The 57671-nt window shown below is 46.6% G+C and carries 43 protein-coding genes (2 of these 43 only partly in view); 20 read left to right on the top strand and 23 right to left on the bottom strand.

The genetic code is table 11. The features are described from left to right. The 3 genes in view from K6V21_RS09255 to K6V21_RS09265 are tightly spaced (at most 23 nt apart) and all read left to right on the top strand, a layout consistent with a single transcriptional unit that may run on beyond the window. Nucleotides 1–143, top strand: the end of a protein-coding gene (locus tag K6V21_RS09255; protein WP_026367270.1) for a TetR/AcrR family transcriptional regulator. 445 nt of this gene lie to the left of the window's left edge; 143 of the gene's 588 nt are visible here — the last part of the coding sequence; its start codon lies beyond the left edge, outside the window; its stop codon occupies nt 141–143. Nucleotides 144–166: 23 nt separating this feature from the next. Continuing rightward, complete coding sequence (fabG, locus tag K6V21_RS09260) at nt 167–913, top strand: 3-oxoacyl-[acyl-carrier-protein] reductase (protein WP_044265620.1); 747 nt, start codon at nt 167–169, stop codon at nt 911–913. Between the two features lie 8 nt (nt 914–921). Continuing rightward, entirely contained in the window at nt 922–1593 is a 672-nt protein-coding gene (locus K6V21_RS09265) for an RluA family pseudouridine synthase (RefSeq protein ID WP_224321580.1), read from the top strand. A 99-nt stretch (nt 1594–1692) separates the two neighbouring features. Here the strand turns inward: K6V21_RS09265 and K6V21_RS09270 are convergent, their stop codons facing one another. The 10 genes from K6V21_RS09270 to K6V21_RS09315 form a co-directional block, all read right to left on the bottom strand. Beyond that, the gene (locus K6V21_RS09270) at nt 1693–2724 is read right to left on the bottom strand and encodes a DUF4857 domain-containing protein (protein WP_217714654.1); all 1032 of its coding nucleotides are present in this window, start codon (nt 2722–2724) and stop codon (nt 1693–1695) included. A 36-nt stretch (nt 2725–2760) separates the two neighbouring features. Continuing rightward, nucleotides 2761–3429 carry a hypothetical protein gene (locus K6V21_RS09275; protein ID WP_224321581.1) on the bottom strand — a complete coding sequence of 223 codons (669 nt, stop codon included), beginning with the start codon at nt 3427–3429 and terminating at the stop codon, nt 2761–2763. A 15-nt stretch (nt 3430–3444) separates the two neighbouring features. Continuing rightward, nucleotides 3445–4332, bottom strand: a complete 888-nt coding sequence (locus K6V21_RS09280) for an ABC transporter ATP-binding protein (RefSeq protein WP_117707963.1) — start codon at nt 4330–4332, stop codon at nt 3445–3447. Nucleotides 4333–4594: 262 nt separating this feature from the next. After that, nucleotides 4595–5167, bottom strand: coding sequence for a PepSY-associated TM helix domain-containing protein (locus K6V21_RS09285; protein ID WP_217714652.1), 573 nt, complete (start codon nt 5165–5167; stop codon nt 4595–4597). Then, on the bottom strand, nt 5154–5738 hold the full coding sequence (locus tag K6V21_RS09290) for a hypothetical protein (RefSeq protein ID WP_217714651.1): 585 nt from the start codon (nt 5736–5738) through the stop codon (nt 5154–5156). The genes K6V21_RS09285 and K6V21_RS09290 overlap by 14 nt, the downstream gene beginning before the upstream one ends. Before the next feature lie 36 nt (nt 5739–5774). Continuing rightward, nucleotides 5775–7316, bottom strand: coding sequence for a DUF6850 family outer membrane beta-barrel protein (locus tag K6V21_RS09295; RefSeq protein ID WP_224321582.1), 1542 nt, complete (start codon nt 7314–7316; stop codon nt 5775–5777). Between the two features lie 13 nt (nt 7317–7329). Further along, entirely contained in the window at nt 7330–8628 is a 1299-nt protein-coding gene (locus K6V21_RS09300; protein ID WP_224321583.1) for a DUF4876 domain-containing protein, read from the bottom strand. Between the two features lie 27 nt (nt 8629–8655). Then, complete coding sequence (locus tag K6V21_RS09305; RefSeq protein WP_224321584.1) at nt 8656–11397, bottom strand: TonB-dependent receptor; 2742 nt, start codon at nt 11395–11397, stop codon at nt 8656–8658. A gap of 182 nt (nt 11398–11579) precedes the next feature. Continuing rightward, on the bottom strand, nt 11580–11828 hold the full coding sequence (locus K6V21_RS09310) for a hypothetical protein (RefSeq protein WP_224321585.1): 249 nt from the start codon (nt 11826–11828) through the stop codon (nt 11580–11582). A gap of 243 nt (nt 11829–12071) precedes the next feature. Continuing rightward, entirely contained in the window at nt 12072–13430 is a 1359-nt protein-coding gene (locus K6V21_RS09315) for a sigma-54-dependent transcriptional regulator (RefSeq protein WP_224321586.1), read from the bottom strand. 92 nt (nt 13431–13522) lie between these two features. Here K6V21_RS09315 and K6V21_RS09320 point away from each other — a divergent pair, with 92 nt between their 5' ends. From K6V21_RS09320 to K6V21_RS09335, 4 genes are all read left to right on the top strand, one after another. After that, nucleotides 13523–14362, top strand: coding sequence for a peptidylprolyl isomerase (locus K6V21_RS09320; protein WP_224321587.1), 840 nt, complete (start codon nt 13523–13525; stop codon nt 14360–14362). A 195-nt stretch (nt 14363–14557) separates the two neighbouring features. Further along, nucleotides 14558–15793, top strand: a complete 1236-nt coding sequence (locus K6V21_RS09325; protein WP_224321588.1) for a M16 family metallopeptidase — start codon at nt 14558–14560, stop codon at nt 15791–15793. Further along, nucleotides 15790–17130 carry an MATE family efflux transporter gene (locus tag K6V21_RS09330; RefSeq protein ID WP_217714642.1) on the top strand — a complete coding sequence of 447 codons (1341 nt, stop codon included), beginning with the start codon at nt 15790–15792 and terminating at the stop codon, nt 17128–17130. Before K6V21_RS09325 ends, K6V21_RS09330 begins: the two co-directional genes overlap by 4 nt. Then, nucleotides 17127–19412 (top strand): hybrid sensor histidine kinase/response regulator, encoded by a 2286-nt coding sequence (locus K6V21_RS09335; protein ID WP_224321589.1) that lies wholly within the window; start codon nt 17127–17129, stop codon nt 19410–19412. The genes K6V21_RS09330 and K6V21_RS09335 overlap by 4 nt, the downstream gene beginning before the upstream one ends. 55 nt (nt 19413–19467) lie before the next feature. Here K6V21_RS09335 and K6V21_RS09340 read toward each other — a convergent pair whose 3' ends face one another. Beyond that, nucleotides 19468–20730 (bottom strand): transglutaminase domain-containing protein, encoded by a 1263-nt coding sequence (locus K6V21_RS09340; protein ID WP_224321590.1) that lies wholly within the window; start codon nt 20728–20730, stop codon nt 19468–19470. 795 nt (nt 20731–21525) lie between these two features. Between K6V21_RS09340 and K6V21_RS09345 the strand changes: the two genes are divergently transcribed. The 3 genes from K6V21_RS09345 to K6V21_RS09355 all read left to right on the top strand — a co-directional run bounded on the left by K6V21_RS09345 (nt 21526) and on the right by K6V21_RS09355 (nt 29568). After that, nucleotides 21526–26160, top strand: coding sequence for a translocation/assembly module TamB domain-containing protein (locus tag K6V21_RS09345; RefSeq protein ID WP_224321591.1), 4635 nt, complete (start codon nt 21526–21528; stop codon nt 26158–26160). Between the two features lie 22 nt (nt 26161–26182). Then, on the top strand, nt 26183–28531 hold the full coding sequence (locus K6V21_RS09350) for a BamA/TamA family outer membrane protein (RefSeq protein ID WP_224321592.1): 2349 nt from the start codon (nt 26183–26185) through the stop codon (nt 28529–28531). 125 nt (nt 28532–28656) lie between these two features. Then, complete coding sequence (locus K6V21_RS09355) at nt 28657–29568, top strand: hypothetical protein (RefSeq protein ID WP_007219823.1); 912 nt, start codon at nt 28657–28659, stop codon at nt 29566–29568. A gap of 95 nt (nt 29569–29663) precedes the next feature. Here K6V21_RS09355 and K6V21_RS09360 read toward each other — a convergent pair whose 3' ends face one another. The 7 genes from K6V21_RS09360 to K6V21_RS09390 all read right to left on the bottom strand — a co-directional run bounded on the left by K6V21_RS09360 (nt 29664) and on the right by K6V21_RS09390 (nt 36832). Continuing rightward, a complete protein-coding gene (locus K6V21_RS09360) occupies nt 29664–31325 on the bottom strand; it encodes an ABC transporter ATP-binding protein (RefSeq protein ID WP_224321593.1) in 1662 nt (553 codons plus the stop codon). Between the two features lie 17 nt (nt 31326–31342). Continuing rightward, the gene (locus K6V21_RS09365; protein WP_217714637.1) at nt 31343–32503 is read right to left on the bottom strand and encodes a nucleotidyltransferase family protein; all 1161 of its coding nucleotides are present in this window, start codon (nt 32501–32503) and stop codon (nt 31343–31345) included. A 3-nt stretch (nt 32504–32506) separates the two neighbouring features. After that, nucleotides 32507–32773: a PqqD family protein gene (locus K6V21_RS09370; RefSeq protein ID WP_224321594.1), complete on the bottom strand. Its 267-nt coding sequence runs from the start codon at nt 32771–32773 to the stop codon at nt 32507–32509. A gap of 12 nt (nt 32774–32785) precedes the next feature. Then, entirely contained in the window at nt 32786–33256 is a 471-nt protein-coding gene (locus tag K6V21_RS09375) for a S24/S26 family peptidase (RefSeq protein ID WP_217714636.1), read from the bottom strand. A 41-nt stretch (nt 33257–33297) separates the two neighbouring features. Next, nucleotides 33298–34272 (bottom strand): hypothetical protein, encoded by a 975-nt coding sequence (locus K6V21_RS09380; protein WP_224321595.1) that lies wholly within the window; start codon nt 34270–34272, stop codon nt 33298–33300. Between the two features lie 108 nt (nt 34273–34380). Beyond that, nucleotides 34381–35859, bottom strand: a complete 1479-nt coding sequence (locus K6V21_RS09385) for a DUF3943 domain-containing protein (RefSeq protein WP_224321596.1) — start codon at nt 35857–35859, stop codon at nt 34381–34383. A gap of 127 nt (nt 35860–35986) precedes the next feature. Next, the gene (locus tag K6V21_RS09390) at nt 35987–36832 is read right to left on the bottom strand and encodes a helix-turn-helix domain-containing protein (RefSeq protein WP_224321597.1); all 846 of its coding nucleotides are present in this window, start codon (nt 36830–36832) and stop codon (nt 35987–35989) included. Nucleotides 36833–37054: 222 nt separating this feature from the next. Between K6V21_RS09390 and K6V21_RS09395 the strand changes: the two genes are divergently transcribed. The 9 genes from K6V21_RS09395 (at nt 37055) to rodA (ending at nt 50395) form a co-directional block, all read left to right on the top strand. After that, on the top strand, nt 37055–38548 hold the full coding sequence (locus K6V21_RS09395) for an ATP-binding protein (protein WP_224321598.1): 1494 nt from the start codon (nt 37055–37057) through the stop codon (nt 38546–38548). Nucleotides 38549–38653: 105 nt separating this feature from the next. Then, nucleotides 38654–40615 carry an ABC-F family ATP-binding cassette domain-containing protein gene (locus K6V21_RS09400; protein ID WP_224321599.1) on the top strand — a complete coding sequence of 654 codons (1962 nt, stop codon included), beginning with the start codon at nt 38654–38656 and terminating at the stop codon, nt 40613–40615. A 70-nt stretch (nt 40616–40685) separates the two neighbouring features. Beyond that, on the top strand, nt 40686–42722 hold the full coding sequence (locus K6V21_RS09405; RefSeq protein WP_224321600.1) for a M13 family metallopeptidase: 2037 nt from the start codon (nt 40686–40688) through the stop codon (nt 42720–42722). A 264-nt stretch (nt 42723–42986) separates the two neighbouring features. Continuing rightward, complete coding sequence (gene purH, locus K6V21_RS09410) at nt 42987–44510, top strand: bifunctional phosphoribosylaminoimidazolecarboxamide formyltransferase/IMP cyclohydrolase (protein WP_217714629.1); 1524 nt, start codon at nt 42987–42989, stop codon at nt 44508–44510. A gap of 105 nt (nt 44511–44615) precedes the next feature. Then, nucleotides 44616–45638, top strand: coding sequence for a rod shape-determining protein (locus K6V21_RS09415; protein WP_007209637.1), 1023 nt, complete (start codon nt 44616–44618; stop codon nt 45636–45638). Between the two features lie 9 nt (nt 45639–45647). Beyond that, on the top strand, nt 45648–46490 hold the full coding sequence (gene mreC, locus K6V21_RS09420) for a rod shape-determining protein MreC (protein WP_044265713.1): 843 nt from the start codon (nt 45648–45650) through the stop codon (nt 46488–46490). Between the two features lie 90 nt (nt 46491–46580). Beyond that, nucleotides 46581–47081, top strand: a complete 501-nt coding sequence (gene mreD, locus K6V21_RS09425; protein ID WP_007219709.1) for a rod shape-determining protein MreD — start codon at nt 46581–46583, stop codon at nt 47079–47081. A gap of 1 nt (nt 47082) precedes the next feature. Beyond that, on the top strand, nt 47083–48948 hold the full coding sequence (gene mrdA, locus K6V21_RS09430; protein WP_044265715.1) for a penicillin-binding protein 2: 1866 nt from the start codon (nt 47083–47085) through the stop codon (nt 48946–48948). Next, nucleotides 48929–50395, top strand: coding sequence for a rod shape-determining protein RodA (rodA, locus tag K6V21_RS09435; protein ID WP_217714628.1), 1467 nt, complete (start codon nt 48929–48931; stop codon nt 50393–50395). The genes mrdA and rodA overlap by 20 nt, the downstream gene beginning before the upstream one ends. Here the strand turns inward: rodA and K6V21_RS09440 are convergent. The 5 genes from K6V21_RS09440 to K6V21_RS09460 form a co-directional block, all read right to left on the bottom strand. Beyond that, complete coding sequence (locus K6V21_RS09440) at nt 50384–50869, bottom strand: gliding motility lipoprotein GldH (protein ID WP_224321601.1); 486 nt, start codon at nt 50867–50869, stop codon at nt 50384–50386. The genes rodA and K6V21_RS09440 overlap by 12 nt on opposite strands. Further along, complete coding sequence (locus tag K6V21_RS09445; RefSeq protein WP_224321602.1) at nt 50847–52232, bottom strand: stage 0 sporulation family protein; 1386 nt, start codon at nt 52230–52232, stop codon at nt 50847–50849. The genes K6V21_RS09440 and K6V21_RS09445 overlap by 23 nt, the downstream gene beginning before the upstream one ends. 41 nt (nt 52233–52273) lie before the next feature. After that, complete coding sequence (locus K6V21_RS09450) at nt 52274–53392, bottom strand: ATP-binding protein (RefSeq protein ID WP_217714625.1); 1119 nt, start codon at nt 53390–53392, stop codon at nt 52274–52276. 51 nt (nt 53393–53443) lie between these two features. Further along, complete coding sequence (metF, locus tag K6V21_RS09455) at nt 53444–54397, bottom strand: methylenetetrahydrofolate reductase [NAD(P)H] (protein ID WP_217714624.1); 954 nt, start codon at nt 54395–54397, stop codon at nt 53444–53446. Between the two features lie 94 nt (nt 54398–54491). Then, complete coding sequence (locus tag K6V21_RS09460) at nt 54492–56387, bottom strand: fimbrillin family protein (RefSeq protein ID WP_217714623.1); 1896 nt, start codon at nt 56385–56387, stop codon at nt 54492–54494. 388 nt (nt 56388–56775) lie between these two features. Here K6V21_RS09460 and metA point away from each other — a divergent pair, with 388 nt between their 5' ends. Continuing rightward, a protein-coding gene (gene metA, locus K6V21_RS09465; protein ID WP_007209648.1) for a homoserine O-succinyltransferase crosses the window boundary here: on the top strand, nt 56776–57671 show its 5' portion. The gene runs 22 nt beyond the window's last position; 896 of the gene's 918 nt are visible here — the first part of the coding sequence; its start codon is at nt 56776–56778; the stop codon falls past the right edge of the window.

The following is a 57671-nucleotide window of genomic DNA, read 5'->3' on the forward strand; positions in this document are numbered from 1 at the left end:
TGACTGCCGAATTGGTGCATTATAGTGTGAAAGGTATTGAAGTGCCTTACATACGTGGGCATATAGGTGCTAAACTGACCGATGAAACACGTGGACAATACGTTGAGAACATCGTGTTCGGGGCACTGCGTAGAAAAGAATAACTTTAATCAATAATTAAAAAAGTATGGGATTATTAGATGGAAAAACAGCCATTGTAACTGGTGCTGCACGCGGTATCGGTAAGGCTATCGCATTAAAGTTCGCTTCTGAAGGAGCAAATATCGCATTCACTGACCTGGTGATTGATGAAAATGCAGAGAATACGGCAAAGGAAATTGAAGCAATGGGCGTGAAAGCTAAAGGTTACGCTTCAAACGCTGCTAATTTTGAAGATACTGCCAAGGTGGTAGAAGCTATTCATGCAGACTTTGGCCGCATCGATATTTTGGTAAACAATGCAGGTATCACCCGTGACGGTCTGATGATGCGTATGAGCGAGCAACAATGGGATATGGTTATCAACGTTAACTTGAAATCCGCTTTCAATTTCGTTCACGCTTGTACCCCGATCATGATGCGCCAGAAGGGTGGTAGCATTATTAATATGGCTTCTGTAGTAGGTGTTCACGGTAATGCCGGACAAGCCAACTACGCAGCTTCCAAAGCTGGTATGATTGCTCTGGCTAAATCTATTGCACAGGAATTAGGTTCTCGCGGTATCCGTGCCAACGCTATCGCTCCGGGCTTTATCCTGACCGATATGACAGCTGCATTGTCTGACGAGGTAAGAGCTGAATGGGCAAAGAAGATTCCTTTGCGTCGCGGCGGTACTCCCGAAGACGTGGCAAACATTGCTACCTTCCTGGCTTCTGATATGTCTTCTTATGTATCAGGACAGGTGATTCAGGTAGATGGTGGTATGAATATGTAAGAAAGCGTATGACTGTCGTATACGAGGACAATCATATCATTATAGTCAACAAGACCGCTTCCGAGATCGTTCAGGGAGACAAGACGGGGGATACGCCGCTTTCGGAAACCGTAAAGCAGTATCTGAAGGAGAAATACCAGAAACCCGGTAATGTCTTCATAGGTGTTACCCACCGGCTGGACCGCCCCGTGAGCGGTCTTGTTGTATTTGCCAAGACCAGTAAGGCGTTGTCCCGCCTCAATGAAATGTTCAAAACCAGTGAGGTGAAGAAGACCTACTGGGCTATCGTAAAGAATGCCCCGAAGGAGCCGGAAGGAGAATTGGTGAACTATCTGGTGCGCAATGAGAAGCAGAACAAGAGTTATGCTTATGATAAGGAAGTGCCGAAGAGTAAAAAGGCTATCCTGCACTATCGGCTGATAGGTCAGTCGGATAATTACTTTCTGCTGGAAGTGGACCTGAAGACCGGACGGCATCATCAGATACGATGCCAGTTGGCGAAGATGGGATGTCCTATCAAGGGAGATTTGAAGTATGGCTTTGCCCGTTCCAATCCGGATGGAAGTATTTGCCTGCATGCACGCCATATCAGTTTTGTGCATCCGGTATCTAAGGAAATGATTGATGTGGAGGCGCCTGTGCCGGAGACGAATCTTTGGCAAGGATTCCGGATGATATAAGATTTTCACCACAGAGAACACAGAGAGCACAGAGGGTTATGATTCATAGATAATTAATAGCCTCTGTGCTCTCTGTGTCCTCTGTGGTGAAATGCTTTATCAGAACCTCGGTTTCACATATTTATCCTGAGAGGACGTAAAGTGCAATCCCGACATCCCGTTACTCTTTCTCGGAAAGCTGATGGACTTGATAAGTGAGTAATCATTTGCATCCAGTGCATAATATTCGTCCGCGTCGGCTGTTTTCACGCAAACCGTCCAGTCGAACATATTCCCGAAGATAGACAGGGCATCCTCTTCGGGGTTGAAGGAAGGAACTCCGGTCTTGATCACATCATAAGTTTTATTGTTCAGTACATAGAAGTTGTTATCCATATCCGTCAGGAAACCCAGTGTCTTGTGGTCCTTGAATTCTGTGATGAAGAGATACTTCGCATTTAAGCCTTCGGGCAGGGAAATGGCACGCACATACGGGCGTCCTTTCGTCTGTTTCAGATGGAAAAGTTTTCCCTCATTGTCCAGAATCAGATAACCTTCATCGTACTCTTTGCGGGTGGTAGGATTACCGGCCAACCGGCGGGCAGGGAATTTAAACCCTTTCTTCACCATAGCTTCTGTGAACAGTTGGCTTTTGTCAGCATCTATCGTATTGGTTTTCATACCGATAAATTCAATTCCTTTCGGGGTGATACGGAACACATCATCGGGCATAGTCAGATCCACGCGTCCCGACATACTTTCCAGCAAAGGATAAAGTTCTATCTTGGAGGCATTGATATCCGAGGCTGCCGAGCGGAAGCTGAAATTCGTAAGCTGCACTTCGCGCGGAGTGACGGCAACACCATTGATGCTGTCCGGGAACCGCTCATCCGCCATAAGCTGGCGCATGTAGAAGAACGGGAGAATACTGTCCGTCTGCTCCTGCGTATATACATTGCCGGACTGGTCGCGTCGTACTACGCCTTTACCATCTTCATTGCCCATGGAGAGGAAGTCACCGAGGACACAACTGTACATGGAGAAAGGAACTTTAGATGGCTTTGCCGCAAAGAAAGAATAACACCAGGGCAACTGCCAGATAATGAGCAATGCAATGGTGATGTATAAGAATATTTGACTAAAACGTTTCATTGTCTTTTTCGTTCTTAAGAGTGAATGTATAACCTGTTAATCTTGTTTGCCTACCTTGAACCGTGCGATGGAAAGCCATGAGAGACTTGCCGTGAACAGGGTGTAGATTGCCAGCCAGGGCAGGAAAGCATTATAGGCTTCCGGTGCCGGAGCCAGGAAGAAGATACGCAACAGCAATACGGAGATTACCAGATTGAGGACGCGCCGTTCCCAGGTCGGTTCCAGGCATATCCACGAAATCAGAAGATAAGCGGCAATGCCCGCCAGATACCAGGGAAGAGCTGTCAGCAGAATCCGTGAATAAAGTTCCGGAGCCAGGACGCCTTGCATGTAAACCGTCATCAACAGATAGTTGGCGGCAAAGCAGGCAAGTAACACTATCAGCCCGTAGAGTAGCATCAGGTTAATCATCCGCAGTTGCGGGTAGGGCAGATGTAATGTCAGTTTCAGGCATTTATGGTGCATTTCGGGTACGAATTGCACCAGGGCAAGCAGTATCCCGACTAATAGAGGAATAAATTCCAGTAAATCCACGAACACGGTATCCCGTGACAGCATAACTTCCCAAACGTGTTCTACGCCTTTCATGCTGGCAACACGGTTGATGCGCAGCATCGAGTATCCGGCAAAACCGAGCGTTACAAGCAGTGCAAGTAACAGATACCAGCGGGTTTTAATCCATTCTTTATAAAATATAGCGTTCATAATAATTATTCGTTATTAGTATTTTCCCGTCAGTCCGATAAAAGCATCTTCCAGGTTTACAGTCTCGCATTTCAAATCGCTGTAAGGCACTTGCAGGGCTTTGAAACGGTTTTCTACTTCTTGTTGAGGCAGGAACGAGAAGGTTTCCAGCGTATTTCTGATAAGAGACGGATGGTAGAAATCCTTATCTTCCGGCATCTTGTAACCTTCGGGCAACGTGCAGGTATAGCGGCGTATCGTGTCCAGCAGTTCCTTTACGGGCTGTTGGATAAGGATGCGTCCGTAATCCATGATGATGCAGTCGTCTACCAGGCGCTCCATGTCCTGAATGATGTGCGAGGTCAGGAAAACTGTTTTGTTTTCCGAACGGGCGTAGTCGCGCAGATAGTCCACAAAGAGGCGGCGGTAGCCGGGGTCCAGGCCGAGAGAGAAATCGTCCAGCACCAGCAGTTCCGGATTTTGCGCCAGGATAAGTCCCAGTGCCACCTGCGAACGCTGTCCGCATGACATACGCGAGATGCGTTGTCCGGGAGCTACTTTCAGTTTGTCCATCAGGTCGTAATAGGCTTCCTTACGCCACTGTCCCGGATAGAAAGCAGAATAAAACTTCTCAATCTCCCGGATAGTCATGAACTGATATTGCACGTGTCCTTCGATGAGCAGGCCGATATTACGGCGCGTCGAAGGGTGCATGGTCTGAATGTCCTGTCCGAAGATGGAACATTGGCCGGAGCGGGGTTTCAGGTAACCGCTCAGTATATTGATCGTTGTGGTTTTTCCTGTACCGTTTTTCCCCAACAGTCCCAGAATACGCCCTTTGGGTACGCTGAAACTGAGGTTCTCGTAAATCAACCGTTTGCCATAATAGTGCGTCAGGTTGTTGCATTCAATGATATTCTCCATTGATTTCTTTGGTTTTGATTAATGTCCGGCAGGAAGGGGATGAAGGGCGTTGGCCGTTCCTATGTGGGGGCACTCCCGTTCCCATTAGAGGAAACTCTCGTTCCCATTAAGGGAAACTTCCGTTCCCATTAGGAGAAACTGTCGTTCCTATTAAAGGAAACTGCCATTCCCTACTGGGAGAACTGCAATGCACACAGTACTAATGATTTATATCACTTCTCCTGTGCCTTTATCCCATCCTTGTGCCGAAGCTGCATTTAACTTATAGAAAAAGGAAAAGTAGCGGAATGAGGATACCAGCTGCAAGTTCTATACCTCCGCGTCCCCACAAGCCTTTCGGTCCTTTCAGCATCACCATTCCCGTGACGGTAATAATGATGAGTCCTACGGCAAACACATCCGCAAAGTGAGTCCACCATCTTCCGGGATTGTAATGCAGCTTGGTCAGGGCGCTTATCAACGGACGGCGTGTCAGCTTCTCGTAAACGGCTTGCTTGGTCTGTAGATTGACCATCAGGTTGGAACCGCCTTTCAGGAATACCTTCATCTGGTTTTCCTTCGGGAAGTAATGTTTGGTATAGTTCTTTTCTTCACCGAGTGGTGCCAGCAGTTTCAGGACATCATCCTTTTTCATTCCGGCCTGCGGGGGCATCACTTCGGTAATGGTATATTCCTGTCGCTCTACCGAGTAATTGGGATTGATCGTATTCCGGTGGTTCATCACAATTCCGGAGATGGCATATATCAATACCATCCCCGAGAAGAAGAATGAGAGGTCCCGGTGGATTGTCCGGCTCCATTTCCGAAATACGGTTCCCGCTTTACTGAATTTCATAGTTGGCGGCTTCCATATAATAGAATGACAGATAGGGTTTTCCTGATTCAGCCTGACGCTTGGCTATTTTGGCGCGGAAGTCGGCGATGCGTGCTTCGGGCGTATTGGCTGTTTCGCCGCGTGCTTTCTTCTCGGTGCTGCATCCGGCTTCGCCTTCACCATGCTTTTCGGCAGCGGCAGCCTTCAGACGTGATTCCCATTGTTGCAGATAAGCTTCGTCCACACGTTGTTCCTTCAGGGTTCCGGTGACGCGGACGATGCTGTTGACGCATTTCGTATCAAATGAACCCAACTTGGCGGCTTCTACGCGGATGGTCTGCGTGTCGTCGCTGCCCATCAGGAAGATTTTGGTGGCGCCGTGCTTGCAGGCATGTGTACACACACCTTCGATGGTGACTTCCTGGTCGGTCAGTGACTCGGCATTAGCCAGAAGGTCGTCTATTTCCATTGCACCGGAGGTCTGTTCGGTACTTGCGGTTTCTTCGGTGCTCTTCGGCTTGTTGCTGCAAGAAGTTCCGATAAAGAATAATGCCATGATGGCGGCTGCGATTGATAATGTTTTAGTACTCATTGTTGTTTTTGGTTTTATTGTTAGTTTCTATTTTTATTAAAAAGTGACTCCCAGGGATACTTCTATCCGGTCTGTTCCGCCACAATTCTTGTATTCCCGGTGTAACCAGTTGGCGGACAGGAACACGGCATACTGCTTGTTAACTACATAGTCTCCCCGTAGCTTGAGGGCTATGGAGGCATGGTCGTCACTCAGATAATCGATGTTCGAGAGCAATGTACTTCCTACCGATTTCCTGGTATCCAGTCCCGGTAGGGAATATTCCGACTTCACATTGGTGGTATATCCACCGGCAACGCCTGCTGATAACAGCATTTTCGATACTTTCCAGAGAGATTGTGCCTCCAGACCACCGCTTGCGGAAGCTATTTCTACGTAGCGTCCGTTATCTTTGTATTCCGGTTTGGCCTGTCCGTAATTGACGGTGGGAAGTAATGTCCATCCCCAACGACGGCTTCCGTAAAGACTTTGTCCCACCATACCCTTCAATGCTATTTTCTGCGTGACATTCTTGAATTGGTCCACACTACTGATTTTCGGGTAAACATTGGCGGTAGGATCGCCGAAAATGTTTTCAACGCCTGTACGTTGCTGCAATGCTGCCAATAAGCTTACTCCATATTTCCACTCCCGGTTCTGGCGGGTCCATGCGGTCTCCAACGAGATGTCTACATTCTTGACCTCATTGATGGGAGCGTAGTTAACGCTGACCAGTTCTTTAGTCAAATGGAAATAATCGGTACGCAATGAAGCGGAGAAGCCATTGTTCTCTCCGTTTTTGCTTACCGGAAGCAGATCGATACTGCCGCCTATCCCCGAACCTGTGTAACGGGAAGAGGTCTGTGATCCTGCAAAGCGGACATAATCCATCCCCAAACCCAGCATTTGATAGACAGAAGTGGAACCTTTATCGGCAAGATATTTGATATCGCTTCTCTGGTTATATTTGCGTGCCTGCACGGACAGGCCTACTATGTATTTTTCGCCCAGATTGCGTGAGAGTGCAAGGCTTGCTTTCAAGTCAGAGATAATATTCCGTGGACGCGGGTCTTTGTCACGGTAGGCAATCACTGCACGATAATCCAATTCCGCTCCTCCTGTCCATTTACCGAAGCGGTAAGTATATCCACCGGAGAATTTGTATTCTTCTTCCTTCATATACCCGCCGATGGAGTCACCCACTACATACGGGTAGAGTAATGAAAAGTCGGAATTTTCATTCCATACTACGTCTTCCCTGCGTCCGTTACGGTAAGAAGCAGTTCCAAAGAGCCGGCTGCGCTGGTTCAGCACAACAAAGGAATTTACCTTTATATTGAAATTCTTTTCTCCGTTTCCTTCCTGTGCCAGTGCTGCATTGCCACGCTCTTCATACAGTCCGTTCACACTGGTGGTGGTCAGGCTGAAAGGGCGCAGATCATAACGGATGGCACTATTCTGCCAAATCTGCTTGCGGAATAAGGCCGTATGGTTGTATTCCGACAATAGCTTTCGCTCAATATGGAGTGTGTCTGCCGCCCAGATTCTTATGGGCAGCAGGCACGCTATGGTTAATAGGGTGAGGAAACGTAATCTCATTCTTGGTCTTTAATTATTGGGCAGGCAATAAAGTGGCGCGTACTGAAGCTTTAAAGTCTACACTTGAGTTATTGGTATCTTGCAGCATTTCACGTCCGTCTTCGGTTGTATAAGATACTTTGCGGACTACTGCCTTGCTGGCATTTTCAACAGCGGTAGTGTTCATTCCGATATAAGTATAACTCATATCCAAAGCCGCACTTGTTACATTCCATATATATCCGTTTGTAGGACTGAGGTTGACTGCATCAATGATCCATTCATTCGGGAATTTATAGGAGTTGGTCACTGTCATTTCCTTGCCGCTATTCATATAAGTAGGGTTATATTTGTAGTCGGCTATATATGTATCCGCACTGATACTTTCCGGGATACGGCCGATGGCATAAGCTCTGTTGCCCTGTTTGCTTAGCAACCAAACAGTTTTTGTATAGTTGAAGATCATATCCAGATTGGGAACATCCGGGTTGTCCACATCCGGATTGGAAGCTGTTCCTCCCGTATACCATTCGAAGTCAGCACCGGTTAAATCCAATGAAGAAGAGAGAGCTTCTGTATGATTGATTGCATTATCACACAACAGGATGCTCTTGCCCGGCAGTACCGGATGTTCCTTTCCGCTTCCGGGGATGCGGGCTACTACCTGTACGGCCATAGCTTCGTCCATAATGTCAGGGTTATAATCAAATTTCTGGGTTGTTGGGAATTTAGATTCTACCAATACTAATCCATCGGCATAGAGAGTTTCTGAAGAGTTATTGTAAATGCGGATGTATTGGTCACCATTGTATTGTTTGTTGGTTTCCGTATTGTATGAACCTCCGGCAAAAATCTCGGCAATCACAAAATCACCTTTTTCATCCTTGTTCTGTACATAAACAGTCAGGTTCAGTGATACGCTTCCGCCTTTTACTTCTACATTCTGCTGTGAACCTTGAATGCTTGCTTCAGCGGTTTTGGTTACTTCTACATTCTCACCGTCTCCGTTTATTGCAGGTTCTGTTACGGTGTAGGTGTAAGTGGCTTTACCAATGAAGGCTACGTTGTAGAGTCCGTCTGTCAAAGTAGCCAGCGTGCTCTCGGTGGCGGTACGGGTCAGCGTAGCGCCGTAGTCAATGGTTGTTTCTGTTCCGGTGCTCACGTTAGTGAATGTATAGGTTCCCGTTTCAACTTTCAGATTGTCTCCGATAGTGTTCTTGATATTTAAACCCATATTTACCTGCGTAGAGGCAACGTCGTCATCACTGCAGCTTGTCATTGTAAAGCTGCCGGCCAACAGAATTGCTAATGCGAAATACTTAACTTTTTTCATCCTTGATTATTGTTTTATGTATTAATATTAAAATCTTAAATTAGCTTCCATACCGAAGTAAGGATTGGTGGTGCGTCTTATTAGTTGTGTCCCTCTATGATAATCGGGGGATACTGTCAGCAGTCTGTTCACGAACAGCGACAAATCCAGGTATTTTCCGATTTGTTTGGTTGCTTTCAGATTCAGATTCATTTCAAAGGGAACCGTTATGCGGTCAAAATAAGTGTCTCCATATATTGATACCAGATGTTGCAGTTGTGCATCTTTGGCATCTGCTTCGGTAAACGGGTGTATGTTTCCGCCTTTGTCCACGTAACTGCTAGGCATACCACTGTTCCATAACGGTTGACTGGCGGTGTACCAGGTGCATTGTGCAGCCAGTGAAAAGATCATACCTATTTTTTGTAAATACGTATCGGCTGTAAAGTTGGTGTTGAACTGTTCCTGAATCTTGGAATTTGAATCCCAATTATACATGCCTACATATTGTAACTGTTCTCCATTAATCATGACAGATGCTTCCTTGTATCGGATGGCATTGTTGCTGTATGTACTTTTCAGCCAGGCACCGGTGACGGTAAACCTTGTACGTAACGGTTTGATTCGTTGGGTATGAAAGGTGAATTCCACACCTTCTTTATCTACACGTGTACCGTTTCCTGTTGTTTCATAGGTATTGATCAGTGCATCTTCCGTATACGATAAATCTTCCAATGCGGGTGGGGCGGTCAGTTCCGAAGAATTGATGGATGAAGTGTCATACTTCTTATAAGCCAGCGTACGGTAATAGGACTTATTCCGGAAAGCATTATTCATGTGTTCCTGGAAGTAAGTGATAGAGAATCCGTATCCTTTATGGTCCACATTCACCCTTACTTCCCATTTCCGGTTACGTGCCGGTTCCAGGTCATAGTTCGTATTATCCCACTTATAAGTCATCATATTGATGCGGCGGAAATCAGGATTATTATGATAATAATTCAGTTGCACAACATCTACATACAGGTCGTCCGGGTAAAGTTGTGCTGTAGTCGGCATTCTGGATAGCCAGCCTATACCACCTGAAATGTCAATATGCCAATCTTTATTCTTACCCAAGGCGGGCAAACTCCATTTCAGGTTGAAACGTGGATCGAAGTAAAGTTTTCCCTGCATGGCGAATTTGTCCGACAGGCCGATAAAAGTATTTGCGCGTACACCGGCAGACAGGAAGAATTCGTGTTTGCCAAGTGACAGTTTCATTTGTTCTTCTGCATAGATAGATAACTCCTGTCGGGTAGGAATGTCGCTATAATTTCTCGGACGGGTGGTCGAGGCGGTTTGTAAGGGACGGGTAATATCATATACCTGGCCGTCACCGAAGTTTTTACTTAATTTCCATTCTGCACCCAGTTTCAATGTATGAGAACTCTTCAGCCAATTGAAGGCGAAATCTCCGTTAAGCTTGGCATTGGCATAGAACGGTTTACCGTCGATCAGCATATCTGCTACATAATTATAGGGTAGATAAAGTCCGTCGGCCTCTCCTTCTTCCATACTATTGGGAATACCCATCGGACGGTCTATGGATATGGTTTTTCGTTCTTTGATCTGGCTGAATTCCTGTGAGACGGAAGCTCTGGCCTGTAACTGGCGCAAGAAAGAGTTTATGGGACGCTTCAGAGTCCATTCGCTTCCCAGTGTCATTATATCATAAGAGGATTTATAAGAATCTTCTTTGATGGTGACATCTTTGTCTTGCTTCACATTGTCAAATGAGCCTGTATAGTCAGCATTTACGCGCCAGTCTATATGACCGATGTTTGCTTTATAGTTGCTGCCCCAGCGTGCTGAAGCTGTGATACGCTTGTAGTTTTCACGGCTGTCGCGTGGATCTACTTTTGAATCCAGGTAGCTGAGGTCTAAGTTAAGTACATTGCTGCCGTTTATAGCCAGACCCTTTCCGACAGAGAAAAGTTTGCTTACCTGGTCCGCTTTAAAGCGGGCGGTTAAAGGAGAAGCTGTTGATTTACGTTTTATGTTTATCAATCCATTAGTGAGGTTTCCGTACTCTACGGAAGGTATACCGCGGATGATTTCCACACTCTCTATATTGTCGGTAGATAGGGTTCGCATATCGACTCCTTTGGATACAAATTGTTTGCTACTGTTGTCTGTGCTCGACCCATTGAGATATTGCAAGTTGGCATCTGTGTTTACCGGCATGCCGTCTATGGCGAAACCTACTCCTAATGAAGAGATTATCTCACTGCTGTTTCCTGCTTCGCGAATGCTAATCAGATTTGCTTTCCCCATGTTAGGGTCGATGGACTTTCCACCGGGAAGCATTTCCAGCAGGTCGGTAAAACTGGTTGGTTGTAAGTGTTCCATTGCCTTGCGGTCTATCTTTGAAGCACTTGTTACTCCTTTTGATTCCGAAGCAGTGATTACCACTTCGTTCAATGCCATGGTCGATGAAGTAAGCTGGAAGGTTAATGTCGTATTTTTAGAGATGGAAAAGGTCTTTATCAGCTTGTCATATCCCAGATAAGATACAGTTGCTGTATATTCTCCGACAGATAATTTGGTGAAAGAGTATCGTCCGTTCTGGTCGCTGAGAGCGCCATACCAGGTTTTATCCGCAGTCTGTAATTGAATGGTAGCAAAACTTAAAGGCTCTTTAGTCTGCGCGTCTTGTATAGTTCCGGTGAGGGTGTAACCATGTTGGGCAGAAGCTGACAAGTGACTGATAAACAATAATGTTATGATATAAAGAACTTTGCGAAACATCTCTATCGATTTGTTTGCAAAGGTATGTAGAATGTAAAAGGTGAGAAATCGCTATTTGTAGGTAATTATTGTGTGGTTTTGTATATCTTGGTACTTATAAGTAGGTATTGGCTGAAAACGACAAAAGCCATCCCCCAGAATAGACAAGTAAGGGACGGCTTTTGTTATCAGTGTGCTTACTATTATTCAGCAGGCTGTGCAGGTGTTTCCGTTGCAGGAGTACTGCTGGCAGGAGCTTCAGCTTTGGGCTCTTCAGCTTTCGGTTCTTCTGCTTTGGGTTCTTCCTTGGCAGGCTCAGTGGCTTTGGGCTCTTCAGTTTTTTCCGTTGCCGGTTGTTGCTGTTGAGTTTTCACCGGGTCCTGAGCGTTTGCCAGGAAAGAACCACCACAAACAAACATAAACAGGGCTGCTACTAATACTAACTTTTTCATAATCATTTGCTTTTTAAGTGTTATACTAAATATATATCTTATAGTTGAAAGTTTAGGTTTCCTTTTTCTTTAGGAAGCTTTGTGCTTACATAAATTATAGTTGCAAAGCACGTGCCAGAAGAAACGAATTCTAGGTAAATGGTTGATAATTAATGATGAGAGGTAGTGGAGAAGTGTGGCACAGTGTGGAATTGTGTGGAAAGTGTGGAAATGGAGTGTGGAAAAATTCCACACTGGGGCTATTTAGCTCTCTATTTCGTAAAGTTTCAGCTTATTGTATAATGTTTTACGGTCTATGCCCAGCAGTTGCGCCGCCCGGCTTTTATTATTTCCCGTTTGCCGCAGTGCTTCGATAATCTGATGCTTTTCTGTTTCTTCATTACGCAATGGCAGACCTACATGGGGATGAGTGATTTGCTGCAGTTCGGTTAGTTCTCTCAGTGTAATAAGTTGGTCTTGTGCCAATAGGGTGGCGCGTCGTACCACATTCTTCATCTGTCGCAGATTTCCCGGCCAGTGGTATTCCAGCAATGCTTTGGATGCTGCATCATCGAATCCGATTAACTGTTTGTCCAGTTCCCGGTTGGCTTGGTCGAGGAAGAAGTTGGCAAAGAGAAGGATGTCTTCTCTCCGGTCCTTGAGTTCGGGCATGCGCAGGGTGAATTCATTGATACGGTGGAACAGATCCTGACGGAAAGTTCCTTTCTCAATGGCTTGTTCCAAATCTTCATTTGTTGCGGAAACCAAACGAACATCTACAGTGATTTCTTTATTGGAACCTACCGGACGTATTTTTCGTTCCTGCAAGGCACGTAGTAGTTGTATCTGGACTTCGTAGCTGAGATTACCTATTTCATCGAGGAAGATGGTTCCTCCGTTGGCTGCAACAAAGGCTCCTGTTTTGTCTGTCAATGCTCCGGTGAATGAACCTTTCACGTGTCCGAAGAACTCCGATGCGGCAAGTTCTTTAGGGATGGAGCCACAGTCGATGGCGACGAAGGGCTGTCCGGCACGCTTGCTGAGTTGATGGATACGGTGGGCTACATACTCTTTACCCGTTCCGCTGGCACCATTGATCAGTACCGACATTGTGGTGGGGGCAACCAGTCTTACATAATTATAAAGTTGCTTGGCAGCATCACTTTCTCCTTCCAGATAGTCGGAAGACGGAGCGCCGCCTGCATTTTTCTGATGGGTACTTTCTCCTTTTCCGGAACTGATGGTTTGTTTGGGGGAAGCAGCGGGTTGTTTCACAGCCTCACTGATTTTCTTCAGAAGCTCGTCCGGATTTACAGGCTTGGCAACGTAGTCGCTGGCACCTAATTTCATGGCTTGCACCGCCGATTGTATATCAGCATAGCTTGTCATCATGATGAGCGGAACGGACAGACCTTGCTCTCCCAACCACTTCAACAGATCGATGCCGTCCTTGTCGGGCAGACGCAGGTCGGACAAAATCAAGTCGGCACCCTCTGTTTCCAAATGTTTCTGGGCGCGGGCGATACTGCTGACGGAAGCTACCTGAAAGCCTTTTTTGCCTAACCAGGTCTTCAGCATCATACCGTAAGTAATGTCGTCTTCAACGATGAGTATGGATTTCATTGCCTTATTCTTTTGTCTCTTTTAAGACACAAAGGTAAACCGTTTTGTCTGAAAATCGTATATTTGCAAACTTAATTTAAATAAAAAGCGTTATGAGGAGGAATTTCACTGTATTATTAACCATACTGATTTGCAGCGTTACAGCCTGCCAATCGGGACAAAAGAAAGATAGAAACATGGATCAGGAAACTAAATTGAAGATTGAAACAACTGCGGGTGACATTATCGTGAAACTGTATAATGAGACACCGCAACATCGTGATAACTTCATCAAACTGGCGGAGGAGGGTACATACGAAGGTACATTGTTCCACCGTGTCATCAAGGATTTTATGATACAGGCAGGCGACCCTGAGTCAAAGAATGCTCCGAAAGGAAAGATGCTGGGTGCAGGTGATGTAGGTTATACTATTCCGGCTGAGTTTGTTTATCCGAAGTATTTCCATAAGAAAGGTGCATTGTCGGCTGCGCGTCAGGGTGACAATGTGAATCCGAAGAAGGAATCATCAGGTTGCCAGTTCTACATTGTGACGGGTAAAGTGTATAATGATACTACGTTGCTGGGGATGGAGAACCAGATGAACCAGAATCGTCTGACTACTGTGTTCAATGCTTTGGCACAGAAGCACATGAAGGAAATCTATAAGATGCGTAAGGAAAATGACCAGGATGGTCTGATGAACTTGCAGGATAGCCTGTTTGCGCAGGCTGAGGCGGAAGTTGCCAAGCAACCGGAATTCCACTTCACACCGGAGCAGGTGAAGGCTTACACTACGGTAGGTGGTACTCCGCATTTGGATGGTGAATATACTGTGTTCGGCGAAGTGATCGAAGGCATGGATATAGTAGATAAGATACAACAGGTAAAAACAGATCGTAGCGACCGCCCGGAAGAGGATGTGAAGATCAAGAAAGTGACAGTGTTGGACTAAACCGTTGATGAAATTAGTTCAAAAATGTGCAGTAATGAGTTTTCACCACAGAGTAACACAGAGTCTCACGGAGTTCTATTCTTTTGATTTCAAATTGATTAAACTCTGTGATACCCTGTGTTACTCTGTGGTGAATTAATTCATAACCTCGCCCGAAAGAAAATCCTTTCTCCGATAAGTAACAATCGCTATTTTATGAAAATAAATAAATACTGTCTTAATAACGGTCTGCGACTGGTGCATTACCAGGATCTCAGTACTCAGATGGTGGCACTGAACATCGTCTATGATGTAGGTGCCCGGGACGAAGATCCCGAACATACCGGCTTTGCCCATCTGTTTGAACATCTGATGTTTGGCGGTTCTGTGAATATACCCGACTATGATGCTCCTTTACAGTCGGCAGGTGGCGAAAACAATGCCTGGACGAACAATGACATTACGAACTATTACCTCACCGTTCCCAAGTCGAATGTAGAGATTGGCTTCTGGCTGGAGTCCGACCGTATGCTGGAACTGGCATTCAGTGAACAAAGCCTTGAAGTGCAGCGCGGTGTGGTCATGGAGGAGTTCAAACAGCGTTGTCTGAACCAGCCTTACGGAGATGTGGGACATCTTATCCGTCCGTTGGCTTACGAAGTGCATCCGTACCGCTGGCCTACCATCGGGAAGGATTTATCGCACATCGAACAAGCTACATTGGAGGAAGTGAAGGCATTCTTCTACCGTTTTTATGCACCTAATAATGCTGTGCTTGCCGTAACCGGAAACATATCGTGGGAAGAAGCTGTCCGGTTAACAGAAAAATGGTTCGGTCCGATTCCCCGCAGGAATGTGCCTGTGCGACAATTGCCGCAGGAACCCGTACAGACGCAGGAACGCAGGCAGGTAGTGAAACGGCCTGTTCCCCTGGATGCATTGTTCATGGCTTATCATATGTGTAGTCGCGGGCATCCTGATTATTACGCTTTTGATATTCTTTCAGATATCCTTAGTAACGGGCGTTCCAGTCGCTTGAACCGTCGGTTGGTGCAGGAACAGAAATTATTCTCCGGCATAGATGCTTATATTTCGGGTACACGTGATGCGGGATTGCTGCATATCAGTGGAAAACCATCAGCCGGAGTGTCACTGGAACAGGCTGAGGCCGCTGTACGTAAAGAGTTGCAGGAGTTGCAGCAAGTGGCGATAGAAGAACAGGAACTGGAGAAAGTAAAGAATAAGTTTGAATCCACCCAGATATTCGGGAATATCAATTACCTGAATGTAGCCACAAATCTGGCATGGTTCGAACTGACCGGGCAGGCAGAAGATATAGACCGTGAGGTAGAACGGTATCGCGCAGTGACGGCAGAGCAGCTGAAGGTAGTTGCACAAGAGACTTTCCGTGAGGAAAACTCGGTGGTATTATATTATGAGAAAGATAAATGAATAGATTAATTGCTACATACAAGGGGCACTATAAAGCCCTCTTTTACTTAGGACTTCCCATTGTTATCGGCCAGATGGGTGTCATTGTTCTTGGATTTGCCGATACCTTGATGGTGGGACATCACAGCACGGCTGAGTTGGCTGCCGCTTCTTTCACCAACAATCTTTTTACACTTTGCATTATTTTCAGTACCGGTTTCTCTTATGGACTGACGCCTGTGGTGGGCGAGTTCTACGGTAATCGTCGTTTCATGGAGGCCGGACAAGCTTTGCGTTCAAGTTTGCTTGCCAATGTGTTGGTAGCACTGTTGCTGACGCTTATCATGACTGTTGTCTATTTCTGTGTGGAATACATGGGACAACCCGAGGAACTGATTCCCTTGATAAAACCTTATTTTCTGGTTCTGCTTGCATCCCTGGTATTTGTCATGCTGTTCAATGGCTTTAAGCAATTTACGGATGGCATTACTCAAACGCAGACTGCCATGTGGGTGCTTCTTGGTGGAAATGCGCTGAATATTGTCGGCAATTATGTGCTGATTTACGGAAAGTTCGGTTTCCCGGAATGGGGATTGCTCGGTGCGGGTATCAGTACCCTGTTCTCACGCATCGTCATGGTTATTGCTTTTGCATTGATTGTTTTTCGTAGTCGGAGGTTCCTGAGATATAAAGTAGGGTTCTTCCGCTTGGGATGGTCGAAACAGATGTTCAGGAAATTGAATGGACTTGGGTGGCCTGTCGGTTTGCAGATGGGCATGGAGACGGCTTCATTCAGTCTCAGCACGATTATGGTCGGTTGGCTGGGAACTATTGCTTTGGCGTCGCATCAGATTATGCTTACTATTTCTCAGTTCACCTTTATGATGTTTTATGGAATGGGGGCGGCGATTGCTGTTCGTGTCAGTAACTTCAAGGGGCAGAACGACATGGTGAATGTCCGCCGTTCGGCATATGCCGGTTATCACCTGATCATGGCAATGGCGGTGGTGCTTCTGAGCATTGTGTTTCTGTTGCGCAATCAGGTGGGGGGCTGGTTTACGGATAGTGTGGAGGTTTCTGCCATGGTATCTTCTCTGTTCCTGCCATTCCTGGTTTATCAGTTTGGTGACGGACTGCAAATCAGTTTTGCCAATGCCCTGCGTGGTATTGCAGACGTAAAACCGATGATGATCATTGCATTTATTTCCTATTTTGTTATATCTTTGCCTGTAGGATACTTATGCGGTTTCGTGCTGGGCTGGGGTACGGTCGGTGTGTGGATGGCCTTCCCGTTCGGACTGACCAGTGCGGGGATTATGCTTTGGCTGCGTTTCCGCTATAAAACGAAAGATAAATGAACAATGTCTCCAAGAAGAAGATAGCTGCCGGTTATGCTGTCCTGTTGGCAGTCTTACTTTATTCCCTGTTCTTCGTGCACCGGGAAATGGAGAATCTTATGAGTTCGGATAATACTGATATTCTGCGCACGGACAGTCTGATAGGACTTTTGAGGGAAAAGGATGCTAATACCGTCCGCCTGCTGCGCACACTGAGCGAAGCCAATGACAGCATGATTTCAGCCCGTGAAGTGGAACAGATTATTGCCGAACAGGATACTATTATCACCCAGCAACGTGTACAACGTCGGGTTATTGCCCGCCGCGATACGGTTGTGACACAACCTAAGAAGAAAGGCTTCTTCCGCCGTCTGGGAGAAGTCTTCGTTCCGCCACGCAAAGATTCTGCTGTTCAGGTGCAAACAACCCTTGAAGTTGCTACGGATACTGTACTCGATGCTTATAATCCGGTTGATTCCCTGCATGCGAAGTTGCGCACTGTTGCCCGACAGAAGAAGGCTACCAATAGTGTGATGCAGCGTCGTAAGCGAACTTTGCAACGTCTTGACCACGCGCTGAGTGCCCGTATCGACAGCCTTTTGAAAGGATATGAACAGGAAACCCTGATGCGTGCCCGTGAAGAAGCTGAGTATCAGAAAGCTGTCCGGCATCGTTCTGCAACGATTATTTCGGGTATTGCTGCCGGGGCTGTTGTGCTGTCCGTTATCTTTCTTGTCATGATCTGGCGGGATGTCACCCGTAGTAACCGTTACCGGCATCAATTGGAAGAGGCCAACCGTTTTGCCGAAGAGTTGCTTGCCTCCCGCGAAAAGTTGATGCTTGCCATTACCCACGACTTCAAAGCTCCTTTAGGTTCCATCATGGGATATGCCGACCTGCTCTCCCGACTCACCGTTGACGAACGGCAGCGCTTCTATCTCGACAACATGAAAACTTCTTCGGAACACCTGTTGAAGCTTGTTACCGACTTGCTCGACTTCCACCGCCTCGACTTGAATAAAGCTGAGATAAATCGGGTTACTTTCCATCCCGCACGCTTGTTAGAAGAAATCTATGTCAGCTTTGAACCACTGACTTCTGCCAAAGGATTGTCTTTGAAGTGTGAGATAGATCCGGAACTGAAAGGAGCTTTTATCAGTGACCCATTGCGCTTACGCCAGATTGTCAATAACCTGCTCTCTAATGCAGTGAAGTTTACTTCGGCGGGCGGCATTACGCTGACTGCCTCTTTTGTGCCGAAAGGCGATTCCGTTTTTCCCGGTAACCATTTGAAACTCTCTGTTATCGATACGGGAAAGGGTATGGAGCCCGGTGATCGTGAGCGTATTTTCCAGGAATTCACCCGTCTGCCCGGAGCACAGGGAGAGGAGGGCTTCGGACTGGGATTGTCCATTGTCCGTATGCTGGTGCAACTGCTGGAGGGACGTATTGAGGTGGACAGTGCGCTCGGAAAGGGAAGTACATTCACGTTACGGGTACCTTTGTATCCGGTGGCATTGGATAATGATACTTCCGCCTTGAATGACCAAACAAGTGGGGACCCACAAACTCAGATACCCGCTTTGCATATTCTCTTGATTGATGACGACCGCATTCAGCTTACTCTCACTGCCGCCATGCTTGCACAGAGTGGCATTACTTCCGTAACCTGCCTGCAACTGGATGAACTCTTGGAAGCCCTCCGTACTGATACTTTCGATGTGTTGCTGACCGATGTGCAAATGCCTGCCATGAATGGTTTCGACTTGCTGAACCTGCTGCGTGCTTCGAATATCCCGCAAGCCAAGACTATTCCGGTGGTTGCCGTTACTGCCCGCAGTGATATGAAACGTGAGGAGTTTCTGCAACATGGCTTTGCCGGAAGTCTGCACAAACCGTTTACGGTGAATGAGTTGCTTACGGAGATTGGCGTTTTACAAGCGGATATTGCTACTGTTGATACCGCCCCTTCTTCTGCTTTGAACTTTTCCGCCCTTACCGCTTTTTCCGGTGATGATCCGGATGCGGCAAAATCCATACTGGAAAGCTTCGTCGTAGAGACACGCCTGAATGTTGATCGCTTGCGACAAGCATTGGAAACAGAAGACACAGACGGCATTGCCGCCATGGGGCACAAGATGCTTCCCCTGTTTACTCTGTTGGGAGCCAGTGAGCTTGTTACTTTATTGAAAGAGCTTGAAGCCTCACGTGGAGTGCCTTTTGATGAAAAAATAAAAGAGAAATCGCTTGCTGCCCTAAGATTGATAGGAGATATACTTGAACAAGCTGCAAAGAAAGTTTAGATAACCTTCCGTGAAACTCTGTGTTACTCTGTGGTGAGGAAAGTGTTCTTCCTTTTTATTTCGTCTGCTTAAACATCCCTTTCCTCTGCTTGGGCGGTAGCTTAAAGTACTGCCTCAGAAAAAGTTTATGTTTATATACGGTTGTTGCCACTTCCATTATCTGATCCCGTAATTTCAGGATAGGTTCCCGGTATCTCTCCGGTGCGGTGCGGATGCTATTGATCGCACTGTCTGCCCGGTTTATCAATTCCTCGGGGACATCTACCATCGCCTGAATTTCTGCATCCGGTTTCAGGGGCTCAAATGCCTTATTCCGGTAACGGACGAATTCATTGATGGCATCCGTAGCTTTTCCCTGTAAATCCATTGCCATATTGTAAGCATTCAGAATCTTCTGGTAACCGGCTATGCGGATGTTGTTACTCGTAAGTTCCAGCATATAATAAACCAAGTCATTGCTCCGCCCGTTCGATAACATGCGCTGTCTGGCACTTGCCAGTCTTTCCAGTGTATCCTGCCTTGCATATAGAGCCAATGTATCCGCCCAATAGAATACCGGTACGGAGCGTTGTTCATCCACAACTCCTGTATCAAACTCTTCATAGCTCAGTGGACGTTCGCGGAACTGGAACATCGGATCGAAAGGCATGTGTGTTTTCAGCAATGTATCCGGCAACAGCTTGCAGAAACGATGATTCGGGGAAGGAATGAACTGGTAGTTTTCCACAAATCCTGCGCCCCATGTAGGGTCGAACATATACCATTTTCCATTTACTTTGGCTGCGCACCATTCGTGTGGGTCGGGCAATAAGGCACCGTCCCTGCGGTTATAGCCATTAATAACATAAGCGTCCATTCCCGCTTCCTTCGCCAGCGCTTTAAAAAGCAATGCGTAATCCTGACAGATACCTTTGCGTTCGGACAGTATCTTTTGTATTTCTTTCGTTTCGTTTGCTTCCTCGCTGCGCGAGGTATAAGTTATGTACACATTGTATTTAATATTTCTTGAAACCCAGGTATAGATGGCGCGTGCCAGTTGGTCGTCTGTGCTGAGATGCTGTTTCAGGTAAGCTACAAGAGAAGAAACGCTCCTTCCGGCAGCTTCGGGTGCTGCAAGTGCCACGGAATCGGGAAATGTAAGGCGTTCAGGCATTATACTGTCAGGGGATGCTTTTGATACGGCTGAAGTTGAAAAAGCCTTATCCTGCGCGGCGACATTACGCCATGCAGAAGACAATTTGCAGAAAGGAAAAAAGAGGCAGAGGGCGAATAGCCATACCGTGAGCCTGTTTGTTGATTGCCGGAACATACTTGTCATATCTATTTGATGGAAGCAAAGGTAAGGGATTTATTGATAAACAGCAAGGGTAAATGTTGAAAAATATATGCAAAGGGGTATTTTGTGCTCTATTTATAACGGTATAGCAATGAGTTTTCACCACAGAGTAACACAGAGTATCACGGAGTTCTATTTTTTCTGATTTCAAATTGATTAAACTCAGTGAGACTCTGTGTTACTCTGTGGTGAATTAGTTCATAACCTAACAAAAATGAATAAATGTCTGAAAAGGATCAATATATTAAAAACAGCTTTATTTCTTGATGATTAAATCGTACAAAAGAGAGTGCTTCATTTGCTTTGAAACCTTCCGAAAACCTGTGTTAGGGAAAGTCGTTACCTTTGCCAGCCTCAGTCGTTACCTTTGGGTGCCTCAGTCGTTACCTTTCCTACCCCAAAGTCGTTACCTTTCCTTACCCCCTCTCAGAAGGTGCTGTAGAGGTGATTTGGACGTTGATGCTCCGGCTTTGGGTAAAAAGATGCAGAGATGAAAAAATGCGACATTTACATGTTGATTAGGGTAACCGCAATAAAAGTTTCATATTGCTCAGTAATGAATCAATAGATACGCGGACGACGCGTACCCATTTGATTCAAACCCGCTTCTTTTCCCTCATAAATCTATTCCAACTACTGATTCGCATAGCGAAGCCCTGCTGTATAGAGTGCCGGATAGTGGAATAAATAGCCTTTTTGTCTTTTGCATCAACCAAATGTCGTTGGAATTTGTTTACTTTGTAACGATTTAAACACTGACTATCGATTGACGTCCTAATGAGAAGAAAATGGTTAAAATGGGTAGTGTGGATACTACTTACCCCTATCCTATTATTTGCAATACTGATGGTATTGCTTTATATCCCTCCCGTACAGAACCTGATACGGAAGCAAGCTACCGCCATCGCATCCGAGGCAACAGGTATGGATATATCTGTTGAACGTATTGACCTCCGCTTTCCGCTGAACCTGTTGGTACGTGGTGTGCAGGTCATCCAGCCTATACAGGCAGATAAACAAATATCCTCTGCTCCCGGTGACTCTCTTGCCGTGAAACAAACTCCTGATACTCTGCTGACCCTGGAAAGCCTGAACGTGCGCGTGCAGGCATGGCCGTTGATACGCGGACAAGTAGAAGTGGATGAGGTAACCGTGAACGGAGTTTTTCTGAACTCTGCCGATTTGATAGAGGGTATCCGCATACGTGGTGTATTAGGACGTTTCTTCCTTGAAAGCCATGGCATAGACCTGAAGAAAGAGGATGCCGTTATCAATCGTGTGGAATTGAGTGATACTCATATGCTCGTTGTGATGAACGATACTACTACTGCCGAACCGGACACTGCGACTACCGCCCTTAATTGGAAAGTAGCCTTGCATAAGTTGGCACTGAAAAACGTTTCCGTTGATTTGCAAATGCCGTTGGATTCCATGCGTCTTGCTGCCCGTCTGGGCGATGCAGAGGTAGATGATGCGGTTGCTGACCTGGGCGGACAGATGTACGGTCTGAAGAAATTTGAATTGAGCGGTACTACGGTGAACTATGACACGGGCAGTCAATTGCTCAGTGCCATTAATAGCCTGATAGATACCGGTAGTCTTGCGGCTACTGATAGCACCGGTGTGAAACCTGCTCCCGGATTTGATGCTTCGCACATCGCCTTGCGGGATATTCGTATTGGGGTGGACTCCGTGCTTTATCATGGACGGAATATCAATGCCGTTATCCGAGAATTCTCCATGAACGAGCGTTCCGGTCTGAGCATCACTTCACTGACGGGACGGGTATATGCTGATTCTACTGTCATTCAGGTACCTGCCTTAAAATTACTTACCCCGCATAGCGAAATGGATTTCACTGCCCAGACTTATTGGGAACTGGTGGAAATTCCCACTTCCGGACGACTCTCCGCCCGTTTCAATGCCCGCATCGGCAAGCAGGATGTGATGCTCTTTGCAGGTGATTTACCTGATACATTCAAGGATGCATATCCTTTCCGGCCCCTTACTATCCGTGCCGGTACGGAAGGTAACTTTAAGCAGATGCAGATTTCCCGCTTCAACATCGATCTGCCGGGTGCTTTCACCTTGAATGGAGGGGGCGAGATTTGGAACCTCACCGACAGTCTGACGCGCAACGGAAGCATTGACTTCGATATCCGGACACAAAATCTGAATTTCCTTACCGGACTGACAGGCGTCACTCCGGATGGCTCCATAGTAGTGCCGGACAGTATGCATTTGGCAGCACGTCTTGGCATGGATGGACCTAAGTATGACGCTACGCTTAAGCTGAAAGAACGCGAAGGAACGTTGAACTTGCTGGCGCACTATAACACTGCCACTGAAGCTTATCAGGCAGACCTTCATGTGGATGCCCTGCAAGTACACCACTTCCTACCTAAAGATTCTATCTATACCCTTTCGGCTAAGGTTGCCGCTAAAGGAAAAGGATTCGATCCCGCCAACCACCGTACCGTGGCGGCTGTACAAGCTTCTCTCGGCGAATTACAATACGGGCACTGGAATATCTCCGGCATTGACCTGACCGCCGGATTGAAATCCGCTCTTGCCACTGTACGCATGACGAGCGACAATGCCCTGCTGAAGATGCAGGCGGATGCCGATATGCGTCTTGATCGTAAATACCTGGATGGCAAGGTGGCTATGAATGTGGAGAATGTCGGTTTACATGAGTTAGGAATTTCTCCCAAGCCATTGAAGCATCCTTTCGCTTTCACTCTCGGTGCCGAAGCACGCCATGACTCTATCAAGATGAGCATGGATGCAGGCGACCTCGACTTCCAGTTCCGTGCCCGCAGCACCTTGCAGAAACTGATGGATCAGGGCACTGCCTTTGCCACACTGCTTACCCGGCAGATAGAATCAAAGCAACTCGATCATGCAGAATTGCGGAAAGCGCTGCCCTCAGCCGGTATGCAACTGAAAGCCGGCAAACAGAACCCTGTCAGTTATTTCCTGGCAACTAAGGATATTTCTTTTAATGATTTTGTGTTGCGTTTCGGCACTACCCCCCGACGAGGTATCAATGGGCGTACTGCTATACATGGTTTGCGTATGGACTCCCTGCAACTGGATACTATTTTCTTCGCTATCAGCCAAGATACTGCACGCATGAAGTTGCAGGGTGGTGTCATTAATGGTCCAAAGAACCCGCAGTTTGTCTTCCGCAGTACACTGACGGGTGAAATCCGTAATGAAGATGCCGAACTGACCTTGAATTATGTGGATGCGAAGGGAGATACCGGACTCGATCTGGGTATCAATGCCCGTCCTTTGATAGAGGGCCGGGGTAGGGGTAATGGTATTGCCTTCCGCTTGACACCTGCCGAGCCTATTATCGCTTTCCAGAAGTTCCGCTTTGTGGATAACAGCGACTGGATTTATCTGCACAAGAATATGCGCGTCTATGCCAATGTGGACATGGACAGCGACGACGGACTTTGCTTCCGCATGCAGTCCGACCGTTCCGACACCGTTTCCTTGCAGAATATCAATTTGGAACTCATACGTTTCCGCCTGGATAAATTGAGCGGTATTCTGCCATATATGCCCCGCATTACGGGACTTTTCTCGGCAGAGGCCAACTATATACAGACCGCAACCTCACTACAAGTTTCCGCTGAGGCCGGTGTGGAAAAGCTGACTTACGAACGCCAACCGGTAGGTAACATCGGGCTGGGTGCCACCTGGCTTCCGGGTGATAAAGGTACGCACTATCTGAATGCCTACTTCCGGTCGGGAGATCAGGAGGTAATGACCGCTGATGCCGTCTTGACCCAAAAGAACGGGCGCGATTCGGTTGAAGTCAACACTACTTTTGAACATTTCCCACTCTCGCTTGCCAATGCTTTCATGCCCGATCAGGTAGTTGCCTTTACCGGTGACATTGACGGCGGACTCTATATTAGCGGTGCCATGGAGAAGCCTAAACTGAGCGGTGACCTCTCACTGGACAGCGTATCTGTCTATGCCCGTCAGGCAGGCGCTCGCTATTGGTTCGACAATCGTCCGCTGAAGATAGAGAATAATCAGCTTATATTTAATAAGTTTGCTATATACACCACCAGCCGGAATCCTTTCACGATAGATGGGAATATAGACTTCCGCAATATGGAGAATCCGACGGCAAAGTTGAACCTGCGTGCACAGAATTACACCCTGCTCGATGCTCCCCGCACCAAGGAGAGTATGATCTATGGCAAAATCTTTGTAGACCTGGATGCTACCGTACGCGGTCCGCTGGATGGACTGACCATGCGCGGAAACATGAATCTGCTGGGCAATACGGATGTAACCTACGTGCTGACCGATTCGCCCTTGACAGTAGAAGACCGTTTGGGTGAACTCGTTACGTTCACTTCCTTTACGGATACTACTTCGGTACAAGCAACCGAGGTTCCCACCATGTCGCTCGGTGGTATGGACATGCTGATGTCCGTGCATATTGATGATGCCGTACGTTTACGTGCCGATCTTAGCCCCGACCGCAGCAGCCGTGTGGAACTGGAAGGCGGAGGCGACTTGAATCTGCAATATACTCCGCAAGGCGATCTTACATTGTCCGGTCGCTATACGCTGATCGGTGGTATGATGAAATACGCCTTGCCCGTTATCCCTCTGAAAGAGTTCCAGTTTGTCAACGGAAGTTATGTGGACTGGACGGGTAATCCGATGAATCCTTCGCTCAACCTGACTGCTACGGAACGTGTCCGCGCTTCTGTATCCGATGGGGATGACGGCGGTTCGCGCATGGTGAACTTCGACGTTTCCATCAGCATCAAGAACCGTCTGGAAAACCCTGACTTGAGTTTTAATCTGAGTGCTCCCGATGATGCCACCGTACAGGGTGAACTGGCAGGAATGAGTGCCGATGAACGAAGCAAACAAGCCATTACCATGCTTGCCACAGGTATGTATCTTTATAACAGCGGAAAAGGTGGTGGTTTGACCATGGGTTCCGCACTGAACAGCGTGCTGCAAAGTCAGATTAATGCGCTGACCGGAAATCTGAAGAACGCTTCTCTCAGTGTCGGCATTGAAGACCGTACCGCTGCCGAAACGGGTGATAAACAGACGGACTACAGCTTCCGCTACTCTCAGCGTTTCTTCAATGACCGTATACAGATTGTAATCGGTGGAAAAGTGTCCAGTGGTGCCAATGCAACGAATGACGTGGAATCGTTCATCGATAATATATCTTTGGAGTATCGTTTGGATAATAGCGGTACACGCTATGTCCGCGTGTTCCACAACAAAAACTATGAAAGTGTGCTCGATGGTGAGATAACCGAGACTGGTGTCGGCCTTGTGCTTCGTCGTAAGATGGACCGCCTGAGTGAGCTGTTCATATTCAAGAGAAAGAAGAAAGTAGAACCTGTGAGCGAATAGTGTAAAAGAAATAAGAATCAAAATGAAGAAACTCGTATACATCCTCCTTGCAACCCTGCTTCTGGCAGCCTGCTCCACTACTAAGCACCTGCCCGAAGGCGAAGTGCTCTACACCGGTCAGAAGCCGATGATTGTAGAGAACCGCTCCAATACCAAGGTAGGCGAGACCGCTATGGAAGAAGTGGAAGCCGCCCTTGCCAAAGCTCCCAATAACGCCCTGCTCGGTAGCTCTGAATACCGCATCCCTTTCCCATTCGGACTGTGGGTGTACAATGGTTTTGCGAAGTACAAAAAAGGTTTTGGTAAGTGGATATTCAATCGCTTTGCCGCTACTCCCGTGCTCATATCTTCCGTTAATCCGGACATCCGGCAGAAAGTAGCGACGAATATCCTGCACGATTATGGGTACTTCAATGGCACGGTAAGTTATCAGACTTTCGTTAATCCTAAGGACAGTCTGAAAGCTAAATTGCAATACACGGTCGATATGCGTAACCCGTACTTCATTGATACCGTATATTATCGGGGATTCAATAGTACGACGATGCAGATTATCAACCTTGGTCGCCGTCGCTCCCTGATCAGTCCGGGTGAACAGTTCAATGTTACTGATCTTGATGGTGAGCGTACCCGCATCAGCGGTTTGCTGCGTAATATGGGGTATTACTATTTTCGCCCTGACTACCTGACTTACCAGGCCGATACAACTCTCGTTCCCGGTGGGCACGTCAGCCTGCGCATGATCCCTGTTCCCGGTATGCCGAAGGACGCCGAACGCCCTTTCTTTGTAGGTAAAACTAATTTTTACCTCCACGGCCCGCAAGGACAAACGCCCAATGACAGTCTTTACTACAAGACTTTCTGGATACACTATTACGATAAACTGAAGATACGTCCCAATATGCTCCACCGTTGGCTGAACTACCAAGGTTACCAACGGAAACGCCAGGAACTGGACAAGGGAGGTATGCGCCGTCGTCCGGAAAAGCTATATAGCCAATACCGGCAAACCCGTATCCAGGAGCGTCTGGCAAGTGTGGGCATCTTCCGTTATCTGGAGATGCAGTACACGCCCCGCGATACAGCACTCGTTTCCGATACGCTGGATGTGAATATCCGTGCCATGTTGGATAAGCCGTATGATGCCGAATTGGACTTTAATGTCACCATGAAGAGCAATAACCAGACCGGCCCCGGTGCCGCCTTCACCGTAACGAAGAACAACGTCTTTGGCGGTGGTGAAACCTGGAATGTGAAAGTGAACGGCTCTTATGAATGGCAGACGGGTAAGAACAGCAGCTCGCTGATGAATAGCTACGAGTTGGGCTTATCTTCTGCACTTACCTTCCCACGTATCGTCTTCCCTCGGATGGGTACCAAGGAATATGACTTCCCGGCTTCCACCACCTTCCGTGTCTACATAGACCAGATCAACCGTGCCAAGTACTACAAACTGCTTGCTTTCGGTGGAAACGTCACGTATGACTTTCAGCCTGTGCCTACCCGGAAACATAGTATCACGCCCTTCCAATTGACATTTAATGTGCTGCGCAATCCGACTGCGGCTTTTGAGGAAATACAGGCTCAGAACCCGGCTCTTTACATCAGCCTCCGTAATCAGTTTATTCCCAAGATGGAATATACCTACACTTATGATAACGCTTCTCTTCGCAATGTACGTAATCCCATCTGGTGGCAGACTACATTCGGATCTGCCGGTAATCTGACCTCTTTGATTTATAAGGCATTCGGACAGTCTTTCAGCAAGGAAGACAAGAAATTGCTGGGAGTGCCTTTCGCACAATTCCTGAAGCTGAATTCGGAGTTCCGCTATCACTACAGGATAGACAAGAACCAGATGATTGCTTCCCGTATTGCAGGAGGAGTAATCTGGTCCTACGGAAATGCAACGACTGCGCCTTATACCGAACAGTTCTATATTGGTGGCGCCAACAGTATCCGTGCCTATTCTGCCCGTAGCATCGGTCCCGGTGGCTATCCACCCGATAAAGAGAAAAAGTATTCCTATATCAACCACGTGGGCGATATCCGTATGGAAGCAAACGTGGAATATCGTTTCCGTATTCTCGGCGACCTGCACGGAGCTATCTTCCTCGATGCAGGTAATGTCTGGCTGATGCGTAAGGATGAAACCCGTCCCAATGGACAGTTGACGTTGAAGAATTTCCCGAAACAGGTTGCTTTGGGTACAGGTGCCGGTTTGCGTTATGATCTGGACTTCCTTGTATTCCGTTTCGACTGGGGAGTGGCACTGCATGATCCGTATGATACAGGTAAGAAGGGATATTATAATATTCCGAAGTTTAAAGATGGCATGGCATGGCATTTTGCTATCGGTTATCCGTTCTAATGGCGGGTTTTGTACGATAAAGCTAAAATATGAACCAATTGTCTACCTTTCTTGACTTTATTTTTTGTAATTTTGCCCCGTAATCAAAACAAGGATACACTAACCTTTTTAAATAATAACTAAGTATGAAACCAACTTTATTCTTATTGGCAGCCGGAATGGGCAGCCGTTACGGTGGCTTGAAGCAATTGGACGGACTGGGTCCGAATGGCGAAACTATTATGGACTATTCAATTTATGACGCCATTAACGCCGGATTTGGTAAGCTCGTTTTCGTAATCCGTAAGGATTTTGAGAAAGACTTTCGTGATAAAATTATTTCCAAATACGAAGGTCATATCCCGTGCGAATTGGTGTTCCAGTCTATCGACGATCTGCCCGAAGGCTTCACTTGCCCCGAAGGTCGTACGAAACCCTGGGGAACCAACCACGCCGTAATGATGGGCGCTGATGTAATTCAGGAACCGTTTGCCGTTATCAACTGCGACGACTTCTATGGTCGCGATTCTTTCCAGGTAATGGGTAAATTCCTTTCTGCACTGCCCGAAGATTCAAAGAATGTATATTCAATGGTAGGTTTCCGCATTGGTAATACACTGAGCGATAGCGGTACTGTATCTCGCGGTCTTTGCGGTACGGATGCCAACAATCTGCTGACTTCTGTTGTAGAGCGCACTAAGATCCAACGTATGGACGGAGAAGTGAAATACATTGACGATAATGGCGAATGGACGGCTACTCCCGAAACTACTCCGGTAAGTATGAACTTCTGGGGCTTTACTCCCGATTATTTTGCATACAGCTGCGATTTCTTCAAGAGCTTCCTGAGCGATCCGAAGAATATGGAGAACCTGAAGAGTGAATTCTTCATTCCGTTGATGGTGGATAAATTGATTCAGGACGGTGTCGCTACATGCGAGGTCCTTGATACTACAAGCAAATGGTTTGGCGTGACTTATCCTGAGGATCGTCAAAGTGTTGTAGATAAAATCCAGGCTTTAGTGGATGCGGGTGAATATCCTGCCAAGCTATTTTAAGTCTGGAGAACTTTGCGAAAGCAAATTTAAAATTAGGAATGAAAGGGAGTCGTCGTGAGATGGTTCCCTTTCTTAATTTCATGGCAATGCGTCTTTTAAAGTTGTATAGTTGCTTCGCAAGCCTCGGCTACTGCCGGATGGTGTGTGATGAAGATGAATGTTTTGCCTGTGCAGTTTCTGCGCAGGCTTTCTATTAATAGTCGTTCCGTTTCGGGATCGAGGGCGGAAGTGGCTTCGTCCAGCAGCAGGATGTGTCCGGGACGGAGGAGGGCGCGGGCGATGGCGATACGCTGGGCTTGTCCTTCGCTGAGGCCGCCACCTTGTTCGTTGAGGTTAGTATCTATTCCGTCCGGTAAAGAGAGAACGAAGTCGGCACAGGCGGTATGGAGAGCCTGGAGCATTTCGGCTTCGGTGGCATGAGGATTGCCCATTAATAGGTTGTCGCGAATGGTACCGCTGAAAAGAGTGTTTCCTTGGGGGACATAGACGAAGTTGGAACGGGTTTGAGGGGAAACTTCAAGAGTTGAGGACTGAGAATTGAAAGTTGAGGGTAGGGACTGTGTTGTATTTGCGGATGAAAGGGTGATACTTCCTGCTTGCGGGTCAGCGAGTGCGAGAAGCAACCGGATCAGGGTCGTTTTTCCAGCACCGGTTTCACCCAATACGGCAGTGCAGCTTCCGGCGGGGAAGTTGCAGGAGAAGTGATTTAATATAGGTCGGTCTCCTGTTGAATAACTGAATGTGACATCCTTTAATTGTAAGTCCGGGGTTTGGGGGAACAGTTGCGCTGTTCCGCTTGCTTCGGAGGGAAGTTCTTCAAGTTCCATCAGTCGCTCTACGGCGGTGAGGGCATTGATAAAGGAAGGCAGCAGGCGTGAAAGATCAAGGGCAGGTCGTTGCACTTTTCCTACCAGTTGCAGGAAGGCGGTCATTGTTCCGAAGGTGATACTCCCTGTGCTAAGGCGTACTGCCCCCCAAAGAAATGCTGTAAGATAGCCGCCGGAGAACGCAAATGCCACCAGCATACGTGCAGAGAGTGAAAAGCGGGTACGACCGAATATCTGACTACGGAGTGCATCTTGCAGATCATCCAGTTTTCCGATATGCCGGTCGCTTTGTTCCAGGGTTTTGATGACGGTTCGGTGTTGCAGGCTTTCTTGTATAACGGACTGGATACGGCTGTCGCTCTGCCGGATTTCACGGGTGTAGCGGCGCATTCGTTTCATATAGAAGCGGCTACCCAATAGGAAAATAGGTAGAATGCCTACCACCACCCAAGGCAGGGACGGATCGAGAAAGCAGAAGAATACGAATGCGGCTACCAACTGAACGATGGTAACTATGAAAGCCGGAGTTGTACTGGTCAGTAACCCCACGATAGCGGCGGTATCTTGTTCCACCCGGTTTACGATATCGCCGGTGTGGAAGCGTTCCAATTCGTTCCAACGGCTTTGTAATAGACGGGAGAATAGGCGGTGGCGCAGTGCGTTTCCTGTTTCCACTTGCATACGGGCACTGAGCCAGGTGTCGACGGCTCCGCACAGAAGTTGGGCGATTAACAAAGCAATAGTAAGGATAGCGGCATTGGTCAGGCTTCCGATGGCGGCACCTGTGGCAATGTCGATGACGACCTTGGAAGCATAAATAAAGGCAAGAGAAACCGCTACCCCAATGATACCTGTGAGGCAGGAGAGGAGAATACGTCCCCGTTGTCCGTGAGATACTTCCCAGATGTACTTTATTTGTTCTGTCTTCATAATGAATTAGTTACGAGCTACGAGTGGCTGGCGCTATCATGCTGCATAGCACTCGTAGCTTGTAGCTTTGTAGCTCGTAGCTTATTTATTTGTATTGTTACTGTTCCCTTTATCAGCGTCACCGGATACCATAACGCCTCATTGGGAGCAAACTTTCGCAGCTTCATGCAGCGTTTGGTTGCCCGGCAGAAAGTGTGCCATTTTCCGGCCCAATAACCTTTGGGACGTGGCTTGATGCGTGCGTCATGCTGACCGAAGTTTCCGGTAGCAAAGATATCATCCAGTAAGATTTCTCCTGCCCGTTCCATACCTTTGACAGAGAAGGGCAGGTTGTCTTCCGGCAAACCCAGATAATGCACGGCGATATATCCGAAAGCTTTTGCGGCACGTAGCAATCCTACTTTGCGGAAATATTTTTCCAGCAAAAGTTTGTCAATATCTTCATGACGTGTTGCCAACAGACGGGTCCAGTCGCAAACTTGGCGAAGGCCGATGCCGCTGTTCAGGAAATGGACGAATGCATGCATGAAGATATACAGCGCATTGAATGTTACAGGCGGGAGGCTGACGGGATATTCGTGTATCTCTCTTGTTTCAGCATGCTGTGGGTACCATTCCTGTATCAGACGCTGGAAGTACCGGTTACCTGCCGGATTGTTAATCCGCAGAATGATACGATGGTTTTCTATATGAACGCCATGAAATGAATAGCTGGCGTGTTTGTCCGATGCTTCTCCTTCTGCCTCTGCACCGTGACGGAGCAGAATATTGTTGGCTACGGGCTGTCCTTCCTTTCCGATATAGACGTCGATGTCGCCACATTGACGGTGCAATGGGTTTATGTAGTGAGTGGCGATGCCTTGTCCTTTCAGTAGAATAGGGTGTAGACCGGCTTCCCGGTATGGCATAAAAACTTCCGGGAGTTCTTCATTCAGGCGGAGGTTAGACTGCTCGATTTGTGCCACTTTAGCTGCCCATTGCAGATAGAGCGGTCGGGGTGGGCGCAGTTCTGCCGGCAGACTGAGCACTCCGTCGAAGGTAATGGCGAGAAGGGCTTGGGTACGTGCCAGCTGGTATATTTCTTCCCAGTCGGCAGTGTTCATGCTACTGAACGGGGTTGGGTCGACGGGGGTGTTCCATAATCCGGAACGCACCAAGGTTAGGAAAGTACGACGCATATGCTATTCTATGATTCCGGCTTCCAGCCAGTTCTTTATCAGTTGTTCTGCATCCCGCTTTGCGGTTTCAGCGTCTACTTCGTAGTTCTCCGTAAGGAAATCGGTAAGGGTGTCGGTATTGAAATCTGTTCCTTCCACATGTTGCCAAAGGCAGGTTGCCGTAGGGTTCAGGCTGATGATATTGCTGAAATCTACGTTTCCTGTGCCGTTGTGCATGATGATATGTTCGTCACCAATCTGATGTAAGGTAAATCCGTTCTTAATTTTCATTGTTTGTATGTATTAGGTTGTTATTATTCTGCTTCTTCTGAATATTGCCAGTAGCCATCGCCTTACAGGGGTCAGTTTCATCCACCAGAAAGAATAGCGCTGCCAGACACGGCCATTGCACGGATATTCTTTTTCTTTGCGGATGGCGGCAACCATTACTCCCATGACATTGGCTATGTTGGTCTGTTCGGTTATTCGTATATTACCGTCTCCCAGTAGTGTTAGTTCTTGGCCGTTGCGGTGGATGATGCGGTGGAAGATAATACGTCCGTTCGTATCTCTGGCAAGTACGGCAACGCCCGGTTGTAAATCATCATCGGTAAAAGGACCTAAAATAATGCGGTCGCGACGGTCTACAAGAAACGGGTTCATACTGTTTCCTCTGACTGTCAGGGTTACGGTATGTCCTTCGCTGATGAGGCGTGCTACTTCGGGTAACAGTACCTCGTTCGGGATGATTCTTTTTCGTCCGTTATCTATCATGATGTTGATTTAGCTACGAGCTATAAGCTACATGCTACGAGTTACAAGCTACGAGTGGCTGCGCTATGAACCGAAAGGCACTCGTAGCTCGTAGCTCTTGTAGCTTGTTTAAAACAAATCTCCGCCGCCTCCCTGTCCGGCAAGCATTTCAGAAAATACACCGGAGTATGGGCCGCAAGATATTTCACTGTCTCGATGACACCATTATTCAATTCTCTCACTTCCTTCAGATTAGAGCACGACGGCAATAGTGATGCGAAGGCCCGTGCCGGACTCTCCCGTTGAATCTCATTCATCGGAGCCTGTTCCAATCGTACAAATGCCCCTACAGGAACAGAATCATTCTTGTAGCAGGGTGTCTTTCCGCTCCAGGGCGAACCGTAGACTGTGGCTTCCCCTGTTTCCCGGTTGAAATGCACGATGGGATTATCATCGTTCAGCAGTTCACAGCCTGGGATATGCTTCAGCCACAACCCGCTGTGCGTACTTTTTCCTGTTCCGCTTTTGCCTTGGAAGAGATATCCCTTTCCATCTTTCTTTATGACGGAAGCGTGCATTAATACAGTATCGGAACAAGCCGTATTGAAAGCATAAATCATCATCAGGATATTGTTGAGTACAAATGCATCCGCTTCTGTTTCGTGCAGGAACAGGACACCTTTGGTAAATCCGTAGAAGAAATAAGCTGTGTACTCTTTCGGATCGTTGGGAGCGAGGATGGTAATGAGATAAGAGTCCGTATCCGGAATCACACTGATCCTGCATGTGGCACCTTCCCATTCGAACTCGACGAGTGAGCGATATTTTACATGGTCTTCTTCTTGGATTTCACTCTCCGGCTGGACGGCAAGTGAGAATGCTATTTTAAGTTCTTTCTCTTTGTATGTATCTAAAGATAACAGGAAAGGTTTCAGGGAGGGAATCAGCTCTTCCGTTTTCCAGTGTGGAATGGTGGAGGAAGTACCGAATAGATAAGGCCCTACTTGATATACCTGTGCGTTACGCTCTCCTTTCATAATCTATAATATTTGATGTACCGGTGTAAAGGTAGAGGAATTCTTCTGATTGGACAACTGAATTTTACACAATATTACAGGTATCGGTTCATTTCTCCAGTCTTTTCATCAATATTTATAAGTCAGCATAATGCGCCCTTCCGAAGTATTGGAAAATACATTGGCGTGATACCTGTATTTGGTATCGCGGGTGTAGTTCATAAATGTGCCGGTGAGGTACAGTTGCTTCCGCAATTTCAGGTCCAGCCGAAGGCCGACTGCATGGAGGATGGCTCTTGAACGGTCGCCCTGGGCATTGAGTGTCTTCGGTTCCACTTCGTCCCAGTTGATGTCTTGGGGATACCCTTTCCAGGTGAACATGTGGTAGACTTCGTAGATGGTGGATATAGCAAGACGGTCCTTGTAGGTAAAGTTAAAGTTGAGCTTGCTACTGTAGCCGCTGGCTAGGTTGTAGATGCGTTCGTCCACTTGATAATAGTCGCTGAGGGCACCTCCCAGAAGGATGGCGTTGAGGTAGGCGTAACCATCTATTCCCCAGTTCCGTTTGAGGTTTCTTTTGTAGATGAGGCCACCGCCCACGGAAGCGGGTGTGCAGAATTTATAAGGTACTTTTGCCGATACTGCCGATATCGTGTCCGAATCGTAGTAGTCGAAGTGCTGGTACAGCCCAAGGCTGAGATAGTGCTTTTCATTGTTCACCAACTCTTTGGCTACCAGTCGGCCAACGATGTTTATCTGTCCCAGGACCGGTTGATCTTTCTGCCAGTTCAGGTTCGCCTGGATGGAGAAATAGTCGTAGGGTTTGGTATCTTCCGCATCGAAGCGGTCACCGTATTCGACGTTGATTTCGGAGGCTAGACCCACACCTTTGTCCAGAATCTCGTCTTTCAGTTCCAGGGTACGTATGCCCAGAGATACATCCACACTTACATCGGGTACACCGAATTGCTTACCCGAAGTGGAACGCCGCTTCCAGGCATCTCCGTTGATAATACGGGTCAAACCGCGCATGGGGGACACCAGGAATCCGGCAAACTCCAGTCCGAAGCGTGACCAACCGGTTTTCCGGTCGTCGAGGATGAGGTCGGAAACCCTGTAAGTCACTTCGCCTAGGGCCATACCGCCAATGGGGGTGGCAATGATGTCGTTGGTAGAGGGATATTCGTTCTCCATAAACATCTCCCACATGAAACTGCCGCCGAAGGCAAAGAGCCCGGACTGCCAGAAATTGTATCCGTTGGATCGGGCTGAGTTGAAGTACAGGCTACCATGGTAGGGGTGCATGAACATATTGGTGCCCATGGCATCATTGTCCCACACGAAGCCATACTTGAGGTTGTCTTTGATAGTACGCCCGTTGATGTAGGCAAAGTCAGCCTTACGGATATAGCGGTCGAAGGCCCAGACTCCCATATTGATGCCGAAGACCATGGTACCCGCCTGAAGCCCCCTTTTGTGGGAGTAATAGTCTATATCGAGCGAGTCGGCAGGCCGGGGAGTGGCTAAACGGTGGCGGATGGCGAGTTGCGGATAAGCCACATTAATGGCTATCAGGAAAGTGAACAGAGTCAGCAGTAACTTTTTCATGACGCAAACTTAGGGATTTTTATTAAATGCACGTAGTTGTATTTTTCGTAAAAAGTCTCTATAACTTCTTAATTAACTCGTTTGCAGCATAAAAGGTTTGCGAAAGGGACACTTTTTTGTATCCCCGCTATCTCACCGAGTTCCGGAACATCTGTGGCGTCACCCCCGTATGTTTCTTGAAGAATTTATTGAAGAAAGCCGCATTATTGAACCCCAGGCTCAGCGCAATATCCTTCACCGACGTATTTTCCGTGCGCAGTTGCGTCTTGGCATCCATGATGAGCGTTTTATTGATAATCTCCATCGCCGTATGCCCCGACTCTTTCTTGACAAGCCGGCAGAGGGCAGACGTTTGCATATTTATCTTCCTGGCATAATACGCCACCTGATGCTCCCGGACATAGTCCTCATGTACCATCCGGACGAAAATCCGGTACTGTTGGAAATGTCTGCTACCCGGTGTCTCTATCAGCTTCGCCTGTTCCGGACAAAGCTCGGACACCCCCTGTAACATCAAGCTCAGGAACGACTGAGACACAGCTTCACTCAATTTCTCCCCAACCTCTTTATAAAGGTGAGACAGAAACGTAAACATCTCCGCATACAGTGTGGAAGCCACTTCCGATAGCGGGAAAACATAGTGCTTACCGATGACGTAGAACTTATCCATCATATTCTTACCCATCCCCGCATTTTGGATCAGTTGTTGTGAAAACATGACGGTATGCATCTCCAGATCATCCGATGTTGCCAGCAGTTGGATGAAAGATTCCGGCGGAAGCGCTATTAACTCATTCGCCCGAATCCGGTATTCGGTATGGTTGATGATTGCTTTCAGGGAACCCCTGTTGCAGAGGGCAAAAATACCCCCCTCTGTCTTATAGGATTTCTCCAATAAAGATTCCAACTCATTAACTGTGACACACTTGTAAGCAGTGAAGCCTGCATGTATATTGAATTTACTTATGCTCATCTTTTTCCATTTAGGTATGCAAAATTGAAGGATATCGGTATATAATCAACAGGAATAACCGTTAAATTCGCCTTTTTATCCCTTTCTGTCCCGTTAAAAGATGTAAAGATGTGAACGATGGAATATATCTGCGCCGAAATAGAATGTTGATTTCTTCCGTTTTGTTTGCCATCTACCTGTTTATGCCCGACCTTTGTCACCTTACACGATAAACATAGCCTTATGAACCCCGATATACCTCAGGAAGTACGGATTGTGAACGCCATTGCTGAACAATTGTTCGATGTATGGCCCGTCAGCATTGTTATGATTGATCTTGAAGACTGCATCTGGCGTGTGAACAAGCAGATGAGCGATGAACTTCAACTGGATGCAGATGTCATTGGAAAGCCCGTTGTCGATATGCTGGAGGTTGTGCAGGATAAAGAGAATGTCCTGCCCCGCTACCTGCGGGAATTGCACGAAGACCGTCAGCGCATTATCCACTTGACTTCCAATTGCTTCATGCTCGAACCGAAGAGACATATCAGTTTTCTTATACAAGGTGCTTTGATGGGCATATATGAAGAAAACCGATTGGTAAGAATCGTACTTTACTACCGCAACGTGCTGGAAGAAAGTACCCGGGAACATCTGTTGAACATTGCCCTGAGCCGGACGCAGATATTTCAATGGTCGTACGACATGGAGCGTAACCTTATGATTATCGATCCCCGCTACTTCGAATACTTGGGCATTCCCACGCGAGACTACACTCTCACCTCCGAAGAGTTTGCCTACCTGATACATCCCGACGACCGTCAGTCGTTGTTTGACGCCTTAACCCTGCAACTGGATGGCACTCTGTACGAAGCCCCCGTCGAATATCGCCTTCGCCGTGACGACGGCAGTTGGGAGTGGTTCGAAGCCCAGTCCACCTATGTCGGGCAGTTGAAAGAAACTCCTTTCCGTGTAGTCGGCATCTGCATGAGTACCCAGAAGTATAAGGATACCGAAGAACGGTTGAATGAAGCCTTGCGTAAGGCCCGACGCAGTGATGAACTGAAAAGTATCTTTCTTGCCAATATGAGCCACGAAATACGCACGCCACTCAATGCTATCGTGGGTTTTTCTTCCTTGTTGGCCTATGGAGAATCGGACTTGACCAAAGAAGATATCATAGAATTTACCTCTCTGATCGAAAAGAACAGCCAGTTGCTGATGGTTTTGATCTCCGATATCCTGGACCTTTCCAAGATAGAGTCAAACACTATGGAATTTAACTTTTGCAACATTTCTCTCCACGAGGTATTGAATGAGATAGGCAGTACGCAAAGGATGAATATGTGCGAAGGAGTGGAGTTGTTGTTGGATCTTCCCGGGCAGGAGGTGACCGTTTATACCGATCCCGCTCGGTTGAGTCAGGTTATAAACAACCTGGTGAACAATGCTATAAAGTTTACTTCCGAAGGAAATATCCGTATCGGATACCGACCGGCCCCCTCCGGGGATGTAAAGATATTTGTGGAAGATACCGGAACAGGTATGTCAAAAGAAGTACTCGAACATATTTTTGATCGTTTTTACAAAGGAGATGCCTTTAAGCAAGGTACGGGGTTGGGGCTGGCTATCTGCAAAACAATCGTCAAACGTTTCGAAGGCAAGATCGAAGTGGTGTCCATAGCCGGGAAGGGTACGTGCTTTACAATCACCTTGCCCCTGAAAATAGAAGGATAAAGTGCTCTTTTTATGCGGAATTGATACAATAATATACGCTTCCGATGTCATATCCCACTGGAAATCGCTACCTTTGCAGCCTTGAACGATAAATTCATTGACACTATGATATCAGTAGAAGGACTGAAGGTGGAATTTAATGCAACCCCTCTGTTCGAAGACGTCTCTTACGTAATCAACAAAAAAGACCGCATCGCCCTGGTGGGCAAAAATGGTGCGGGTAAGTCTACCATGCTCAAGATATTGGCCGGACTACAGCAGCCTACTTCCGGTGTCGTCGCCATTCCCCGTGAATGTACTATCGGTTACCTGCCACAGGTGATGATTCTCAGCGATAAGCGTACCGTGATGCAAGAGGCAGAACTTGCTTTCGAACATATCTTCGAAATGCAGGCGGATATCGAACGCATGAACCGGCAACTTGCCGAACGCACTGATTATGATAGCGAAGATTATCACAAACTCATCGACCGTTTCACTCACGAGAACGAACGTTTCCTGATGATGGGCGGTACCAACTTCCGTGCTGAAATAGAACGAACCTTGCAAGGTTTAGGTTTCAGCCGCGAAGACTTCGACCGCTCCACCAGTGAGTTCTCCGGTGGTTGGCGTATGCGTATCGAGCTTGCCAAACTCCTGCTTCGCCGTCCCGATGTGCTGTTGCTCGACGAACCTACCAACCACCTGGATATTGAGAGTATCCAATGGCTTGAAAACTTCCTTTCCACACGTGCCAATGCCGTGGTATTGGTGAGTCACGACCGTGCATTCCTCAATAACGTCACCACGCGCACCATTGAAATCACTTGCGGACAGATTTACGACTACAAAGTGAAGTATGACGAATTCGTCGTACTGCGCAAGGAACGTCGTGAACAGCAACTTCGTGCCTACGAGAATCAGCAGAAACAGATAGAAGATACCGAAGCCTTCATCGAACGCTTCCGCTATAAAGCCACGAAAGCCGTGCAGGTGCAGAGCCGCATCAAACAACTGGAAAAGATAGAGCGCATCGAGGTGGACGAGGAAGACAACTCGGCATTGCGCCTGAAGTTTGCTTGCAGCAGCCGTAGCGGAAGTTACCCCGTCATCTGTGAGGATGTCCGGAAAGCCTATGGCGACCATGTCATCTTCCATGATGTCAACCTGACCATAAACCGTGGTGAGAAAGTGGCGTTCGTAGGTAAGAACGGTGAAGGTAAATCCACTCTGGTAAAATGTATCATGGGAGAAATCACCGACTATACCGGTAAACTCACCCTTGGTCATAATGTACAGATCGGTTACTTCGCCCAGAACCAGGCACAACTCCTGGATGAAAGCCTGACGGTATTCGATACCATCGACCGCGTAGCCGTAGGCGATATCCGCCTGAAGATACGTGACATCCTCGGTGCTTTCATGTTCGGCGGCGAAGCTTCTGATAAGAAGGTGAAAGTGTTGTCCGGTGGAGAGCGTACCCGCCTCGCAATGATCAAGCTCCTGCTGGAACCCGTGAACTTCCTGATACTGGACGAACCGACCAACCACCTCGATATGCGTTCGAAGGATGTACTGAAAGATGCCATCCGCGAATTTGACGGTACGGTCATTTTGGTAAGCCACGACCGTGATTTCCTGGACGGACTTGCGACTAAAGTATATGAGTTCGGTGGCGGAGTTGTGAAAGAACACCTCGGTGGCATCTACGACTTCCTGCAAAAGAAGCAGATAGAGAGCCTGAACGAATTGCAGAAAGCACCCGCACTTTCTACTTCACCCTCCGGTGGAAAAGAGAATACGGATACCGCCACTCAGTCGTCCGGCGCCAAGCTTTCTTATGAAGAGCAGAAGGAACTGAACAAGAAGCTCAAAAAACTGGAACGCCGCGTTGCCGATTGTGAATCGGAGATAGAGCAGACCGAATCCGCCATTGCCATCCTCGAAGCCCGCATGGCAACTCCCGAGGGGGCTTCGGATATGGCCCTCTACGAGCAGCATCAGAAACTGAAGCAGCAACTCGACTCTGTACTGGAAGAGTGGGATGCCGTCTCTACCGAACTGGAAGAAGCCAAGCGAGAACAATAAAACGATACGGTGAATACCTTCCCCTTATCACTTTATCACGCTATCACTTTATAACATTATTTTATATCTTATGAAAGTAACTCATTATTTACCTTTAGCTGCAGCTTGCCTTATGATGGTGGGATGTGGTACGGGCAAGCAGAAAGCTGAAATGACAGCCGGTATCCAGCTTGCCAATCTTGACACAACTGCCCTTCCGGGGAGTAGTTTTTATCAGTACGCTTGTGGCGGTTGGATTGAAAGCCATCCACTTTCACCTGAGTATTCACAGTACGGTTCTTTTACAGAACTTGCCGAGAATAATCGTAAGCAGATACAAGGTTTGATCGAAGAACTGGCTGCCACTCAGCACGAAGCAGGCAGTGTAGCACAAAAGGTAGGCGACCTCTACAAGATTGTTATGGACAGCGTGAAGCTGAACAAGGAAGGTGTTGCTCCTATTAAAGCCGACCTGGAACAGATTGCTTCCCTGAAAGATAAAGAAGCTGTTTATGCTTTGCTCGCCGATCTGCGCAAACAGGGCATCGGTGCTTACCTCGGCCTCTATGTGGCTGCCGACGAAATGAACAGTAACGAGAACGCTGTGCAGCTTTATCAAAGCGGTTTGAGCATGGGCGAACGTGATTACTATCTGGCTACTGATCCTTCTACTACCGCTATCCGTGATGCATTCCGTACTCATGTACAGAAAATGTATCAGTTGGCCGGTTTCGATGAGGCTACTGCCAAGAAGGGTATGGAAGTGGTTATGGACGTGGAAACACGCCTTGCCAAAGCTTTCCGTTCCCGTACCGAACTGCGTGACCCGCATGCCAACTACAATAAGATGAGCATGGAAGAGGTGAAGAAGAATTATCCTACTTTCAACTGGGACGCTTACCTTTCAGGTCTTGGACTGACAGATGTGAAGGAAATCATTGTCGGCCAGCCTGCTTCGGTAGCTGAAGCTGCTAACATTCTGAATTCCTTACCTGTTGACCAGCAAGCCCTTTACCTGCAATGGAAACTGATTGATTCTGCTGCCAACTTCCTGAATGACGAGATGGCTCAACAGAATTTCGACTTCTACGAACGCACCATGTCCGGAACGCAGGAAATGCAACCCCGCTGGAAGACTGCCGTTTCTGTAGTAAGCTCCGCACTGGGTGAAGCCGTAGGACAGATGTATGTAGAGAAATACTTCCCTGCCGCTGCCAAGGAACGTATGGTATCTTTGGTGAAGAACCTTCAGACCAGCCTGGGCGAACGCATCAACAACCTTGCCTGGATGAGCGACGAAACCAAGAAGAAAGCACAGGAGAAGCTGGCCACTTTCCACGTGAAGATCGGTTATCCTGATAAGTGGAAAGACTACTCTACGTTGGAAATCAAAGACGACTCTTATTGGAACAACTTCAAACGTGCCAGCCTGTGGAACTATGCTGAAATGATTGCCAAAGCCGGCAAACCGGTAGACAAGGACGAGTGGTTGATGACTCCGCAAACCGTAAACGCTTATTACAACCCGACAACGAACGAAATCTGTTTCCCTGCCGGTATCCTGCAATATCCGTTCTTCGATATGAATGCTGACGATGCCTTCAATTACGGTGCAATCGGTGTTGTAATCGGTCATGAGATGACACACGGCTTCGACGACCAGGGACGCCAGTACGACAAAGACGGTAATCTGAAAGACTGGTGGACGGAAGAAGATGCCAAGAACTTCGAGAAACGTGCCGATGTAATGGTTGCTTTCTTTGACAGCATCGAAGTTGCACCGGGGGTACATGCCAACGGTCGTATGACACTGGGTGAGAACATTGCCGACCACGGAGGTTTGCAAGTATCTTACCAGGCATTCAAGAAGGCTACCGCTGCCGCTCCGCTGGAAGTAAAAGATGGTTTCACTCCTGAACAACGCTTCTTCCTGGCTTATGCCAATGTTTGGGCTAACAATACCCGTCCCGAAGCCATCCTGCAATTGACGAAGATCGACGTGCATTCTTTGGGCAAATGGCGTGTAGATGCTGCATTGCCGCACATTGCAGCATGGTATGAGGCATTCGGCATTACAGAAAAAGATCCGATGTTCGTACCGGTGGCAGAACGCATCTCTATCTGGTAAGTCTTGCCATCGCTTTGGCACAGTTGTGCCATAGGCATGGCATAGTCTTGCCAAGGTGATGGCAAAACAGTGCCAATACTGTGGCACAGCTCTGGCACAGTGGAGCGATTTCCTCTCCGTTTAGCAAAGAAGAAAGATAAAGGCAGTAAATCCTAAACAGGATTGCTGCCTTTTTTAATTATACCTAATTTATTGTGTTTGAGTATGTGTGCAAATAAACATTTTTAGTACCTTTGCGCATCAAATACTTATATACGCAATTCCATGTCTGAAACAAAAAGAATTAAAACCGCTTTAGTATCGGTTTATCATAAGGAAGGTTTGGACGAAATCATCACCAAACTGCATGAAGAAGGAGTTGAGTTTCTGTCAACAGGCGGAACTCGTCAGTTTATAGAATCACTGGGTTATCCCTGTAAAGCAGTGGAAGACTTGACCACGTATCCCTCTATCCTGGGTGGACGTGTGAAGACCCTGCATCCAAAGGTGTTCGGTGGTATTCTCTGCCGCCGCGGACTGGAACAGGATATGCAACAGATAGAAAAATATGAAATTCCCGAAATAGACCTCGTTATCGTCGATTTGTATCCGTTTGAAGCTACCGTAGCTTCCGGTGCCGACGAGCCGACTATCATCGAGAAAATAGATATAGGCGGTATCTCACTGATCCGCGCTGCTGCCAAGAATTACAATGATGTGGTTATCATTGCTTCTCAGGCACAATACCAGCCGTTCCGCGATATGCTGATGGAACATGGAGCTACCACTTCGCTGGAAGAACGCCGTTGGTTTGCCAAAGAGGCGTTTTCCGTTTCTTCCCATTACGATTCAGCCATCTTCAACTACTTCGATGGCGAAGAAGGTTCCGCATTCCGTTGCTCTGCCAATAATCAGAAAACTTTGCGCTACGGCGAGAACCCGCATCAGAAGGGTTACTTCTACGGAAATCTGGAAGCTATGTTCGACCAGATTCACGGAAAGGAAATCTCTTACAACAACCTGCTCGATATCAATGCAGCCGTTGACCTGATCGATGAATTTGAGGAGACAACGTTTGCCGTATTGAAGCATAACAATGCTTGCGGTCTGGCTTCACGCCCCACGGTGCTCGAAGCATGGAACGATGCATTGGCCGGTGACCCGGTTTCCGCTTTCGGTGGTGTACTCATCACAAACGGAGTGATCGATAAGGACGCTGCTGAGGAAATCAATAAAATCTTCTTCGAGGTAATTATCGCTCCTGATTACGATGTAGACGCATTGGAAATCCTGGGACAGAAGAAAAACCGTATTATTCTGGTTCGCAAGCCTGCCGCACTGCCTAAGAAGCAGTTCCGTTCTCTCCTGAATGGTGTGTTGGTACAGGACCGTGACCTGAACATCGAGAAGCCTGAAGATTTGAAAACTGCAACCACGAAAGCACCTACCGCACAGGAAATAGAAGACATGCTCTTTGCTAACAAGATTGTGAAGAACAGTAAGTCCAACGCTATCGTACTGGCTAAAGGCAAGCAATTGCTGGCAAGCGGTGTGGGACAGACTTCACGTGTGGATGCTTTGAAGCAGGCCATCGAAAAAGCTAAGAACTTCGGCTTCGACCTGAAAGGTGCTGTGATGGCATCCGACGCTTTCTTCCCCTTCCCCGACTGTGTGGAGATTGCCGGAAATGAAGGTGTGACCGCAGTTATTCAACCGGGTGGTTCCATCAAGGATCAGCTTTCGTTCGACTATTGCAACGAACATGGCATCGCGATGGTGACCACAGGAATTCGTCATTTCAAACACTAATATTAATGATGAATGAAGAATGAAGAATTTGCTGCGCTGTCTTTATTTGCGCTGTTATTCTGCATAGTATTCTTAATTCTTCATTCTTAATTCTACATTTAGAATATGGGATTATTCTCTTTTACGCAAGAAATAGCGATGGACCTTGGTACCGCCAATACCATTATTACAACCAATGGTAAGATTGTGGTGGATGAGCCTTCGGTGGTAGCTCTCGACCGTCGCACCGATAAGATGATTGCCGTGGGTGATAAGGCAAAGATGATGCACGAAAAGACCCACGAAAACATACGTACCATCCGTCCGCTTCGCGACGGTGTAATTGCCGATTTCTATGCTTGCGAGCAGATGATACGCGGTTTGATAAAGATGGTGAATAATCGCAACCGTCTGTTCTCTCCTTCGCTCCGTATGGTTATCGGTGTCCCCTCGGGTAGTACTGAAGTGGAACTGCGTGCCGTGCGCGACTCTGCCGAGCATGCCGGCGGACGTGATGTCTACCTGATTTTCGAACCTATGGCTGCCGCTATCGGTATCGGTATCGATGTGGAAGCTCCGGAAGGAAACATGATTGTAGATATAGGTGGTGGTTCTACGGAAATTGCCGTTATCTCCTTGGGTGGTATCGTAGCCAACAATTCCATCCGCATAGCGGGTGATGACTTTACTGCAGACATTCAGGAGTATATGAGCCGTCAGCACAATGTGAAGGTCAGCGAGCGTATGGCCGAACGTATTAAGATCAATGCGGGTGCCGCCCTGACCGAACTTGGTGAAGACGCCCCCGAAGATTATATCGTTCACGGACCGAACCGTATCACGGCTCTGCCTATGGAAGTGCCTGTATGCTATCAGGAAGTGGCGCACTGTCTGGAGAAATCAATCTCGAAGATTGAAACCGCTATCTTGAATGCGCTGGAAAATACACCTCCCGAACTGTATGCCGATATCGTGCACAATGGTATTTATCTGGCAGGCGGTGGTGCATTGCTCCGCGGACTCGATAAGCGTTTGACTGATAAGATTAACATTCCGTTCCATATTGCTGAGGATCCCCTGCATGCTGTTGCCAAAGGTACGGGTGTGGCGTTGAAGAATGTGGATCGTTTCTCATTCCTGATGAGATGATAAAGGTATATGCGAAATTTACTGAACTTTCTTATTAAATATAACTACTGGTTCCTCTTTCTACTGTTAGAGGCAGCCAGTTTTGTTTTATTGTTTCGTTTCAACTACTATCAGCAGAGTGTGTTCTTCACATCTGCCAACAGTGTGGCGGGGAAAGTTTACGATGTTTCGGGAACTATTACTTCTTATTTCCATCTGAAATCTGTCAATGAAGACTTGCTCGACCGTAATATGTGGTTGGAGCAGCGGGTGGCTTTCCTGGAGAAAACGCTGAAAAATAAAGGAATGGACTCTGTTCGGTTGTATAGCCTGGAACGGCTCGAACCGGACGAATACCATATTTTCAAAGCGAATGTCATCAAGAATAGTCTGAACCGGGTGGATAACTATATCACCCTTGATGAAGGAACCTCTGCGGGTATTCGTCCGGAAATGGGAGTGGTAGATGCCAACGGAGTAGTGGGCATTGTCTATAAGACTTCTCCGCATTACTCTACCGTTATCCCATTGCTGAACAGTAAATCGAGCATCAGTTGCAAGATTGTGGGCAGTGAATATTTCGGTTACTTGAAGTGGGAATATGGAGACTCTCGTTATGCTTATCTGAAAGATTTACCTCGCCACGCAGAGTTTAACCTGGGTGATACCGTGGTGACAAGTGGATATTCTACAGTATTTCCTGCAGGCATCATGGTGGGAACGGTGGATGATATGTCTGATTCTCACGACGGCCTCTCTTATCTGTTGAAGATAAAACTGGCTACGGACTTCGGAAAGGTGAGCAACGTTCGGGTGATTGCCCGTACCGGACAAGAAGAGCAGAAAGCGCTGGAGAAGGAAGAGGAGAAGTGATGGGAGTGATAAGGTGATAGAGTGATAGGAGTGATAAATGATAGGGGGGACCTCAATCGTAAATCGTAAATTATAAAATCGTAAATCAAATTGGTCATCAATTATCTGCATAAAATAGGTTGGTTTATCGGTTTGGTACTATTGCAGGTACTGATACTGAATAATGTGCATATTGCCGGATATGCCACTCCTTTTCTATATATTTATCTCATACTGAAATTCGAGTCGGAAACACCACGGAACACTTTGATGCTGTGGGCGTTTTTTCTGGGACTGACGGTGGATATCTTTTCGGATACGCCGGGTATGAATGCTGCAGCTACGGTGGCACTGGCTTTTCTGCGTCCTACATTCCTACGCCTGTTTGTGCCGAGGGATGCGTTTGAGAATATAGTTCCTTCGATAAAATCGATGGGAATTGTACCTTTCCTGAAGTATTTGGTTGTTAGCGTTTTTATTCATCATGCAATATTACTTACCATAGAATTCTTTTCGTTCGCCCATATCGGAACGTTGCTGCTGAGAATTGTGGCAAGTGCGTTGCTGACTATAACCTGTATCATGGCTATAGAAGGAGTGAAGAAGAAGTAAGATGGCAAAAGATTATACACTCGAAAAGCGGAAATTAGTGATAGGTGGGGTAGCAATTGTGATTGTTATCATTTATATCATGCGTCTTTTTGTGTTGCAGATCATGACTGATACTTACAAGAAGAACGCAGATAGTAACGCTTTCCTCAATAAAATCCAGTATCCTTCGCGCGGTGCGATTTATGACCGCAATGGAAAATTACTGGTGTTCAATCAACCTGCGTATGATATCACATTCGTGCCGCGAGAGGTGACGGAACTGGATACTCTCGATTTTTGCCGCACACTGAATATTACGAAAGAACAGCTGCTGAAGCGAATGAAAGATGTGAAGAACCGCTGGATGAATCCCGGTTATTCCAGATATACACATCAGGTGTTTATGACGCAGCTCTCGGCGGAAGAGTGCGGTGTATTCCAGGAAAAACTCTTTAAATTCCCGGGCTTTTATATTCAGAGACGTACTATCCGGCAATACACTTATAATTCTGCCGGACATGCTTTGGGGGATATCGGTGAGGTTTCAATGAGAGATATTGAGGCTGACGATTATTACATTCGCGGTGATTATGTGGGTAAGCAAGGTATAGAAAAGTCATACGAGAAATACCTGCGTGGCGAAAAAGGAGTGGAGGTTTTGCTTCGTGATGCGCACGGACGTATTCAGGGCCACTATATGGATGGGAAACTGGATCGACCATCCGTACCGGGTAAGAATCTGAAATTAGGGTTGGATATTGATTTGCAGATGTTGGGTGAGCGTCTGATGAAGAATAAAATCGGTGCAATTGTGGCTATTGAGCCGGAAACGGGGGAGATCCTTTGTTTGGTATCTGCTCCGAACTTTGATCCGCACTTGATGATTGGCCGCCAACGTGGTAAAAATCATAATATGCTGCAGAGAGATAAGCAGAAACCTTTGCTGAATCGTGCTATTATGGGTGTTTATCCTCCGGGGTCTACTTTCAAAACAGCGCAGGCGCTGACATTCTTACAGGAAGGTATTATACAGCCATCCACATCGTTCCCTTGTTCTCACGGATTCATTTATGGAGGTCTGCGTGTGGGATGTCACGGGCATGGATCACCTCTTCCGCTGATACCTGCTATTGCCACTTCGTGTAATGCTTATTTCTGTTGGGGGCTTTATCGCATGTTTGGTGATAAGAAATACGGTTCACCACAGAATGCGCTTACTGTATGGAAAGATCACATGGTTTCTCAAGGATTTGGTTATAAGCTGGGAACGGACTTGCCGGGTGAGAAACGCGGATTTATTCCCAATGCGGGTGTTTATGATAAGGCCTATCGTGGATCATGGAATGGATTGACGGTAATTAGTATTTCTATCGGTCAGGGTGAAGTTTTAAGTACACCTTTGCAAATGGCAAATTTAGCGGCTACCATTGCCAATCGTGGTTATTTTGTGACTCCGCATATCGTGAAGGATATTCAGGATGCAGAATTGGATAGTACCTACCGGGAACGTCGTTACACTTCTATCGACCGCTCTTATTATGAAGAAATTGTAGAAGGTATGCGGGCTGCCGTTACGGGAGTTACCGGAAGTGCTACTTGCCGTATAGCCGGAACCATACTGCCGGGTGTAGAAGTCTGTGGAAAGACGGGTACGGCACAGAATCGCGGACATGACCACTCTGCATTTATAGGTTTTGCCCCAATGGATAAGCCGAAGATTGCAATTGCTGTTTATGTGGAGAATGGTGGTTGGGGGGCAACCTACGGAGTACCTTATGGTGCTTTAATGATGGAACAGTATTTGAATGGAAAACTTTCGCCTGCCAGCGAAGAAAGAGCGGAGGAAATGAGTAATCGTGTGATAATGTATGGTGACGAGGAGAGATAGTATATGGAAATCACTGGATTGGGTAACGATCTGTGTTTACTTGATTCTGATTGCATTCGGTTGGTTTAGCGTTTGCGGGGCAAGCTATGATTATGGTGACCGCGACTTCTGGGATTTCTCCACTCGTGCAGGTAAGCAATTGGTTTGGATCATTTGCTCTTTCGGATTGGGGTTTGTGTTATTGATGCTTGAAGACAGCGTTTATGATATGTTTGCCTATCTGATTTATATAGCACTTGCCATATTACTTGTGGTTACTATCTTTATAGCCCCTGATACGAAGGGATCGAGGTCGTGGCTGGTCATGGGGCCGGTAAGTTTGCAGCCGGCGGAGTTTGCCAAGTTTGCTACGGCACTGGCTCTTGCCAAGTATATGAATTCCTATTCGTTCACCATGAAGAACTGGAAGAATATCCTGATGATGGTTTTTCTTATTCTGTTCCCGATGATGCTTATTATCTTGCAGCGGGAGACTGGCTCCGCGTTGGTATATACTGCTTTCTTTTTGGTGCTGTATCGGGAGGGGATGCCGGGTGTGGTCCTGTTTTCCGGGTTGTGTGCGGTAGTTTACTTTGTGGTAGGCATTCGTTTTGATCAGGTGTTTATTGCCGATACGCCGACGCCGATAGGGGAGTTTGCCGTACTTTCGATGGTCTTGCTGTCTGCGGCAGGAATGGTGTGGGTTTATAAGAAGAAATGGGAACCGGTACGCAATATATTGTTAGTTACCATTGGAGTGTTGTTAATCGCTTATTTTATATCGGAATATGTGATTCCGTTTAATTTGGTTTGGGTGCAATGGGGACTGTGTATACTGGTAGTTGGGTACCTTATTTTCCTTTCGTTAAGTGAACGTCATCTTAGTTATTTCCTGATAGGTATGTTTGCTATCGGTTCTATCGGTTTCTTATATTCCAGTGATTACTTCTTTAATAAAGTATTGGAGCCTCACCAGCAGATACGTATCAAGGTGGTATTAGGTATGGAAGAAGATTTGGCTGGTGCCGGATACAATGTCAACCAGTCGAAGATAGCTATTGGTTCCGGTGGTCTGACAGGAAAGGGTTTCCTGAACGGTACTCAGACTAAGCTGAAATATGTACCCGAACAAGATACGGACTTTATTTTCTGTACGGTAGGTGAAGAAGAAGGATTTATAGGTTCTACTGCCGTGCTACTCTTATTCCTTATATTAATACTCCGTCTGATTGCTGTGGCGGAGCGGCAACCGTCTACTTTTGGTCGAGTCTATGGGTACTCGGTCGTTAGTATATTCCTGTTCCACTTATTTATTAATGTAGGTATGGTGCTGGGATTGACACCTGTGATTGGTATTCCGCTGCCATTCTTTAGTTATGGCGGTTCTTCGCTTTGGGGATTCACCATCCTGCTGTTCATCTTCCTGCGGATTGATGCAGGACGCAAAAAGAGACTGTCAGCGTTTTAATTTGATTCCTACATCATTGATACCTGGAAGAACTTCGTCCGGTAGAAGGTGTATAATTTTGAAGCGGTATTCCCCGGCTTTTCCAATACGGATGAAACCTGCTGCGAGAGTTGATTGATATAACCCACCCCAGCCATCTCCTAACCAAATACCTGCATTGTCAGCAAGTCGCAGTTCCAATGTATCCCGCTTGATATTTGGGACTTCCGGACTGTCGTAGTAGATGAGTAAGGGCAGATTCTGATACGGATAATTGTTCCGGTTTCTTACTTCTACGGATACATTGTAGAGTGTAGCGGAGTCTGCAACCGAAACATTGAAGAATAGTGTGTCATTCCGCTGCCAGCCTTCCGTTGGCAGGGATTGAAAAGAATGATATACAGTCTGTTCATCGCAGGCTGTGTAGAAGCTTGCGATGAACAGCAGTATTAAACTCTTTAGGAGAGATGTTTTATTCTTGAGCAGGTTTTTCATTTCCGGCTGGTTTCTCTCCTTGTGGTCTGGGTGGATTGTTGGGCCTGGGACCTCTATCAACACGTTGTCCATCTCCTCGTTCACGATTTTTTTGCTTGTTGCGTCTGACCTGATCGCCTTGTTGTCTGGGTTGGTTCCCCTGTTGCCTTGGTTGCTCTCCTTGTGGTCTGGGGGCACCTTGTGGGCGTGGTCTGGATTGTTGATCTCCAGGTTGATTCGGATTTCCTTTTTTCTTTTTCTTGCGGTTGTTATTACCGCCGTTTCCATTTCCGCCACCGTTATTTTCTCCGCCATTTTTACCTTTACGACTACGGTCGAAGCGGGTTAAGCTTTCCTGTTCCAACAAATCTATCGGCTTCTTGGGTTCCACTTGGCGTGCTTCTTCTACAAGACTTTCTGGTTTAGTACCCCGTTTGTTCATACCGATGATTTCAAATGCACGCTTACCACTGATTGTTACCAGATTGGCAGGAATGTTCTTGTCGGTAGAGTAGGTTATCTGATTACTCAGAATATCTGCCTTGAAGAAATAGAAAGTACCGTCTTTGGTTTCCAACTCGATCTCTCTGGAAGGAAGACGTTTCTGGGCTTCCACATAGCAGTCCACTTCATAGTTGAGACAGCATTTCAGTTTGGCACATTGTCCTGCCAGTTTTTGCGGATTGAGAGAAATATCCTGATAACGGGCGGCACTTGTGGATACTGACACGAAAGAGGTCATCCAGGTGGCACAGCAGAGCTCGCGTCCACATGGGCCGATACCACCGATTCGTCCGGCCTCTTGGCGTGCACCAATCTGCTTCATTTCAATGCGGACATGGAAAGCATCTGCCAATACCTTGATCAGCTGGCGGAAGTCTACACGCTCATCGGCAATATAATAGAAAATTGCTTTGTTACCGTCTCCCTGATATTCCACATCACCGATTTTCATGTTGAGATTCAGGTTGAGGGCAATCTGTCGGGCGCGTATCATAGTATTATGTTCGCGTCCTTTGGCTTCATTATATTTGTCCATATCTACCTGTTTGGCTTTACGGTAGATGCGCTTGATATCAGCCTCAGACTTGATGTTAGCCTTTCGCATTTGCAGTGGAACGAGGCGTCCGGTTAGGGTCACTACACCGATGTCATGTCCCGGCGTTGCTTCTACGGCAACGATGTCGCCCTTTTCAAGAGGTATATGATTGCTATTGCGGAAATATCCTTTACGGGTATTCTTGAACTGAACTTCTACCAGGTCGCTTTCTTCTCCGTTTCCGGGAATGTCGGCCAGCCAGTCGTAGGTGTTCAGTTGCTTGTCTTGCCTGCCGCAACTTTTGCAGCAGAGACCTCCGCTTCCGTTATGTAGTTTAAAATCCATTTTTTTATTTATGATTGAGATTACTACTATATATCTGATTTCTACTGTTTCAGTAGAACTATCATTTTCAACGAAAAATCAAAGAAGACCATCCTTGCATTTACATTTTGCTCAATATGTATCTGCGCTTCGCTCAATTCATCCATCATTCCCATTACATTCCGTTCGTTGATAAAAGGGGCGAAGCGAGTGGCAAAGTTTTGTTCAGGCAAAGTCATGTAACTCATCTCTTTGCAATGCAGGTTGTAGATGAAATTCTCGCGTATCATACGCTGGGCGTATGTCAGGAAGTTCTTCTGTCGTTCGCGTCCCATGCCTGCCAGTTGCTCACTCCATTGCTTCATTTCACGTATCTTCCGTTGATAGGAAAGACGCATGAGGCTGACAAAGAGTTCAAAGAACAGTTCGTTTTCTTCGTTCAGGTGAATGGTTTCCAATGCTTTGATAAAGTCACCGTTGGCAAGATGTGCCAAGGTGAAACTATCATTAGGACGTACACCGTATTTCTGTTGCAAGGCGTTGGCAATATCCGTTTCTTCTATTTTACGGATGTTGAAACGTTGCGTACGGCTCAGGATTGTCGGCAGTATCATATCCGGAGTTTCGGATATCAATAAGAATACAGTTTTTTCGGGAGGCTCTTCCAGAAGCTTCAATAACTTATTGGCACAAACTACATGCATTTTTTCCGGTAGCCAGACGATAGTAACCTTGTAGCCACCTTCGCTCGATTTCAGGCTGAGCTTGCGTACTATCTCGTCACTCTCCTTTGCATAGATGATGGCTTGCCCGTTTTCAGCATCCATCTCATTTAGCCAGTGGTTAAGACTGAAATAAGGGCTGTTCAGCACTAGATGTCGCCAGTCAGTTATGTAATCGTCGCATACTTCTTTCTTCCCTTTTTTTACGATGGGAAAGACAAAGTGTACATCAGGATGTACCAGCTTATTCCACTTTACGCAGGAGGGACAAGTTCCACAGGCATCTGTATCTGTACGGTTCGGGCAACAGATGTAACGGGCATAAGCCATTGCCAACGGAAGTTTTCCCACTCCCGATGGACCGCAGAAGAGCTGGGCATGAGGAATACGCCCCTCTTGCACTTCTTGTCTGAGTCGCTGTTTGGCTGCTTCTTGTCCTATTACCTCTTTGAAAAACACGATATTATATATGGTTTTATAAATTACAACTCATGTTACTTGGCTGCCGTCTTAGTATACCAGCTTTGCAACTTCTTTTATACTGTCCACTGCACCGATGGAGTAAAAGTGAATACTGGGTACTCCATGCTCCACTAACTCCTTACATTGCTTAACACACCATTCGATGCCTACTTGTTTGGCTTCTTCATCCGTTTTACATTTCATGGCTTCAAGTGCCAGTTCTTCGGGCAAGTCTACCTTGAAAGTCTTGGGTATCATGCTGATTTGAGACATCTTCTTGAATGGTTTGATACCTGGAATGATGGGAATGGTAACTCCGGCTTTTCGGGCACGTTCTACGAAATCGAAATATTTTTGGTTATCATAGAAAAGCTGTGTAACGGCATATTCTGCACCGGCTTCCATTTTCTTTTTAAGCCAGTAGATATCAGTGTCGATGTTGGGAGCTTCTTCGTGCTTTTCGGGATAACACGCTACGCCATAGGAAAATGGCGTATTGGTCACTTTCATTTCCGAGCCATCCACGAAGATGCCTTTATTGAAGTTGTTGATTTGTTCTTGTAATTCAGTGGCATGATGGTAGCCATCGCCTTCGGGAGTGAAGACAGACTCATGTTTTGCTTTATCTCCACGTAGCACCAGTAAATCGGTGATACCCAGGAATTGCAGATCAAGCAGTACATATTCCGTCTCTTCGCGGGTGAAACCACTGCAAAGAAGATGCGGAACTACAGTGATATTATATCTGTTTTGGATGGCGGCAGCTACGGCAACAGTTCCCGGACGGCGGCGTAAGCGATTGCGCTGAAACAAACCGTTTCCCAGATCTTTGTACACATATTCGCTGCGATGTGTGGTGATATTGATGTATTTCGGGTCAAATTCCCGTAAAGTATCTATGGTTTCGTACAGCTTTTCGATGCCTGTGCCTTTCAGCGGTGGCAGTATTTCAAAAGAGAAAGCTGTCTTCTCGTTGCTGTGTATCAGGTCGATAATTCTCATTTCTTTTTCGTTGTCTTTGTTCGGTGAACAAAACTTATTTGTACATTGGGAACAAAAATACGAAAAAGAAATGAGATATGCTTTTATTGTTGGGCTATTCTTTTATACAACGTATGGAAAGGGCTTTATAGAATGTCTTATTGGTTACTAAAGTTCCATTTGAAATAAAATGTTCATCACTTCCTGTGAGGAATATGGTTTGCTCGGGTATGGTCTTGCCGTTATCTTCAAGAGTCCAATATCCGGTCATTTTATAGACTTGTGCATGTGCTTGTTCATACCACATGCCTATCGGATATGCACCGAAATCGGTCAGGTTGGAGGCAGGATATACATGGTCATCCTCTTTTAATCCCTGCCATTCTCCTGCCTTAATCAGTGATGCTTCATTACCTGTATAATTCTTCAAGCCTTCCCAGTCTTTGCTGTTAGGTATTTTCCATCCTTCCGGTGCTAAGTCACCGGCCAGTATGGCTTCTCCGTTGTAGAAGTATATTTCAAATTTGTCTGGTTTGAAGTAGCCTGCTCCGGTGCCCAATTCAACTCGTTTTGTAAGGGGAGTTCCAGTTATATATGTAGTTTCGCACAGATCTTTCCGCATCCAATATTGTGTCCCTATCTTTATTATCGGGTGTTCTTTCAGTGCTCCGTTTCTGATATCTCGAATCGTGTACCGGATTACATTAACATCCGATGATTTATCGGGCTTTGCCAGTGTTACTGTTCCTGTTTCATCCAAATAGAATTTATCGATTGTTCCTGAGGTTCCCTGAGTGTACGTGAAAGAATTATTCTCTGTGTTCCAACTTATTTGTCCTCCATTGATGTCTCTGTCATCATCCAACAGTTGAAGTACTGTCCCGTTGTTCAAATCACTTTGTTCATCTACGCCGATAGGATAAATCGTGATTGCTTGTGAATCGATATCATCTGATTTAAGATACTCTTTGCAGATTTCCACGATAGGTTTTCCGCTGTTGTATACTCTATAAACATTTGATTGGGTGAAAGACAGGGCGGCAATGTGTATGGCTGTCGTCTTGCCGCTATTGTCCGTTTCCTTACCTTCTACGGTTGTCCAGTCTTCTATACTGCTGGCTATCCCTGTCAGCACATGACTGGTGGTCTGCATGGCGGCGATGTCCAAGTTGCATTGTGTGCTTCCGGTCATTGTTAATTCCGGCATCGGGCATGTGTATAGTTGTCCGTTCCAATCCATAACGAATGATTGCGTATCGGGATTAATCTCTTGAGGGATAATAATAATCTCTTTTCCTATTAATTTCCCCTCTTTTATACTCCATGTTCCGTAAGGAATGATATCCGCGTCTTCTTCTTTATGAATTGTAAATTCTTCTGTGCTTAGATCGTAATCGGCTTTATTATAGAATCCTGTGGCAATGATGCGTGGATTGGCTTTTAATAAAGCTTCAACGTTTTCATCTCCTTTCGGTGTAAGTGTGATGTTGAATTTCACCAATTTATGATGGAACTTCAGTTCAACGGCCTTTTCGCTGCTTGCTATCTTTGCTTGTGTGGCAATTAGAAAGTCAGATAGAGATCGCTTTTGGGCATTGCTTTGATCGGACTGTACGGAAACTGGGATGATGGAAGAGTTGGCTGCTATCTCTGCCGACTGATATGGAGAATAGCTGATGAAGTCTAGCATTGCATCTCCCACTGGGTAGAAAACAGTTTTTTCGGGGATAAGTTTAGCATCTTCTCCGCATTCTAACAGCAAATTGTTAATGTATCGTTCTTTTGCAATGGAAGTAGAAGACAGCATTGCGTACAATCCCACTTTATCTCCTTTTTCAAAGGCCGTATTGGTTACTCGCGTATTGGTTTTACTGACTTTTGTGGTAAATGTGATCGGTACTGTTCCGGAAGGTGTTTCTGAGTCAATTTTATTGACGCAAGCGGTAAATAAGTGGATGAGGCAGAGTGATAATAGGATCAGTCTGTTTTTCTTGATAGTTGTTTTGTTCATATAATGTTGTTGTTTTGTGGAATACGATGATCGAATTCCCAATTAATAGTTGTTAATCAAAACATTGGAGTATCTGGGGTGGTTGGGACCATAATTGGTATAGAAAAGACTGTTGCTTTGGAATGCTAATTAGTTGAATTCACGCTTGAATTCCGGTTCTGTTCCATCTTTATGTTTTTCAACGTTTATTAACCTAATGGACGTCAAAGGTAAAATAAACTTTTAAAAAACAGAAAGAAAAGAATAACTTTATACCAATTATTTATTTATAATGCTTTGTATGAAGGGGATAAATAACTTGAAATGTCCCTACATTTTCATTCTTTCGCGGGAGATTTCAAAATTATCAGTACCTTTGTACTCTAAATTAAAGATAATCTGATAACTTATGCCATTAAATTTACCTGATAAGCTGCCGGCGATAGAGTTGCTGAAAGAAGAGAACATATTTGTTATTGACAACTCCCGCGCCACGCAACAGGACATCCGTCCGTTGCGCATCGTTATCCTGAACTTGATGCCTTTGAAGATTACCACGGAGACAGATCTTGTGCGTTTGCTCTCCAATACACCGCTTCAAGTGGAAATCTCGTTCATGAAAATCAAGAGTCATACATCAAAGAATACGCCTGTAGAACACATGCAGACATTCTATACTGACTTTGAAAAGATGCGTGGCGAGAAGTACGACGGTATGATTATCACTGGTGCCCCTGTAGAACAATTGGATTTCGAAGAGGTGACTTACTGGGATGAAATAATGGAAATATTCGATTGGGCGCGTACGCATGTCACATCTACCCTTTATATATGCTGGGCTGCACAGGCCGGACTCTATCATCATTATGGAGTGCCCAAGTATGCGTTGGATAAGAAAATGTTCGGCATATTCGAGCATCGTCCTTTAGATCCGCTGCACGCTATTTTCCGTGGTTTCGATGATATGTTCTATGTACCCCATAGCCGCCATACGGAAGTACGGAAAGAAGATATCTTGAAAGTGCCGGAGCTTACTTTACTTTCGGAATCGGAAGATGCAGGCGTACACCTGGTGGTAGCACGTGGTGGACGTGAGTTTTTTGTTACCGGACATTCGGAATACTCTCCACTGACACTGGATACGGAATATCGCAGGGATGTGGATAAAGGTCTACCTATTGAAATACCTCGTAATTATTATGTGGATAATGATCCGGACAAAGGTGTGATGGTACGTTGGCGTGCCCATGCCAATCTGCTGTTCTCTAATTGGTTGAACTATTTCGTTTATCAGGAAACTCCGTA

It is taken from the genome of Bacteroides cellulosilyticus (genome assembly GCF_020091405.1).
Taxonomy (GTDB): Bacteria; Bacteroidota; Bacteroidia; order Bacteroidales; family Bacteroidaceae; genus Bacteroides.

Excerpts from the sequence above, each read along its gene's own strand:
- fabG (WP_044265620.1), top strand. The coding sequence starts at position 167 with ATGGGATTATTAGATGGAAAAACAGCCATTGTAACTGGTGCTGCACGC.
- K6V21_RS09265 (WP_224321580.1), top strand. The coding sequence starts at position 922 with ATGACTGTCGTATACGAGGACAATCATATCATTATAGTCAACAAGACC.
- K6V21_RS09270 (WP_217714654.1), bottom strand. The coding sequence starts at position 2,724 with ATGAAACGTTTTAGTCAAATATTCTTATACATCACCATTGCATTGCTC.
- K6V21_RS09275 (WP_224321581.1), bottom strand. The coding sequence starts at position 3,429 with ATGAACGCTATATTTTATAAAGAATGGATTAAAACCCGCTGGTATCTG.
- K6V21_RS09280 (WP_117707963.1), bottom strand. The coding sequence starts at position 4,332 with ATGGAGAATATCATTGAATGCAACAACCTGACGCACTATTATGGCAAA.
- K6V21_RS09285 (WP_217714652.1), bottom strand. The coding sequence starts at position 5,167 with ATGAAATTCAGTAAAGCGGGAACCGTATTTCGGAAATGGAGCCGGACA.
- K6V21_RS09290 (WP_217714651.1), bottom strand. The coding sequence starts at position 5,738 with ATGAGTACTAAAACATTATCAATCGCAGCCGCCATCATGGCATTATTC.
- K6V21_RS09295 (WP_224321582.1), bottom strand. The coding sequence starts at position 7,316 with ATGAGATTACGTTTCCTCACCCTATTAACCATAGCGTGCCTGCTGCCC.
- K6V21_RS09300 (WP_224321583.1), bottom strand. The coding sequence starts at position 8,628 with ATGAAAAAAGTTAAGTATTTCGCATTAGCAATTCTGTTGGCCGGCAGC.
- K6V21_RS09305 (WP_224321584.1), bottom strand. The coding sequence starts at position 11,397 with ATGTTTCGCAAAGTTCTTTATATCATAACATTATTGTTTATCAGTCAC.
- K6V21_RS09310 (WP_224321585.1), bottom strand. The coding sequence starts at position 11,828 with ATGAAAAAGTTAGTATTAGTAGCAGCCCTGTTTATGTTTGTTTGTGGT.
- K6V21_RS09315 (WP_224321586.1), bottom strand. The coding sequence starts at position 13,430 with ATGAAATCCATACTCATCGTTGAAGACGACATTACTTACGGTATGATG.
- K6V21_RS09320 (WP_224321587.1), top strand. The coding sequence starts at position 13,523 with ATGAGGAGGAATTTCACTGTATTATTAACCATACTGATTTGCAGCGTT.
- K6V21_RS09325 (WP_224321588.1), top strand. The coding sequence starts at position 14,558 with ATGAAAATAAATAAATACTGTCTTAATAACGGTCTGCGACTGGTGCAT.
- K6V21_RS09330 (WP_217714642.1), top strand. The coding sequence starts at position 15,790 with ATGAATAGATTAATTGCTACATACAAGGGGCACTATAAAGCCCTCTTT.
- K6V21_RS09335 (WP_224321589.1), top strand. The coding sequence starts at position 17,127 with ATGAACAATGTCTCCAAGAAGAAGATAGCTGCCGGTTATGCTGTCCTG.
- K6V21_RS09340 (WP_224321590.1), bottom strand. The coding sequence starts at position 20,730 with ATGACAAGTATGTTCCGGCAATCAACAAACAGGCTCACGGTATGGCTA.
- K6V21_RS09345 (WP_224321591.1), top strand. The coding sequence starts at position 21,526 with ATGAGAAGAAAATGGTTAAAATGGGTAGTGTGGATACTACTTACCCCT.
- K6V21_RS09350 (WP_224321592.1), top strand. The coding sequence starts at position 26,183 with ATGAAGAAACTCGTATACATCCTCCTTGCAACCCTGCTTCTGGCAGCC.
- K6V21_RS09355 (WP_007219823.1), top strand. The coding sequence starts at position 28,657 with ATGAAACCAACTTTATTCTTATTGGCAGCCGGAATGGGCAGCCGTTAC.
- K6V21_RS09360 (WP_224321593.1), bottom strand. The coding sequence starts at position 31,325 with ATGAAGACAGAACAAATAAAGTACATCTGGGAAGTATCTCACGGACAA.
- K6V21_RS09365 (WP_217714637.1), bottom strand. The coding sequence starts at position 32,503 with ATGCGTCGTACTTTCCTAACCTTGGTGCGTTCCGGATTATGGAACACC.
- K6V21_RS09370 (WP_224321594.1), bottom strand. The coding sequence starts at position 32,773 with ATGAAAATTAAGAACGGATTTACCTTACATCAGATTGGTGACGAACAT.
- K6V21_RS09375 (WP_217714636.1), bottom strand. The coding sequence starts at position 33,256 with ATGATAGATAACGGACGAAAAAGAATCATCCCGAACGAGGTACTGTTA.
- K6V21_RS09380 (WP_224321595.1), bottom strand. The coding sequence starts at position 34,272 with ATGAAAGGAGAGCGTAACGCACAGGTATATCAAGTAGGGCCTTATCTA.
- K6V21_RS09385 (WP_224321596.1), bottom strand. The coding sequence starts at position 35,859 with ATGAAAAAGTTACTGCTGACTCTGTTCACTTTCCTGATAGCCATTAAT.
- K6V21_RS09390 (WP_224321597.1), bottom strand. The coding sequence starts at position 36,832 with ATGAGCATAAGTAAATTCAATATACATGCAGGCTTCACTGCTTACAAG.
- K6V21_RS09395 (WP_224321598.1), top strand. The coding sequence starts at position 37,055 with ATGAACCCCGATATACCTCAGGAAGTACGGATTGTGAACGCCATTGCT.
- K6V21_RS09400 (WP_224321599.1), top strand. The coding sequence starts at position 38,654 with ATGATATCAGTAGAAGGACTGAAGGTGGAATTTAATGCAACCCCTCTG.
- K6V21_RS09405 (WP_224321600.1), top strand. The coding sequence starts at position 40,686 with ATGAAAGTAACTCATTATTTACCTTTAGCTGCAGCTTGCCTTATGATG.
- purH (WP_217714629.1), top strand. The coding sequence starts at position 42,987 with ATGTCTGAAACAAAAAGAATTAAAACCGCTTTAGTATCGGTTTATCAT.
- K6V21_RS09415 (WP_007209637.1), top strand. The coding sequence starts at position 44,616 with ATGGGATTATTCTCTTTTACGCAAGAAATAGCGATGGACCTTGGTACC.
- mreC (WP_044265713.1), top strand. The coding sequence starts at position 45,648 with ATGCGAAATTTACTGAACTTTCTTATTAAATATAACTACTGGTTCCTC.
- mrdA (WP_044265715.1), top strand. The coding sequence starts at position 47,083 with ATGGCAAAAGATTATACACTCGAAAAGCGGAAATTAGTGATAGGTGGG.
- rodA (WP_217714628.1), top strand. The coding sequence starts at position 48,929 with ATGGTGACGAGGAGAGATAGTATATGGAAATCACTGGATTGGGTAACG.
- K6V21_RS09440 (WP_224321601.1), bottom strand. The coding sequence starts at position 50,869 with ATGAAAAACCTGCTCAAGAATAAAACATCTCTCCTAAAGAGTTTAATA.
- K6V21_RS09445 (WP_224321602.1), bottom strand. The coding sequence starts at position 52,232 with ATGGATTTTAAACTACATAACGGAAGCGGAGGTCTCTGCTGCAAAAGT.
- metF (WP_217714624.1), bottom strand. The coding sequence starts at position 54,397 with ATGAGAATTATCGACCTGATACACAGCAACGAGAAGACAGCTTTCTCT.
- K6V21_RS09460 (WP_217714623.1), bottom strand. The coding sequence starts at position 56,387 with ATGAACAAAACAACTATCAAGAAAAACAGACTGATCCTATTATCACTC.